Below are 55,515 nucleotides of genomic sequence, written 5' to 3' on the forward strand. Positions count from 1 at the left end.
CGGCGCTCGCCGACCACCCCGACACCGCACCGCTGCGGGCACTGCTGCCGCCGGCGACGCCACAGCCCGTGTGAGCGAGGGACACCGCGGCCGTCCGACGGAGCCGGTGCGAGAGACCCGGCACCGCGGCCCGTAGGAGAGACCCGCACCGCGGCCGTCCACCACAACCCGTACGAGCGAGCGGCACCCCGACCGCCCGCCGCACCCCGCACCCCGACCGTCCGGCGCACCCCGCGCGACCAACCCGCACCCCCAGCCTCCCGCCGCAGCCTCATTCGACGAACGGATCGCACCCGCCCATGACCGTCCTGCTCTGGATCCTGGCCGTCCTGGCCGTCCCCACGCTGATCTTCGTGGTGTGGATCGCCGGGGTGTTTCTGAAGGAGTTCCTCAACCCGAGCCCCGACGACGGCTCCGAGGCCGCGGCGGCAGCCGAGAAGCTCGGACTGCTGCCTGCCGAGCGGCAGAACACCGAGCTGGGCGCACCCCTGCCCGCGGGCTGGGCGGCGGCGCTCGACGCGGCGCGCGGCGGCGACTGGCAGCCCGCCGCGGAACTGCTGCGCACCGTCGGCCGGGACTGGGAGCGCCGTACGACGATCGTCGAACGGCTGGCCACGCTCGCGGCCAAGGACGACGAGTGGCTGCTGGCCTGGGAGGTTGCGCGCCCCGAGGACCCGGACGCGGCCGTGGTCAGGGCGCAGAGCACGGTGTACCTGGCCTGGGAGCTGCGGGGTGCGAAGAAGGCCAAGTACACGACGCAGGAGCAGTTCCAGGGCTTCCACCGGACACTGAAGGGCGCGCGTGAGGAGATCGCGCGGGCGGCCGCCCTCAATCCCGACGACCCGACGCCGTACGTCGCGGAGATCTGGGTGGCGCTCGGCCTCGGCTACCCGAACGCCGAGATGGACAAGCTGTGGTCGGAGGTCACCACGCGTGCCCCGCACCACTTCGGGGCCCACTACTCGGCCCTGCAGTACTGGTGCGCGAAGTGGCGGGGCTCGCAGCAGCTGGCGTTCGACTTCGCCGAGCGGGCGGCGGCCGAAGCGCCGCTGGGCAGCCTGCTGACGGTGCTGCCGCTCATCGCGCACTTCGAGCACGACGATTCGACCGACACCGTGGCCGACAACACGCCCGAGATGGTGGCCAGGGTCGACGCGGGCCTCGCGGACGCGGCGGCCGCGGACCCCGACCACCCCGGCCTCGCGGGCCTGCGCCACCTGCTGGCGTTCTACCTCCACCTGCAGGACCGGCACGAGGCGGCGCTGGAGCAGTTCAAGCTGGTCGACGGGTATGTGGACGCGCTGCCATGGAGCTACCGGGGGGACGGGGCGGCCGCGTACTACTGCCAGGTCCGCAACGACACGGTGCAGGCGGCGACGGCGGGAGCGGGTCAGGAGAGCCAGTCGCAGTAGCGGGTGGTGGCGAGCTGGGCGTTCTTGTCGGTGAGGACGTCACCCTTGACCGTCCGATACGACCTGCGACCCGATCAGCCCGGTACCACCGATGACTGCGACCTTCACGGCATACCTTTCGCTGCATTTTGTGCGCAATATGACATATGAACAGCCAGGTGGGCGCGGCAGGAGACGGCGCCCGGTATGCGGGCTGCGCCTGCCCGCTGCCGCCTGGGCGGGAAGGGGGCGTGCGCGTGCGGTGTCGACGGCTCCGTTGGACGATGTACTGACGAACGCCGCCGGGCAGCGGAACTCTCTCGACGAGGTACGGGATGCGCGACATCACCTTCCGCGGGGGCGGTGAGTTTCCCGAGCCAGGAGGCGAGGCGGACGCTCTGGTGGACGCCCGGGGCCGCGTGGCGGCCTGGGGACCGGGAGCCCGACGGATGCTCGGGTACGCGGCGGAGGAGGTGCTCGGGCTGCGTGCCGACGAGCTGCTCTACGACCCTGCTGACGCACGGGACCTCGTCCGGCGCTGGGACGCCGGCGCTCGGCGCGGGACCCTGGTGCTGCGGCGGCGCGGCGGAGAGCCGCTGGAGGCCGAGGTGTGGGCCCGTCCGCTCACCTCCGCGAGCGGTGACGGACCGTGGCTCGTGCAGGCGGCCGGACCGGAGGCGCTGCGGACGTACGAGTTCGGGCGTGCCCTGCTGAAGGGGCTGTTCACCGACTCACCGTTCCACATCGACGTCTTCGACCCGCAGCTGCGGTTCGTCACCCAGAACCTCACGGAACGACGCGCCGGAGTGTTCCGGCCGAGCGAGTACGCCGGGCACACCATGCGCGAGATGGCCCCGCCCGGCCTGCTGGACTTCGATGCCCTGGAGGCCCGGCAGCGGCGGGTGCTGGCGACGGGCGAGGCCCTCATGGACACCGAGGTGGTCGGCCACGCCGTACCCGGTTCACCGCGCGACTACGTCTGGTCGGAGTCCATCCTGCCCCTCAGAGACGCATCGGGGACGGTGATCGCGCTGGCCCATGTGGTCTCCGACGTGACCCAGCGGGTCCGCTCGCGCGAGCGGCTGAGGGTTTCGAACGAGGCGGCCAACCGGATCGGTACCACCATGGACCTGTGGGGCACCGCCCGGGAACTGGCCGATGTCGCAGTGCCGGGTCTCGCGGACCTCTGCTACGTCGACCTGCTGGACTCCCTCTTCCCCGGCGGGGAGCCGACCGGCGGCCGGGAGCCGGCCGACGGCCCGGAACCGACTCACGGACCGCAACCGAGCGACAGCCCGGAGCCGACCGATGTCCGGCGACCGCCTCCCCTGCTGCTCCGCCGCGCCGCACACGCCCAAGCGGCCGAGGACACGGGTCAAGGCGGTGCCGGCACGGTGAAGGTGGGCGAAGCCGACGTGCGGGCGACAGCGCCCGGCTCGCCGTTCGCCGACGCCCTCGCCAAGGGCGAGTCCGTCCTCCTGACGGACGAGGAACTGCTCGCCTGTCCCGCCGCCGTGGGCCCCGGCCCCTCGCCGGGCGGCGCACCGACGCCCCACTCCTGGCTGCTCGTGCCCCTGCTCGCCCGCGGCGTCGCCCTGGGCGCCGCGGTCTTCGTACGCTCCCGCAGTCCCCGCCGGTTCGAGCCGGACGACGTGCTGCTCGCCGAGGAGATCGTGACCCGCGCGGCGGTGTGCGTGGACAACGCCAGCCGGTACCACCGGGAACGTACGACGGCGCTGACCCTCCAGCGCAGCCTGCTCCCCCAGCGGCTGCCCTCGCCGTCGGCCGTGCGGACGGCGTCCCGCTATCTGCCGGCGAGCGGGCACACGGGGCTGGGCGGCGACTGGTTCGACGTGATCCCGCTGTCCGGCGCGCGAGTGGCCCTCGTGGTGGGGGACGTGGTCGGACACGATCTGCAGTCCGTCGTCACCATGGGCCGCCTGCGCACCGCCGTCCGCACGCTCGCGGATCTCGACCTGCCCCCCGACGAGCTGCTCACCCATCTGGACGACCAGATGAACCGCTTCCTCGACGAGCGCGGCGACGAAGGCTCCCAGGCACCGGGAGCGACCTGCCTGTACGCGGTGTACGACCCCGTGTCCCGCCGTTGCCTGCTGGCCCGGGCCGCGCATCCGCCACCGGCCCTGGTCTCGGCGGACGGCACCGTCGACTTCGTCGAACTGCCCGGCGGCCCTCCGCTGGGCCTGGGCGGTGTCGTGTTCGAACAGCGGGAGATCGAGCTGGGCGACGGGGACCTCCTGGTGCTCTACACCGACGGCCTGCTGGAGTCGCGGGACCAGGACTTCGACACCGGACTGCGCCGCATGCACCACGTGCTCTCCGGCACGTCCCCGGCGGCGCCACCCCAGGAGGTGTGCGACAGGCTGGTCCGTGCGTTGCTGCCGGAGCGGCAGCAGGACGACGTGGCCGTCCTGGCGGCCCGTGTCAGGGGTCTGGCTCCGGACCGTCATGTCACCTGGAAGATCGAGGCGCGGGACGAGATGGTCGGCCGGGCCAGAGAGCTGACGGCACGGCAGATGGCGCGGTGGGGGCTGGAAGAGGAGTCGTTCACGACCGAGCTGATCGTCAGTGAGCTGGTGACGAACGCGCTGCGCTACGGCGCGGGGCCGATCACTCTGCGGCTGATCCGCGACCGCCACCTGATCTGCGAGGTGTCGGACGGCAGCAGCACCTCCCCCCATGTGAGGCGGGCCGAGGAGACGGACGAGGGCGGCCGCGGCCTCTACCTCATCACCCAGCTGACGCAGGGCTGGGGGACCCGCTACCACGAACGGGGCAAGACCATCTGGGCCGAGCAGACGCTTTCCCGTTGACGGTCCGCGGGGCCCTCGACCCGGCCTGCCCCCGGCGCCACCCTCGACTCCTGACCCAACTAAGATAAGCCTTGCCTTAGTTATTGATCGCGCGTGCGAGTCGTGCGCGCGTTGAGGTTGAGGGCCGTGCCGGCCGTGTCCGCCGTGGGGCCCTGCCGGCCGGCTGCGCCTCGTCCACCGGGAAGGGGTCCGGCGAGGGGACCGACAGGGAGCGCAGCCGCGTCATCGGCGCCTCCGAGGGCCCCTCGGCCGCGTCGGCGTCGCCCTGTCCGCCGTCGTGCAGCTGTATCTCGCCGACAGCGAGCTGGACGCCGCCGAGCAGGTCGAGCTGTGGCTGACGGGGAGCCTGAACGGGCGGGGGTGGGAGCAGGCGGTGCCGTTGGCCGTGGTCATGGCCGTCAGCCTGCCCGGACTCTGGTGGGCGGCGCGGGCCGCGAAGCCGCTGGGGCTCGCCGACGAGACCGCGGCCGCGCTCGGGATACGGGTCGACCGTACGCGGCTCGAACTCACCGTGCTCGGTGTCGTCCTCGCCGCCACCGCGACCGGCGCGGCCGGCCCGATCGGGTTCGTGGGGCCGACCGCGCCCCAGCCGGCCCGCCGCCTCACCCGCACCCCGTACCTGCCCCGCTGCTGTGCTCGGCGCTGACGGGCGCGGTGATGGGGTCCGCCGACCTGGCGGCGCGCACGCTGCTGCCGCCGCTGGAGGTGCCGGTCGGCGCGGTCACCGCGCTGGTGGGAGGGCCCTGTCTGCTGTGGCTGCTGGGTCGCTCGGCGGCCGGGCGGCCCGCACAGGGGGCGGCTCAGATGGTGGCGGTGTCGATGACGAAGCGGTAGCGGACGTCGCTGGCCTGCACCCGCTCGTACGCCTCGTTGATCTGGTCGGCACGGATCAGCTCGATCTCCGCGCCCAGGCCGTGCTCGGCGCAGAAATCCAGCATCTCCTGGGTCTCGGCGATGCCGCCGATGCCGGAGCTGCTCATGCTGCGGCGGTTGCCGAACAGCGACTGGAGCACGATCTGCACCGGCTCCTCGGGGAGGCCGACGTTCACCATGGTGCCGTCGGTGCGCAGCAGGGACACGTACGCGGAGAAGTCGAGCGGCGCCGAGACCGTGTTCAGGATGATGTCGAACGTGCCCGCCAGCTCCTCGAAGGTGTCCGGGTCGCTGGTGGCGTGGTAGTGATCGGCGCCCAGCCGGAGCCCGTCGTCCTTCTTGCGCAGGGACTGCGACAGGACGGTGACCTCGGCGCCCAGCGCGTGCGCGATCTTGACGCCCATGTGGCCGAGACCGCCCAGGCCGACGACGGCGACCTTCTTGCCGGGGCCGGCGTTCCAGTGCTTCAGGGGCGAGTACGTGGTGATGCCCGCGCAGAGCAACGGCGCGGCCACGTCCAGCGACAGCCCCTCGGGGATACGGACGACGTAGTTCTCGTCGACGACGACCTTCTCCGAGTAGCCGCCGTAGGTGGGCTCGCCGTCCTTGCCGATGGCGTTGTACGTCCAGACGGTGCCGCCCGTGGAGCAGTACTGCTCCAGGCCGGCCTTGCAGTTGTCGCACTCACGGCAGGAGTCGACCATGCAGCCGACGCCCACCCGGTCACCGACGGCGAACTTCGTCACGCCCGAGCCGACCTCGGCGACGACGCCCGCGATCTCGTGGCCGGGGACCATCGGGAAGATGCCGGGGCGCCAGCCGTCCTGGGCCTGGTGGATGTCGGAGTGGCAGATACCGGCGAACTTGATGTCGATCAGGACGTCGAAGTCGCCGACCGCGCGCCGCTCGATGGTGGTCCGCTCCAGCGGGGCCTTCGGTGCGGGCGCGGCGTAAGCAGCAACAGTGGTCATGCCGGGGTTCTCCTCAGGGGGGTTCGTGCCCGGTTGCCTTCCGACCGGGTACGTCATCCAGCCTGCGTCGGATCCCCCGCACCACCCAGTCCACAGCTTTGCGTACGACCGCTGTGCCTACCACTGGCGGGGTCAGGCTCACGGGCGTACGACCAGGTGACAGGGCCGATACTGGCCGTATGGACGAACAGCCGGAAGCAGCCGTCCCCGGCCGGCCCCTGGACCGGCGGGCCGAGCTGAGCGAGTTCCTGCGCAGCCGGCGGGCCCGGCTGAAGCCGGAGGACGTGGGGCTGCCCGACTTCGGACGGCACCGCCGGGTGCCCGGGCTGCGCCGCGAGGAGCTGGCACAGCTGGCCGGGGTGTCGGCGGCGTACTACACCCGGCTGGAACAGGGCAACGGACGGAACGTCTCGGCCGAGGTCCTGGACTCGATCGCCCGCGCCCTGCGACTGACGGACGCCGAACACGCCCACCTCACCCACCTGGCCAAGCCGAAGGCCCACAAGAAGAAGCCCGCGGCACGGCAGCAGCAGGTGCGGGGGGCGCTGTGCCGGCTGCTGGACACCATGGACGGCGTGCCCGCGTACATCGCCGGGCGCCGGTCGGAGATCCTCGCCTGGAACCGGATGGCCGCGGCCGTCTTCGGCGACTGGTCGGAGCTACCGCCCGCCGAGCGGAACTGGGCCCGGCTGATCTTCCTGCGCCCCGAGTACCGCGACCTGTTCATCGACTGGGAGCAGAAGGCGATCGACATCGTCTGCGCCCTGCGCATGGATGCGGGCTGCTATCCCGACGACCCGCGGCTCTCCGCCCTGGTGGGCGAACTCTCGGTCAAGAGCGAGGAGTTCCGGCGCCTGTGGGCGACCCACGACGTCAAGGAGAAGAGCCACGGCGTCAAGCGTCTGCACCATCCGCTGGTCGGCGACCTGTCCCTGCACTTCGAGACGTTCCGGATCGCGGACGACGGCGACCAGGCGCTGATCACCTACCACGCGGAGCCGCACTCCCCGTCGGCAGAGGCCCTGCGTCTGCTGGCCAGCTGGGGCACGGACGCGACCCGCGCGGGGAAGGACAGTTCGGCGCCGTCGCACTGACCCGGGACACCCCCGACGATCACCCCTGATACGGCGGCATCGCCCCCCAGTTCCACTTCGGCACCGGCTGCTCGGCCGGCGGCTTCGCGTTCGGGGACGAGAAGTACACGGCCAGGCGCGTGCCCCATTCCACGTATGCCAGGAACGCCGAGCGGAACTCCGCGTCCTTCGGCAGGTCCGCGTCGTCCGCCGCGTCCTGGATGAGGTTGACCCAGCGGCGGCGCTGGGGCTCCGTGATGTGCTTGCCGAAGTGTTTGGCGACCATGTGGCCGTGCCCGCCCTGGGTTTCGGAGTACGCCGCCGGGCCGCCGAAGACCTCGGCGAGCCAGAGGGCGACGTGGGCGGCGTGCTCGGGGGCCAGGTCCGCGAAGAGGGGGGCCAGGAGGTCGTCCTTCAGGACCTTGTCGTAGAAGGCCTCGGTCAGGCGGGAGAAGGCCTCGGCACCGCCCGCCCAGTCGTACAGGGAGGGGATGGCGGCCCCGCTGCCGTGCACGCCGGTCGGCTGGTAGTGACGCATCTCCTCGATGCTCTCGACGTACGGGCGGATCTCCGCGAAGAACGGTGGAAACAGCTCCGACCTGCGGAAACCCTCAAGGTGGTGCTGTGTCGACGTCCAGGTGATCCGCAGGATCCAGGACGTGGGCTCCTCCTCGCAACGCGCCAGTTCGTAGTCGACGCACTGCGGGGCCGCGGCCAGCTGTGCTGCCGCGCGGGTGTAGGCGGACAGGAACTCCGCCGACTGCTGCTCGGAAATGCGGTAACGGATGTACTCGACCGTGTGAGCCGTCATGCGCCCACCCAAACACGAACACCCCACCGGAGGCAGCGGCTCCGGCGGGCTGCCCGCTCAGCGCTCAGCGAAACGGACGGCCCGCCGGAAGCACCTGCTTCCAGCGGGCCGTTTGTCACCGGTCATCGGTCCACTCGGCTACCGACGGCTCACTTGCCGTAGTACGCGTTGTAGATCGTGATCGTCGACGTGTTGCCCTTCTTGTCGGCGATGTTGGCGCGGAACGAGATGGCCTTGCCCTTCGCCGGGTTCTTCACGGTGATCTTGCCGCCACGGACGTCGGCCTTCTTGAAGGTCCTGCCGTCGTAGGAGACGTACACCGCGAGGGACTTCAGGTTGCGGCCCGCGGCCGAGCCCTCCACGGTGACCGGGAAGGTGACCGTCTTCCCGGCCTCGACGCGGCTGTCCAGGCCGGTGGAGGCGCCGAAGCGCAGGGCGGACACGGGGAGCTTGGCGAAGCCGCTCGACGGCTTCTTGGACCGGAAGGTCCAGGTCGCGTCGATCCGCGAGGAGGCCTGCGCGACCGCCGCCGCACGCTTGACCGAGGTGGTCAGCTTGTAGGCGGAGTCACCGGCCGGGACCTTGAAGGTCTTGCCGCCGAACATCGGGTCGTCGTTGGAGCCGACCTTGACACCGTTGCGGTACAGGGTCGTGGTCGCCGAGTCGAACGTCGAGTAGCCGACGTTCCTGGCGCCGTCGGCGAACAGCGGCAGCGAGCCGTAGATCTCGTTGCCGTCCCGGAAGACACCGAAGTCGGCGTTGACGAGCGGAGCGAAGACCGCGGTGTTGAAGGTCTTCGTGTACGTCTTGCCCGCCGTGAACGACTGCGCGCGCACGGAGTAGGCGGCGTCGTCGATCGGGAAGCCGTCCGGGTCGACCCCGGCGTACTGCTCGAACTCCAGCTGCCACTTCACGCCGTCCTTGGCGGACAGGTGCAGGGTGCGGGTGCCGGGCAGGGGCTGCTGGAGGCTGATGGAGGAGGCGCTGGAGCTGCCGGGCAGCCAGCCGACCGCGCCGACGGAGCCCTTCTTGCCGCTCGCGGAAGCGCCCATCCGGGCCTTCAGCGTGGCCAGGTCGCTCGCCTTGTAGTGCTTGGTGTAGCCGGTGGCGAGCTGCCTGACCGGGCCGCCGGCGGTGACGTCGTACTGCTCGGTGGCACCCTTGGACCAGTGGGCGTCCCACTGCTGGAACAGCGTGCCGGAGGGCAGCTGCCCACCCAGGTGGGCGGTATGGAAGTTGTCGTACGTGTCGAGGAGCCAGCCGTAGCCGTACTGGCCGTCGCCGACCGTGACGTCCCACTCCGGCGCGGCGAATTCGGACTTGAGGCCCGTGGCCGGGACGGTGATGTCCACCGGCTTGGCCTTGCGCGCGTCGACCGTGATCGACTGCTTCTTGCCGACGGTCAGCTTCGGCTGAGCGATCCAGTCGATGCCCTTGGTGGCGTCCTGCGGGTCCACGAAGAGGGCGGTGTTGAGGATGTACGTGCCCTTGGGCGCGCGCACCTTCACCGTGCCGGACTTGTCGTACGGCGTCAGGTCCTTGCCGCCTGCGAGGCCCGCCACACCGGTCAGGTCGGCGCTGTAGTACGGAGCCGGCTTGCCGTCACGGCCGATGAACTTCAGCGTGACGTCGTACGACTCCACCTCGCGCTGCACCGCGGCGGCCGTGCGGACGCTCTGCCCGCCGCCGGTCGCGATCACGTACGCGGAGTAGGCGCCGTCGAGGGTGCCGCCCAGCTTGGTGTCGACCGTCAGGCCGACGGAGGCCTTGCCGTGCGCCGGGACCGTCACCTTGGTCGCGCCGAGCTTGAAGAAGCCCGCCGGAGCCGCCTGCCCCTTGGGGTTGGTGGCGGTGCTGGTCAGGTTGAGGGTGACGTCCTTGTCGCCCAGGTTGCGGTACGACACCTGCTGGGTGACCGGCTTGTCGTCGGTGTGCGGCCACTGCTGCACCCCGAAGCTGACCGATACCGGGTCGGCGATCACGGACTGCTTGATCGCCTTGTCCACCGCGATCCGGCCCGAACCCTGCTGGAACGGCGTGTACTTGCCGCCCTTGGCGGAGCCGGTGAGCGCGCCCTTCAGGTCGGCGTAGCCCCAGTCGGGGTGCTCCTGCTTCAGGATCGCGGCGGCGCCCGCGACGTGCGGGGTGGCCATCGACGTACCGGAGATGGTCAGGTAGCCCTCGGGCTTCTCACCGACCTCCTGGTCGATGACGCTGCCCTTGGCCGCGGCGGCGGTGATGTCCACACCGGGCGCCGTGACGTCCGGCTTGACGGCGCCGTCGCCGGTGCGCGGACCGGTCGAGGAGAAGTCGGCCAGCTTGTCCTTGTCGTCGACGGCACCGACGGTGAGCGCGGCGTCCGCGCTGCCCGGCGAACCGATCGACTGGGGGCCCTCGTTGCCCGCGGCGATCGCGAACAGGACGCCCTTCTCGGCGGAGAGCTTGTTGACCTCGGCCTCGAGCGGGTCGATCTCGGGCGTGTCGTAGCCGCCGAGGCTCAGGTTGATGACCGAGGCGCCCTGCGAGGCCGCCCACTCCATGCCGGCGAGGATGCCGGAGTCGTCACCGGAGCCGGTGTCGTCCAGGACCTTGCCGTTGAGGATCTTGGCGTCCGGAGCGACGCCCTTGTACTTGCCGCCCGACTTGGCGCCGGTGCCCGCCACGATGGAGGCGACGTGCGTGCCGTGCCCGAAGTGGTCCTTGGCGTCGGCGGCGGGGGTGAAGTTCTTGGCGTCGATCACCTGGTCCTTGAGGTCCGGGTGGGTGGCGTCCACACCCGTGTCCAGGACGGCGACCTTCACGCCCTTGCCGGTGTAGCCGGCGGCCCAGGCGGTCGGGGCGCCGATCTGCGGCACGGACTTGTCGAGCGAGGCCTTGCGGACGCCGTCGAGCCAGACGTGCGCGATGCCCGAGGCGGCCCTGTCGCCGTTGGTGACGGCGCCCCACAGCTCGGCGGTGTCCTCGGCCGGGGTCTGCACGGCGTCCGCGTTCAGCGCCTTGAGGCTGCGGCGCAGGTGGCCCGCGTCCCGGACCTCCTCCTTCGCGGCCGTGGCGGCACCGTTGTAGCCGACGATGACCTTCAGGCCGTTCTTCTGGGACGTGCGGGTGGCGGCCTTGTTCAGCTCGGTGACGTCGAACAGCCGCTGGTCCAGCTTGCCGGAGGCGACCAGGCGGGCCGCGTCCGCGGGGACGACCAGCGTGTGCCCGTCGGCCTTGCGGACCTGGAAGGGTATGTGCTCCCGCCCCTTCGCCCGCTGCAGGCCGACGACACGGCCCTTGCCGTCGAGGGCGACGCGGTCGCCGGTGATCAGGGTGACGTGGTGCTTGGCGGTGAGCGAGGAGGCAGCGGCCGTGAGGCGCTGCCCGGGCTTCGCCGACGCGGGGCTGGTCATACCCGCTGCGAGGGCGACAGCTGCGGCGACGGCCACAGTGGCCGCCGCCGAGCTTTTCACTTGTCTGCGCAAGACTCCCCCTGGAGATGGAGTACCGGGGTGAATTCCCCATTCACCCGACCGGGGGCAGTCCCGTACATCTGCACGCCAACCCCCCGGATCACGCAGTATGCCGGGGGGCTGTCTGACGGCTCAATAGATGAGAGGACAGTAAGAAAACACGGCCCGGAACTGTTACGCACCGGGGGGTGCACCGTTACAGAACCGCGAACTCGCCCATGTGTAAACGGTGTTGGAGGACGTCAGGCGCCCGCGTTCTCCTTCACGGTGATCCTGCCCTTGCGGATGGTGGCCAGGCGCGGGGCCTTCTTCGCGATCGCGGAGTCGTGGGTGACCATGATGAAGGTCAGCCCGTGCTCCTTCCACAGGCGTTCGAGTACGTCCATGATCTCGTCGCGCATGCCCTCGTCGAGGTTGCCGGTCGGCTCGTCGGCGAGCAGGACCTTGGGCCGCTTGACGAAGGCGCGGGCGATGGCGACGCGCTGCTGCTGCCCTCCGGACATCTCGGAGGGCAGATGCCCCAGGCGTTCGCCGAGTCCGACCGAGTGCAGGGCCTCGGCGGCCCGTTCCCGGCGCTCCTTCACCTTGATGCCCAGCGGTACGAGGGCCGTCTCCACGTTCTCCTGGGCGGTGAGCGTCGGGATGAGGTTGAAGGACTGGAAGACGAAGCCGATGCTCTCGCTGCGCACCCTCGTCAGGCGGGCCTCGGGGAGCTTGGCCAGGTCCGTGCCGTCGAGGACGACCTCGCCGGAGCTGGGGCGGTCCAGGCCGCCGAGCATCTGGAGGAGCGTGGATTTCCCACCGCCGGTGGGACCTTGGATGACCAGGCGGTCACCGTCGCCGATGGTCAGGTCGATGCCGTCGAGGGCATGGACGGTGTCCTTGCCCCTTGTATAGCGCTTGGTGACGTTTCTTAGTTCGTACATGGTGGCTCCTGGGATCGTCTTCGACTGCGGTTCGGTGGGGGCTTGGTCGGAAGAGAACGCCGAGCTACTCCACCCGCCGCAACGCGTCCGCCGGGCGCAGGCGCGACGCTCGCCAGCCGCCGAACGCTCCCGCGATCAAGCCGCCTGCCACCGCCAGGCCCACCGCGAGGACGATCGTCGTCACGCTGACCGGGGCCGTGAGCGCGACCTCCAGGGTCTTGGCCGTCCGGCGGCCGGGACCGCCGGCGAAGCCGCCGCCACCACCGGTGCCGCCCCCGAAACCGCCGCCACCGGTGCCCCCGCCGAGCTGGGCCTGCAGGCTGGGGCTGATGGCGGTGACGGCGTAGGCGCCCGCCAGGCCGAGCGCGATGCCGAGGGCGCCGCCGACCAGCCCGTTGACCATGGCCTCGCCGATCACCTGCCGGGTCACCCGGCCGGACTTCCAGCCCAGCGCCTTCAGCGTGCCGAACTCGCGGACGCGCCGGGAGACGGCGGAGGAGGTGAGCAGGCCCGCGACCAGGAACGCGGCCACGAGCACCGCGATGGACAGCCACTTGCCGACGTTGGTGGCGAGGGAGGAGGCCGTGGACAGGGAGCCGGAGACGGTGTCCGCGAGGTCGGCGGACGTGGTGACCGTCGTACCGGAGACGTTCTTCTGGATCGCCGACTTGACGCTGTCGATCTTCTGCGAGTCGGTCGCCTTGACGTAGATCGTGGTGACCTTGTTCTTCGAGTCGCTGAGGGTCTGCGCCTGCTTGAGCGGGAGGTACAGGTCGGCTGCCGAGTCGCCGCTGTCGGCGGTGGCGATGCCGATCACCTTGAACTCGGCGCCCTTGATGGTGACGCTGGAGCCGACCTTGTACTTCTTCTCCTTGGCGTAGGAGGAGTCGGCGACGACGACCTCGGCGTTCGTCTCCGTCGTCCTGAACGTACGGCCACTGGTGATCTTCGAGGAGGTCAGCGGGCCGAGCGCCGGCCTGGTGACGTCGGTGCCGTAGACGGAGTAGTTGTTGACGTCGAAGTCGGCGCCGCCGCCCTGTACTTCACCCTGCGGCTGGCTGTTTCCGCCGGGGCCCCGCCCTCCGCCGCCGTTGCCGTTCTGCTGGAACTGGCCCCGTGTGAACTGGCCGCTGATCTTGACGACCTGCAGGCTCAGCCCGCCGACCGCGTCCGAGACGCCGGACTGCGAGCCGACCTCGGTCACCGTCGAGGTCGACAGCGTCTGGAAGCCCTGCACCATGACGCGGTCACTGCTCTGGGTGGAGTCGTCGCCGTTCTGGCGCGCGTCGAACTGGAAGCGAGGGCGCTGGGCGTCGCCGGTGGACGCCGACGCCGCCTTGGTGACGGTCATGTCCGTACCCAGTCCGTACAGCGACTGCAGGACCTTGTCCTGGGCCTTCCCCATGCCGTTGGACACGGAGTTGACCACGATGACCAGTGCGATGCCCAACGCGAGGCCGGAGGCGACGACGAGGGCCGCTTTTCTACGGCGGCGCAGTTCGCGCCTCAGGTAGGTGAAGAACATGCCCGCAAGCTAGGCACGGACCGTGATGGCTCGATAAGGCTGAAATAAAAGAAGCATGAGAAGGCTGTGGCCGGCCCCGGAACGGCCCCAGAAACACCGATGCCGCCCCTGGGGGCGGCATCGGAAAGACTGTGAACGGAATGTCAGACGGCCGAACCGGCCTTCCACTGCGCCCAGTCCATGTTCCAGCCGTTGAGGCCGTTGTCCGGGGCGACGGTCTTGTCGCCGGTGTGCTGGATGACCACGACGTCACCGACGAGGGAGTGGTCGTACATCCACGCGGCCGGCGTGTTCGCGTCGTTCGCGCCCTTGGTGTCGGACAGGCCCACGCAGCCGTGGCTGGTGTTCACGCTGCCGAAGATGGACTTCGCGCCCCAGTAGTTGCCGTGCAGGAAGGTGCCGGAGTTGGTGAGACGGATGGCGTGCGGCACGTCCTTGATGTCGTACTCGCCCTTGCCGTCGTCGTCGGTGAAGCCGACGGTCGCACCGTTCATGCGCGTCTGCTTGAACTTCTCGGACATCACCATGATGCCCTGGTACGTCTTGTTCTCCGGCGAACCGGCGGAGATCGGGATGGTCTTGACGACCTTGCCGTCCTCCGTGATCTTCATCTGCTTGGTCTGGGCGTCGACGTAGGAGACCTGGTTGCGGCCGATGTGGAAGGTGACCGTCTTCTGCTGCACGCCGTAGACGCCGCTCGCGCCCTGGACACCGTCGAGGTTGAGCTTCAGCGTGACGGTGGAGTTCTCCGTCCAGTACGTCTCCGGACGGAAGTCGATGCGGTTGGCGTTGAACCAGTGGCCCACGACCTCCTGACCGCTGCTGGAGGTGACCGTGATGCCCTTCTGGACGGCGGCCTTGTCGGTGATCGCCTTGTCGAAGTTGATCGACACGGGCATGCCGACGCCGACGGTGGAGCCGCCCTCCGGCGTGAAGTTGCCTATGAAGCTGTTGGACGGGGAGACCGTGGTGAAGGAGGCGTTCTCGTGGGCCACGAGGCCCGCGGAGTCCTTGGCCTCGGCGGCGACCTTGTAGGTGGTGGAGCGCTCCAGCTGGGCGGTGGGCTTCCAGCTGGTCTTGTCGGCGGACAGCGCACCCGCGACGGGCTTGCCGTCGGCCGTGGTCATCGTCACATCGTTGAGCGTGCCCTTGGCGACCCGGACCGCGGCCGAGTTGTTGATGGAGGCGTTGTTGGAGCCGTCCTTGGGTGTGATCGTGATCTGGGCCTCGGACGACTTCTTGGCGGCCGCCTCGTCGGCCTTGGCCTGGGAGGTGTCGCCGGCGTCGGCGGCCTTGGTGTCGCCACCGCCGGAACACCCGGTGAGTACCAGCACACCGCCGAGCAGTGCGGACGCGACCGTCAGGCCCTTGCGCCGCTTACTGTCCGTCATCACACGCTTCTCCATCGTTGCCGAATCCGCGAATACCCCGAGTCCCCGTGGGGAGCCATCAACGCTACGGACGATTCGCCCCTTTCCCGCAGTTCGCAGGTGTGGGTCACACCACGCCCGCCCGGAGCAGGGTGGTGCGGAAGTCGCCCGTGCGCCCCCTGAGACGACGAAACCCCGGACGGCGGTTGCCGTCCGGGGCCATGAGTCCCCCGGGACGCTCAGCCGATGCCGTCCTCGTCTTCGTCGTCGTCCGCCCCATCATCCTCGTCCAGGTCCCAGTCCGGCGAATCCGGGTCGTACTCGATCCGCTCGCTGGACCAGGAGGCCTGCTGGAGCTCCACTCCGGGCACCTCGCTGACCAGGTCGAACGGGTCCACGAGATAGGCGAGGGCCTCCGCGGTGTCTTCCGTCACAGCGCCCTCGGCCTGGGCCCGCTCCTCCTGAGGCAGCTCCGGATCCGCGGCGAGCCGGCGCAGCGCGGCCTTGGTCACCTCGCCCTCGTCGTGCACTTCGAGCACCAGCTCCACCCGAAGCCGTACAAAACGTGATGTCTCTTCATCGCTCATGCCCGGAGCGTACGGCGGAAACCTCCCGTGACTTTCCTGTGACCCGCGACTTTCACTAACATCGCCCCACACGGCCAATTCGCCAGCGTCACAAGGGGATCGATATACCGTGTCATCCGTTCGCCGCCCGTTGCTGACCGCCACCGCCGCGGGGACCCTGCTGTGCGCCCTGTGGTTCGTCCCGTCCGCAGGCGCGTCCCAGAGCAGCCCGGGGAGAACGACGACGCAGGCGGCTTCGGCGACGCAGGTCACCCAGCAGGCGAAGGCGCTCGGCGAGGCCACGGCCGCGGACTCCTCGGACGCCACCACGCTCGCCGACACCGGCAGCTTCGACACCACGCCGTACGTCGTCGGCGGCAGCCTCTTCCTCGCCGTGGGCGCCGGATTCGTGGTGTATTCGGTACGCCGGGAACGTCTCGGGTTTTAATCGAGCTTGACGATTCTTTGACAGAGAACGCATAGTCCGCCCATGAAGAGATCATCGGGCGTGCGGCTGTGCGCCACCGCTGCTGTGAGCGCGCTGTCCCTCGCCCTTGTCACGGGCTGTTCCGACGGAGGTTCCAAGGACTCCGGGAACGGCAAGGCCGGCTCGGCCGACAAGCCGGCCGCGAAGACGCTGAGCGCCGCCGAACTGAAGAAGCTGATCATCGCCAAGGGCGAGGTGCCCGGCTACAAGGTCGGACCCGTCGAGGGCGGCATCCCCGACAAGAGCAAGGTCAAGGCGGCCGACGCCAAGTGCGACCCGCTGCTCCGGGCCCTGACCGGCATCGCGCCCGGCGAACCGGCCGCGAACACCAGCCAGATGGCCACCGAGGACAAGAAGGCCCCCACGGACGACGCCACGTCCCTGGACGACGGCAAGTTCGAGGACGCGCTCAACGAGTCCATGGACCTGGACGTCACCGTGGTCACCCTGGCGTCGTACGACGGGGACGGCGCCGAGAAGGGCCTGCAGTCGGTCTCCGACGCGGTGAAGGCCTGCTCGGGCGGCTTCGCCGGCGAACAGGACGGCGAGAAGGGCAAGTTCACCAAGGTCGCCGAGGAGAAGTCCTCCGGCACGGGTGACAAGTCGGTGGCCTTCACCGCGACCAACGACTCGGGGAAGGACGGCGCCCTGCCGCTCCACGCCGAGGTCGTGCGGCACGGGAACACCCTCGCCACGTACACCACGATCAACATCGGCGCGATGATGACCAAGAAGGCCTACACGGTCTCGGCCCCGGTCATCAAGGCCCAGGCCGCCAAGCTGAAGTGACGTCCTGGACGTGAGAGGGGCCCTGTCCGACGACAGGGCCCCTTCGCTGTGCCGCAGGCTCCCGCCCTACTGCAGCGGTCCGGTGACCGTCTCCACGGCGGCGACGAGGTGGCCCCCGCGCACGAACGCGTCGGCGGCGGCCAGGTCGGGCGCCAGGAACCGGTCCGGGCCCGGGCCCTGCACACCGGCGGCGCGCACGGCCTCGATCACGGCCTGCGAGGCGGGGGCCGGGGTCAGGCCCTCGCGCAGTTCGATGCCGCGGGTGGCGGCGTACAGCTCGACGGCGATGATCCGGGTCAGGTTGTCGACCGCGGTGCGCAGCTTGCGCGCGGCCGACCAGCCCATGGACACGTGGTCCTCCTGCATCGCGGAGGACGGGATGGAGTCGGCGGAGGCCGGTACGGCGAGCCGCTTCATCTCGCTGACCAGGGCGGCCTGCGTGTACTGGGCGATCATCAGCCCGGAGTCGACACCCGCGTCGTCGGCGAGGAACGGCGGCAGCCCGTGGCTGCGGTTCTTGTCCAGCAGCCGGTCGGTGCGGCGCTCGGCGATGGAGCCGAGGTCGGCGGCCGCGATGGCGAGGAAGTCCAGGACGTAGGCCACGGGGGCGCCGTGGAAGTTGCCGTTGGACTCGACCCGGCCGTCGGGCAGCACGACGGGGTTGTCGACGGCGGAGGCGAGTTCCCGCTCGGCGACGAGGCGGGCGTGCGAGAGGGTGTCGCGTCCGGCGCCGGCGACCTGCGGGGCGCAGCGCACCGAGTAGGCGTCCTGGACGCGGGGCGCGTCGTCCTGGTGGTGCCCGGTGAGCCCGGAGCCCTTGAGCACGGCGAGCATGTTCGCTGCGGAGGCGCCCTGGCCCGGGTGCGGGCGGATGGCGTGCAGCTCCGGGGCCAGCACCCGGTCCGTGCCGAGCAGCGCCTCCATGCTGAGGGCGGCGGTGATGTCGGCGGACTTGTACAGGGCGTCCAGGTCGGCGAGGGCCATGACCAGCATGCCGAGCATGCCGTCGGTGCCGTTGAGGAGGGCCAGGCCCTCCTTCTCGCGCAGCTCCACGGGCTGGATCCCGTGCTCGGCGAGCAGCTCCCCGGCGGGCCGTACGACCCCGTCGGGCCCTTCCGCGTCACCCTCGCCCATGAGCGTGAGGGCGCAGTGGGACAGCGGGGCCAGGTCGCCGGAGCAGCCGAGGGAGCCGTACTCGTGCACGACCGGGGTGATCCCGGCGTTCAGCACGTCGGCCATGGTCTGGGCGACCTCGGGCCGCACACCGGTGTGCCCGGAGCAGACGGTCTTGAGCCGCAGGAACATCAGGGCGCGTACGACTTCGCGCTCGACCCGCGGGCCCATGCCGGCGGCGTGCGAGCGGACGATGTTGCGCTGCAGCTGGGCGCGCAGTTCCTGGCTGATGTGCCGGGTCGCCAGGGCTCCGAAGCCGGTGGAGACGCCGTAGACCGGCTCCGGCTTGGCCGCCAGGGCGTCCACGATCTCCCGGGCCGCGGCGAGGGCCGCCACCGCCTCCGCCGACAGCTCGATGCGGGCACCGCCGCGTGCCACGGCGAGAACGTCGGACGCGGTGACACCGGACGTCCCCACCACCACAGTGTGCATATCCATATTCAGGAGCGTACGCATTGAATGCGTTGATGTCACTAGTGGGGACCGGGAGCGCCCCTTACCCGTCCGTGTGCTTCACCTCACGCCCAGCCGCTCACGGCCGACGCCCCCGGAACCGGCGCCGCTCGCCGCGCTCGCCCTGTCCGGGCGGCGGCTCGTCGGCAAGGCGCACGACGGGATCGTCCGGCCCTTCCCGGCCCGCCACCACCGGCCGGTCCGCACGCATCGCCTTGGCCCGGTACTGCGCGGCGTCGGCCAGCCGGAACAGCCGCCGGGCGTCCCGCACCGGCCCGATCGGATCCTCGGTCGAGGCGACCCCGCACGCCACGCCCTCGCCCAGCTCCAACTCCGCGGCGCGGCAGCACAGTTCGTCCGCCGCCTTGACCACGTCATCGGCGGCCGGCCCCGCCGCCAGCAGACAGAACTCGTCCCCGCCGAGCCGCGCCACGAGCGCGCCCGGCACCATGGCCCCGCACAACGACAGCACGGAACCGAACCGCTCCAGCAACCGGTCACCCACGGCATGCCCGAGGGAGTCGTTGACCCGCTTGAGCCCGTTGAGATCGCAGACGACGAGGCTGACGACCACCCCGTCCGCGCGGTGCCGCTCGACGGCTTCCTCCAGGCGTACGTCCACGGCACGGCGGTTGGCGAGACCGGTGAGGGCGTCGGTGAACGCGAGCCGGCGGGCCTCCTCCAGCCGCTCGGTCTGCGCGATCCCGGCGGCGGCGACGGCGGCCAGCACGGTGGCGAAGTCGGCGTCCGCCCCGTCGAACACGGGCGCCCGGACCGCGCGGGCGACGTACAGCTCACCCCAGGCCCTGCCGTGCAGCACGACGGGGGCGACCACGCAGCAGCCGCGGCCCCTGCGGCGCAGGGCGGCGACACGCCGGTGGAAGTAGCCGGGGGTACCGGCCGCCGTTCCCTCGGCGGTCTCCACCCACGCGTTCGCCCCGCGGCCGCCCGCCCACCGCTCGTGCAGGAACTCGGTGATCTCCGGGAACTGGTGCACCGGATAGGCCTCGGCCTCCGGGAACTCCTCCTCGTCCGGGCGGCGCTCCCCCACGTTCACCAGGACCCGCAGCCGCCCCAGCTCCCGCTCCCACACCGACAGCGCGGCGAAGCTCCCGTCCAGCGCCCGGCACGCACCGAGCGCGGCGGCCCGCCACGTCTCCCGCGAGGTGTGCGCCGCCGCCATCCCCTGAGCCAGCGCCACCACAGCGGCGAGCCGCTTGTCGTCACCCATCACTCCAGGTTAGGGAGGAAATCCGACAAATGGTGAGATGGGTGAGGCGATCAGGTGGACCGTCCCCCCGTCGACCGCGGAGCCTCCCCGGCCGACCGGAAGCCGCGCCGCCTCACTCCCCCGGCCACTGCGGCTTCCGCTTCTCGTTGAACGCAGCAACCCCCTCCGCCCGGTCCCCCGAGAACGCCACCGAACGCCAGGCCGCGTCCTCGACCTCCAGCCCGGCCCGCAGATCCAGCCCGTGCCCCAACCGCAGCGCCCGCTTCGCGGCCCGCAACCCCACCGGCGAGTTCCCGGCGATCCGCGCCCCCAGCGCCAGCGCCTCCTCGCGGTCCCGCCCTTCCTCCACCAACTGGTCCACCAGCCCCAGCTCGGCAGCCTCCGCCGCCTCCAGCCGCCGCGCCGAGAAGATCAGCTCGGCCGCCCGGGCCGCCCCGACCCGCCGCGGCAGCAGCTGCGTACCGCCACCCCCGGGAATCACGCCGACGGACACCTCCGGCAGCCCCACCACCGCCGTACGGTCCGCCACGATCAGATCGCAGGACAGGGCCAGTTCGAAACCGCCGCCCAGCGCGAAGCCGTGCACCGCCGCGATCGTCGGCATCGGCAGCTCCAGCACCCCGGTGTACGCGCCCCGCGCCACCGGCCGCTGCCGCACCAGGTCCGCATCACTGAAGGAGTTCCGCTCCTTCAGATCGGCCCCCACACAGAACGCCCGCTCGTGGGACGAGGTCACCACGACCACCCGCGCCTCCCGGTCGGCGGCGAGCGCCGCGCACGCGGCCGCGACGGAACGGGCCATCTCCGTCGAGACGGCGTTCATGGCCTTGGGCCGGTCCAGCACCAGCTCCGCCACATGCCCGTGCCGCCGCACCAGCACGAACTCCCCGAACCGCTCCTCGCTCATGACACCCTCCGGTTAACGCGGGTTAACTCACTGCCGCCCCGATCATCGCAGCCGTACCCCGCCCCGGGAAAGAGCCGCCCCCCGCCGCTGTTCTACGCCCGTTCGAGTGACATCCCGGCCGTCTCATCCCACACCGCCCACAGGAGCGCATAGCGTGCGCACCGCCACGGCGCGCCCGGGGCGCGCGGCGGGGAGGAAACCTCATGACACCGATACCTGCACAGTCCGCTACGACCGCAACGGACCGTCAGCCCGGCCCACCGGAAGAACCGGCACCAGCCCTGCCCGCCCTCCGCCGCGGCCGCCACCGTAAGCCCCGCCCCCGCAAGGTGCTGCTGGCCGCCGGCGGCCTGGCCCTCGCCGCCGGAGTCCTCAGCCTCGTCCGTGTCGCCCCGGAGTCCGGGGTGGGCGCGCCGGGCACGGCGGAGGCCGAGCCCCGCCTGGATCCGGGCGGCACCACCGACGACCCGGCCGACGCGTCCGCCACCCACGCGGCCCGCGCCACGCCACTGCCCTCGGCCACCTCGGTCATGGGCGGAATGAGCCCCGCCCCGGCGACCACGGGTACGGCCACCCCGACACCGCCGGCCACACCGACCGCGCTCCCCGGCGGCACCGCCGTCCCGACCACCATCCCGACGGCCGCCCCACAGCCCACGACCACCGCGTCCACGACGGCACCGCGCCCGTCGCCCACGAGAACCACGCCCACCCGCACCCCGACGCCGACCCCGAGCAACAGCACGCCCGCACCCGAGCCCGGCGAGGTGTGCGTACCGGTGATAGGGCTGTGCGTGGACCTACCGGGCGCTGCGCGGAACTGACCCTCAGTCCTGACCGTCGCGGCGCGTGAGCAGCCACGGCTCGACCACGCCGAGCCCGCGGACCGGGCGCTGCCACATCGGCTGGAGCGCGAAGCGGTACGTCGGCGGCTCCTCGCCCTCCTTCTCCGCGGCGGCCGCGGCCTCGGCCGCCTCCGCCTCCGAGGCGGGCGCCTCACCGGAGCGGATCAGCTCCTCGGCGAAGTCGCTGTCCACCAGGACGGCGTCACGCGGCGCTATCGACGTCAGCCGCGAAGCCAGGTTGACCGTCGTACCGAAGACATCACCCATGCGGGTGGTCACCGTGCCGAAGGCCATACCCACCCGCAGTTCGGGCATCGTCTCGTCGTTCGCCATCGCCTCGACCAGGCGCAGGGCGATGTCCGCGGCCGTACCCGCATCGTCGGCGGCGTACAGCACCTCGTCGCCGAGGGTCTTGATCAGCCGCCCGCCACGTGCGGCAACCAGGTCGGCGGCGGTGGTCTCGAAGGCCTCGACCAGTTCCCCGAGCTCCTCCTCCTCCATCCGCCGGGTCAGCCGCGTGAACCCGACGAGGTCGGCGAAGCCGACGGCGAGCCGCCGGTCGACCATCTCCTCGTCGTCGGCGGCCTGCACGACACGGCCGGCCGAGGCGGCGAGCTGGCGGCGCCACACATAGACCAGGAACTCCTCCAGCTCGGGCAGGAGCAGCTCGACGATCGGGTACGTCACCTCGGTGCGGGTCATGCCCGGCTCGGGGGGCTCGGTCAACCCCTCCAGGAAGGAATCCATCTGCCATTCGGCCAGTCGGGCGGTGGTCTGTCCCGTGGACCGGGCCACCTGCACGGCCATGGCCTCGCTGAGCAGCCCCGCCTCGACGAGACCGGCCAGTCGCCGCAGGGCCAGGACGTCGGCCTCGGTGAGCGCCTTGGCCTGCCCGATGTCGGCGAACCCCATGGCCCGCCAGAACCGCGACGCCAGCTCCATGGAGACGCCGGCGCTGCGGGCCGCCTGGAAGGGGGTGTAGCGCCGCTCAGCGCCCAGGATGAGATGTTCCAGACGCAGCGCGAGCGGGTCCTCGCCGGACTCGGCGGCGTGGGGTTCCACCCGGCCGTCCGCGTCCGCGCCGGAGCCCGTGTCGTCGACGGTCACGCCTGTTGCCCTTCCGATCTGCCACGGTCAGATATCGACCGGCCTCAACTCTACGGCAGGTGTGCGCCAGCTCACTCCGTCGGGTTCTCCGCCCACGGCGGGAAGGGGACGTGCCCGGGAGGGTGTCCGCAGGCACCCACCCACCGACCGGGCACACCCACCCCACCCGCACAGGCACCACTGACACCCCGCACCCGCAAAGGCGCCGCAGGCACCGTCACGCAGGCCGCAGATGCACGATGTCGCCCGCCCCCACCGGCTCCTGCACACCCGACTCCGTCGCGATGACGAGCCGCCCGTCCTCGTCGACAGCAACCGCCTCCCCCACGAGAGCCCGATCTCCCGGCAACTCGGCCCGCACCACCCGCCCGAGCGTCGCGCACCCCGCCGCATACGTCTCCTGCAGCCCGCTGGCCCCGGGATCACCCCCCGCAGCCCGCCAGCGTCCGTACCACTCCTCCAGCGACCGCAGCACCGCCCGCAGCAGCGGATCCCGGTCCGTACTCACCGCCCCGGCCAGCGCCAGCGACCCCGCCCGGGGCACCGGCAGTTCCTCGGCCCGCAGGGAGACGTTGATGCCGACACCGACGACCACCCCGTCGTCCCCGGCCCGCTCGGCGAGGATGCCCCCGGCCTTGCGCTCCTGGCCGCCGACGGACACCAGCAGGTCGTTGGGCCACTTGAGTGCCGTGTCCACGCCCGCAGCCCGGGACAGCCCCGTCGCCACAGCCACCCCGGTGAGCAGCGGCAGCCAGCCCCACCGGGCCACCGGCACCTCGGTCGGCGTGAGCAGCACGGAGAAGAAGAGACCGGACCGAGGCGGCGCGCTCCACTGGCGGTCCAGGCGCCCGCGTCCGGCGGTCTGCTCCTCGGCTACCAGCACCGCGCCCTCCCCCGCCTTCCCGGCCGCGGCCCGGGCCACGAGGTCGGAGTTGGTGGAGCCGGTGCGCTGGACCACGTCCAGTTCCGACCACAGGCCCCCCTCCCGCACCAGGGCTCGCCGCAACCCCGCGGCGTTCAGGGGCGGGCGGTCCAGGTCGGACCAACGGCTGTCGTCTGATGCATTGTGCGGCGTCATGCAAGTCACCCTAGGTGTGGGAAACGCCGCACTGCCGACAGCGAGGCGCGCCACTACTCTACGGATGAGTAACCATCCCCCCTTTTGAGCAGGCAGGGAGCCGCGATCCCGATGTCCGAGCCGGAAGAGATCGACATTCACACGACCGCGGGCAAGCTCGCGGATCTGCAGCGCCGTATCCATGAGGCGACGCACGCCGGCTCGGAGCGCGCCGTCGAAAAGCAGCACGCCAAGGGCAAACTGACAGCCCGTGAGCGCATCGAGCTCCTTCTCGACGAGGACTCCTTCGTCGAGCTGGACGAGTTCGCCCGCCACCGCTCCACCAATTTCGGGCTGGAGAAGAACCGTCCGTACGGAGACGGCGTCGTCACCGGCTACGGCACGGTCGACGGACGCCCCGTGGCCGTCTTCTCCCAGGACTTCACCGTCTTCGGCGGCGCGCTCGGCGAGGTCTACGGCCAGAAGATCGTCAAGGTCATGGACTTCGCGCTGAAGACCGGCTGCCCGGTCATCGGCATCAACGACTCCGGCGGCGCCCGCATCCAGGAGGGCGTCATGGCCCTCGGCGCGTACGGCGAGATCTTCCGCCGCAACACCCACGCCTCCGGTGTGATCCCGCAGATCAGCCTGGTCGTCGGCCCGTGCGCGGGCGGCGCGGTGTACTCCCCCGCCATCACCGACTTCACGGTCATGGTCGACCAGACCTCGCACATGTTCATCACCGGACCGGACGTCATCAAGACCGTCACCGGCGAGGACGTCGGCTTCGAGGAGCTGGGCGGCGCCCGCACCCACAACGCCACCTCCGGCGTGGCGCACCACATGGCCGGGGACGAGAAGGACGCCATCGAGTACGTCAAGCAGCTGCTGTCGTACCTGCCGTCCAACAACCTCAGCGAAGCGCCGGCCTTCCCGGAGGAGGCGGACCTCGCCGTCAGCGCCGAGGACCTGGAGCTGGACACCCTGGTCCCGGACAGCGCGAACCAGCCGTACGACATCCGCACCGTGCTCGAACACGTCCTGGACGACGCCGAGTTCTTCGAGACGCAGGCGCTGTTCGCGCCGAACATCGTCACCGGCTTCGGCCGGGTCGAGGGCCACCCCGTCGGCATCGTCGCCAACCAGCCCATGCAGTTCGCCGGCTGCCTGGACATCGACGCCAGCGAGAAGGCCGCCCGCTTCGTGCGCACCTGCGACGCATTCAACGTCCCGGTGCTCACGTTCGTCGACGTGCCGGGCTTCCTGCCGGGCGTCGACCAGGAGCACACCGGCATCATCCGCCGCGGCGCCAAGCTGATCTACGCCTACGCGGAGGCGACCGTCCCGCTGATCACGGTCATCACCCGCAAAGCCTTCGGCGGCGCCTACGACGTCATGGGCTCCAAGCACCTGGGTGCCGACCTCAACCTCGCCTGGCCGACCGCCCAGATCGCCGTCATGGGCGCCCAGGGCGCCGTCAACATCCTGCACCGCCGCACGATCGCCGAGGCGGAGGATGTCGAGGCGACCCGCGCCCGGGTCATCCAGGAGTACGAGGACGCGCTCCTCAACCCGTACGTGGCGGCCGAGCGCGGATACGTCGACGCGGTGATCATGCCGTCGGACACCCGCGCCCACATCGTCCGCGGCCTGCGTCAACTGCGCACCAAGCGGGAATCCCTGCCTCCGAAGAAGCACGGCAACATCCCCCTCTAGGCCCCGCTGACCTTTGGAGCGGTCATGAACATCAAGGTCGTACGAGGCAACCCCACCCCGGAGGAGCTGGCCGCCGCCCTGGCGGTGGTCCGCGCCCGCGCCGCGGCGGCAGCAGCAACGCCGCCCGGCGCGCCCGGCCCGCGGGACTCCTGGTCAGACCCGGCCCGCCTCGCGGGCCGGCGCGTCCCGCCCCCGGGACCGGCATCCTGGACCCGCACCTACTGGCCCAGCTGAGGGCACACCACCGCACCGCCGGGTGCCTATTTGAGTACTCCTACTCAGGCACCCGGCACCGGACAGACCGCACGCTGGAAGCATGCTGTGGTCAGACCCCGAGAACGAGCCGCCCAAGGAAATGCGCGACATGCAGGAGATGCTGCGGCGGCTCGGCCTCCTCCTGGCCCTGGCCATGATTCTCGGGATGATCGTCCTCGGCCTGAGGTAGCGCAGTGACACGGCTAACCTGACCGCATGACTGCTAAGCCCCGCAGACGCCTCGTGCTCGCCTCCCAGTCCCCCGCCCGCCTGGGCCTCCTGCGCCAGGCCGGCCTCGCGCCCGAGGTGATCGTGAGCGGGGTCGACGAGGACGCCGTCACCGCGCCCACCCCGGCCGAGCTGGCGCTCGCCCTCGCCGAGGCCAAGGCCTCCGTGGTGGCGGCCAGGCCGGAGGTGCAGGGCGCCCTGGTGATCGGCTGCGACTCGGTGCTGGAGCTGGACGGGCAGGCGCTCGGCAAGCCCGCGGACGCCGAGGAGGCCACTGCCCGCTGGAAGTCGATGCGCGGCCGGGCCGGGACCCTCCAGACGGGGCACTGCATCTGGGACACGACGGCCAAGCGGTACGTCTCCGGGATCGCCTCCACCGTCGTGCGCTTCGGCGAGCCCTCGGACGAGGAGATCGCCGCGTACGTCGCCTCCGGCGAGCCCCTCTACGTCGCCGGAGCCTTCACCCTGGACGGCCGCTCGGCACCGTTCATCGAGGGCATCGACGGCGACCACGGCAACGTGATCGGCATCAGCCTGCCCCTGGTGCGGCGACTGCTGGCCGAACTGGGCGTCGGCATCACGGAGTTGTGGGCACCGGCTGAGTGAGCTGGGCGGGCACGGAGTCCTGCGGCTCCTCGTCCCCGTCCTGGGGCTCACCCGTCCGGCTCTGCGGCTCGCCCGCCACGCCCGCGGGAGCGGGCTCGCCCTCGGCCTTCGGGTCACCGCCCTCCTGCGGGGCACCGCCGCCGGGGGCCTGCTCCTGACCGCCCTCATGGTCGTACGTCATCAGGAGCAGCACGACGAGGGCGAGCACGACCACCATGAACAGGAACGCCGTCCAGCCCACCAGGCCCCACGTGAACGCGCCCAGCAGGCCGTGCACCACCGCGACGCTGATCAGCAGGACCCGGCCGAAGCCGGCGGGCGGCCGGTTGCGTATCGCCACGAGCAGCGCCACCAGGGCGCACAGGGCGAAGTAGAAGCCGAAGGCGACTCCGCCGATCTTCGAGGACGTCGACATCACGTCCGGGTCGAGGCCGGCCAGGGACATCTTCTGCCGGTCCACGACCACTCCGAGGAACCAGTTCAGTGCCCCGATCGCGAACGCCTCGACCAGGAGAACGACCGCCACGACCCACGCCACCGGTCTACGCACCACCGGCCCCCACCCACTTTCGACCTCAGCCCGAGCAGAGCTGCTGTTACCTGAAGTACGTTCGAGTCATCGCGAACGCTACTAACGGGTAAACCCGGGGACAAGGGTTCGGTCACCGGCAAAGAATCATTGGGCCATTCGTAGGGACTCGACAAAGAAACAGAGTGGGCCGCAGCACGCTCTCACAGAGACCTTGACCACATGACGGGGCTAGGGTTTTCCGGAGGAGTCCTGCGTACCGCGGTGCGACAAGGGCTTTCGCGGGTCGGGCGAGCCCCGCATCACGCTCCGTGTGGGCAAGCTCACCATTGGGGACGGGTCGATGTGTCGTGTCGGCAGTCCCTAAACTCGGCTTGTTTCAAGGAGGGAGCCTCAATCGTGCGCAAGGTGCTCATCGCCAACCGTGGCGAAATCGCTGTCCGCGTGGCCCGGGCCTGCCGGGACGCCGGCATCGCGAGCGTGGCCGTCTACGCCGACCCGGACCGGGACGCTCTGCATGTCCGCGCCGCGGATGAGGCGTTCGCCCTGGGTGGTGACACCCCGGCCACCAGTTATCTGGACATCGAGAAGGTGCTGAACGCCGCGCGCGAGTCCGGCGCGGACGCAGTCCACCCGGGCTACGGGTTCCTCTCGGAGAACGCCGAATTCGCGCAGGCGGTCCTGGACGCGGGTCTGATCTGGATCGGCCCGCCCCCGCAGGCGATCCGGGACCTGGGTGACAAGGTCGCCGCCCGGCACATCGCCCAGCGCGCCGGCGCCCCCCTGGTGGCCGGCACCCCGGACCCGGTCTCCGGCGCCGACGAGGTCGTCGCCTTCGCCGAGCAGCACGGCCTGCCGATCGCCATCAAGGCGGCCTTCGGTGGCGGCGGCCGCGGCCTGAAGGTCGCCCGCACCCTCGAAGAGGTCCCGGAGCTCTACGAGTCCGCGGTCCGCGAGGCGGTCGCCGCGTTCGGCCGTGGCGAGTGCTTCGTCGAGCGCTACCTGGACCGTCCGCGTCACGTGGAGACGCAGTGCCTGGCGGACAAGCACGGCAACGTGGTCGTGGTCTCCACCCGTGACTGCTCGCTCCAGCGCCGCCACCAGAAGCTGGTCGAGGAGGCCCCCGCGCCGTTCCTCTCCGAGGAGCAGGTCGCCGAGCTGTACCGCGCCTCCAAGGCCATCCTGAAGGAGGCCGCCTACGAGGGTGCGGGCACCTGTGAGTTCCTCGTCGGCCAGGACGGCACGATCTCCTTCCTGGAGGTCAACACCCGCCTCCAGGTGGAGCACCCGGTCACCGAGGAGGTCGCCGGGATCGACCTGGTCCGGGAGATGTTCCGCATCGCCGACGGCGAGGAACTCGGCTACGACGACCCCGCGCTGCGCGGACACTCGTTCGAGTTCCGCATCAACGGCGAGGACCCGGGTCGCAACTTCCTGCCCGCCCCCGGCACCGTCACCCGCTTCGACGCGCCGTCCGGCCCGGGTGTCCGCCTGGACGCGGGCGTGGAGTCCGGCTCGGTCATCGGCCCGGCCTGGGACTCGCTGCTGGCGAAGCTGATCGTCACCGGCCGCACCCGCGAGGAGGCCCTCCAGCGGGCCGCCCGCGCTCTGGAGGAGTTCCAGGTCGAGGGCATGGCCACCGCGATCCCCTTCCACCGGGCGGTCGTCAGGGACCCCGCCTTCGCCCCCGAGCTGACCGGCTCCGACGAGGCGTTCACGGTCCACACCCGCTGGATCGAGACCGAGTTCGTCAACGAGATCAAGCCGTTCGCCACCCCCGCCGACACCGAGGGGGAGGAGGACACGAGCCGAGAGACGGTCGTCGTCGAGGTCGGCGGCAAGCGCCTGGAGGTCTCTCTGCCGGCCTCCCTCGGCATGTCCCTGGCCCGCACCGGCCTGGCCGCCGGCGCCAAGCCCAAGCGCCGGGCAGCCAAGAAGTCCGGCCCCGTCGCCTCCGGCGACACCCTGGCCTCCCCGATGCAGGGCACGATCGTCAAGGTCGCCGTCGAGGAAGGCCAGGAGGTCAAGGAAGGCGACCTCGTCGTGGTCCTGGAGGCCATGAAGATGGAACAGCCCCTCAACGCCCACAAGGCGGGCACCATCAAGGGCCTGAACTTCGAGGTCGGCGCATCGGTCACGTCCGGCGCGGCGATCTGCGAGATCAAGGACTGACAGCAGCAGTCCGAGTGACGCCCGGTGGACGACATGTCTGCCGGGCGTTCCCTTTCGCGTCCCTGCGGGCAGCGGACCTCAGGGGCGCGGGGCTGTGTTTGATATGCAGCCTCCGCCGCGGGAGCGCGACCAGCCACAACGAAGCGGATCCCGCCCGCCCGTCGTGAGCCCTGCGGCGGACAGGCCCTCAGCGCCTGCGAAGGTCAGCCACCCGACCCCGTTCAGCCGCGGCCGACTGCTCTCCCAGCATCCCCCGCAGTCCCCCGCCGGGAACCCCGCGCCGAGGCCCGGGAAGGGCCCGCTGGCGCGCCGCAGGCCCCTGCTCACCCCCCGGGCCCCCACTCGCCCCGGCCACACCGATCTGGACACCCTGATCGGCGAGGGCCTGCAGCTCCGTGGCGGCACGGTCGTCGTGCGGGGGCGGCTCGTCGGTGACCAGCCGGGTGATGACGTCGGTCGGCACGGTCTGGAACATGGTGTCCGTGCCCAGCTTGGTGTGGTCGGCGAGGACCACGACCTCCGCGGCGGCCTGCACGAGCGCGCGGTCGACGGACGCCGAGAGCATGTTGGACGTGGACAGCCCGCGCTCCGCGGTCAGGCCGCTCCCCGAGAGGAACGCCTTCGACACCCGCAGCCCCTGGAGGGACTGCTCAGCGCCGGAGCCGACGAGGGCGTAGTTGGACCCGCGCAGGGTGCCGCCGGTCATCACGACCTCCACCCGGTTGGCATGGGCCAGCGCCTGGGCGACGAGGAGGGAGTTGGTGACGACGGTCAGCCCGGGCACGCGGGCGAGCCGGCGGGCCAGCTCCTGCGTGGTCGTACCGGCGCCGACCACGATGGCCTCGCCCTCTTCGACGAGTCCCGCGGCGAGGTCGGCGATGGCCGTCTTCTCCGCGGTCGCGAGATGGGACTTCTGCGGAAAGCCGGACTCCCGCGTGAACCCGCCCGGCAGTACCGCACCGCCGTGCCGGCGGTCGAGGAGTCCTTCTGCCTCCAGTGCGCGCACGTCCCGCCGTACGGTCACTTCGGAGGTCTGGACGACGCGGGCGAGTTCACGGAGCGACACGGCCCCATTCGCTCGCACCATTTCGAGGATCAATTGGCGACGTTCTGCAGCGAACACGAAACTGACAGTAACCCCAACGACCGTCTGCTTTCAGCAGTTTGCGCCGAATAACAGAAGTTGTTCGCACGGCAGGGCGGGAAGTGGTATAGGACCTACCCTTCCCGCCTATGCCGCACGCATGCTCGACAACTCCCCGTGACCAGGGGGAAGTCGGGCCCGCCCGTCAGGCCTCGCCGCTCGCCTTGCGCGTGTGCAGCTGCCGTGCCACCTCCGCGATCGACCCCGAAAGGGACGGGTACACGGTGAAGGCGTTCGCGATCTGTTCGACCGTCAGATTGTTGTCGACGGCGATCGAGATGGGGTGGATCAGTTCCGAGGCGCGGGGCGCGACGACGACACCGCCGACGACGATCCCGGTGCCCGGCCGGCAGAAGATCTTCACGAAGCCGTCCCGGATGCCCTGCATCTTGGCGCGCGGGTTGCGCAGGAGGGGGAGCTTGACGGCCCGGGCCTCGATCTTGCCGGAGTCGATGTCGGCCTGGGTGTAGCCGACGGTGGCGATCTCGGGGTCGGTGAAGACGTTCGAGGAGACCGTCTTGAGGTTCAGCGGGGCCACCGCGTCGCCGAGGAAGTGGTACATGGCGATACGTCCCTGCATGGCGGCGACGGACGCGAGGGCGAAGACACCGGTCACGTCACCGGCGGCGTAGACGCCCGGAGCGGTCGTCCGCGAGACCTTGTCGGTCCAGATGTGGCCGGAGTCGCGCAGCTTCACACCCGCCTCCTCCAGACCCAGCCCCGCGCTGTTGGGGATCGCGCCGACGGCCATGAGGCAGTGGGTCCCGGTGATCACCCGGCCGTCGGCGAGGGTGACCTCGACCCGGTCGCCGACGCGCTTGGCGGACTGCGCGCGGGAGCGGGCCATGACGTTCATGCCGCGGCGGCGGAAGACGTCCTCCAGGACGGCGGCGGCGTCCGGGTCCTCCCCGGGCAGCACGCGATCGCGCGAGGACACCAGGGTCACCTTGGACCCGAGCGCCTGGTAGGCACCGGCGAACTCGGCACCGGTCACACCCGAACCGACCACGATCAGCTCGTCGGGCAGCTCGGTGAGGTCGTAGACCTGGGTCCAGTTGAGGATGCGCTCACCGTCGGGCTGGGCGTCGGACAGCTCGCGCGGGTGACCGCCGGTGGCGATGAGGACGGCGTCGGCTTCGAGGGTCTCCTCGGTGCCGTCGGCGGCGGTGACGACGACCTTGCGGGAACCGTCGAGGGCCTGCATGCCGTCCAGCCGCCCGCGGCCGCGCAGGACGCGGGCGCCGGCCCGCGTCACGGACGCGGTGATGTCGTGGGACTGGGCGAGCGCGAGGCGCTTCACACGCCGGTTGACCTTGCCGAGGTCCACGCCGACCACCCGGGCAGCCTGCTCCAGGGGCGGGGTGTCGTCGGCGACGATGATGCCCAGCTCCTCGTAGGAGGAGTCGAAGGTGGTCATCACCTCGGCCGTCGCGATAAGGGTCTTCGACGGCACGCAGTCGGTCAGCACCGACGCTCCGCCCAGACCGTCGCAGTCGACGACGGTCACCTCCGCACCGAGCTGGGCGGCCGTCAGCGCCGCCTCGTATCCGCCGGGTCCGCCACCGATGATCACGATCCGAGTCACGTACCCCATTGTCCCGCACGCTTCAAGGTGCCACTGCCCGGGGGCCGCCGAGCCGCGGCCTCCGGGACGCGAGGGGCGGGAGTTTTCCCTGCCGTACCCTCTCCTCATGTCGCTCTATGCCGCGTACGCAAGCAACCTCGAAGCGCGGCTGATGTCCCGCCGCGCCCCGCACTCCCCGCTGCGCGCCATCGGCTGGCTGAACGGCTGGCGGCTGACCTTCGGCGGCGAGCAGCTGGGCTGGGAGGGCGCGCTGGCGACGATCGTCGAGGAGCCCGGCGCCCAGGTCTTCGTGGGCCTGTACGACATCGCACCCATGGACGAGGAGTCGCTCGACCGCTGGGAGGGCGTGGGCCTCGGCATCTACCGGCGCGTCCGGGTCCGCGTGCACACCCTGGACGGCGAGGAGCCGGCGTGGGCCTACGTCCTCAACGCCTACGAGGGCGGCCTGCCCTCGGCCCGCTACCTGGGCGAGGTCGCCGACGCCGCGGAGTCGGCGGGAGCACCGCACGACTATGTGATGGAGCTGCGCAAGCGCCCCTGCTGAGGCGCGACGGAGGGCTCTTCCTGCGGGTTTGCCCCTCCTTCGTGGAAAACGACAAGACAACGATCGCATTCCCGTGGGCTCTGTCATCTACGCGCGTAGGCGAAGACCGGCTACCCTCGTCGGCGTGAACGCATCTCTTCTTCCGGACGACATCCAGGGCGACCCCTACGCCGCCGCCGGCGCGGCCGCCGCGCGCCTGCGCGAACTCACGGGCGCCGAGACCCACGACGTCGCCCTCGTGATGGGCTCCGGCTGGGCTCCGGCCGTCGACGCCCTGGGGGCTCCCGACGCCGAGTTCCAGGTCACCGAGCTGCCCGGCTTCCCGCCGCCGGCCGTCGAGGGGCACGGCGGCAAGATCCGCTCGTACACCTTCGGTGACAAGCGTGCGCTGGTCTTCCTCGGCCGTACGCACTACTACGAGGGCCGCGGTGTCGCCGCCGTCGCGCACGGCGTCCGCACCGCCGTCGCCGCCGGCTGCAAGACCATCGTGCTGACCAACGGCTGCGGTGGCCTGCGCGAGGGCATGCGCCCCGGCCAGCCCGTGCTGATCAGCGACCACATCAACCTGACGGCCACCTCCCCGATCGTCGGCGCCAACTTCGTCGACCTGACGGACCTCTACTCCCCGCGCCTGCGCGCCCTGTGCAAGGAGATCGACCCCTCCCTGGAGGAGGGCGTCTACGCGCAGTTCCCCGGCCCGCACTACGAGACCCCGGCCGAGATCCGCATGGCCCGTGTCATCGGCGCGGACCTGGTCGGCATGTCCACGGTCCTCGAGGCGATCGCCGCGCGTGAGGCGGGCGCCGAGGTGCTGGGCATCTCCCTGGTCACCAACCTCGCAGCGGGCATGACCGGCGAGCCCCTGAACCACGAGGAGGTCCTCCAGGCGGGCCGCGACTCGGCGGCACGGATGGGCGAGCTGCTCGGCCAGGTTCTGGGCAAGCTGTAGACGCCGGAGCCCATCCGTCTGCTTTCCAGCCGAGTGAGACGGGTGGACGGGTGGGCAAACGGGGGTCTGGGGGTGGAGCCCCCAGGGGACCAGGTAAACACAGGAGAGGTTGATCCCAAGGTGCACGACGATCTCATCGCCAGGGCCAACGCATGGCTCGCCGAGGACCCGGACCCGGAGACCCGCGACGAACTGGCCAAGCTGATCGAGGCCGGGGACGTCGCTGAACTCTCCGCCCGCTTCAGTGGCACCCTCCAGTTCGGCACCGCCGGCCTGCGGGGCGAACTCGGCGCAGGACCGATGCGCATGAACCGCAGCGTCGTGATCCGCGCCGCCGCGGGCCTCGCCGCGTACCTGAAGAAGAACGGGACCCCGCACGGGGACGACACCGCCGGGCTCGTCGTCATCGGCTACGACGCCCGCCACAAGTCCGCCGACTTCGCCCGGGACACCGCCGCCGTCATGACCGGCGCCGGCCTGCGCGCGGCCGTCCTCCCCCGCCCCCTGCCCACCCCCGTCCTGGCCTTCGCGATAAGGCACCTGGGCGCGGTCGCGGGCGTGGAGGTCACCGCCAGCCACAACCCGCCGCGGGACAACGGCTACAAGGTCTACCTCGGCGACGGCTCCCAGATCGTCCCGCCCGCGGACGCGGAGATCGCCGCCGAGATCGACGCGATCGTCTCGCTGAACGACGTACCCCGTCCGGACACCGGCTGGGAGACCCTGGACGACGCGGTCCTGGACGCCTATCTGGCCCGTACCGACGAGGTCCTGGCCGCGGGCTCCCCGCGCACCGCCCGTACGGTCTACACGGCGATGCACGGAGTGGGCCGCGACGTCCTGCTGGCCGCGTTCGCCCGCGCCGGCTTCCCGGAGCCGGTGCTGGTCGCCGAGCAGGCCGACCCGGACCCGGACTTCCCGACGGTCGCCTTCCCGAACCCGGAGGAGCCGGGCGCCATGGACCTGGCGTTCGCGCAGGCCCGCGTGAGCGACCCGGACCTCGTCATCGCCAACGACCCGGACGCCGACCGCTGCGCGGTGGCCGTCAGGGCCGGGGCCGACTGGCGCATGCTGCGCGGCGACGAGGTGGGCGCGCTGCTCGCCGCCCACCTGGTCCGGCGCGGCGCGCAGGGCACCTTCGCCGAGTCCATCGTCTCCTCCTCCCTCCTCGGCCGTATCGCCGAAAAGGCGGGTCTGCCGTACGAGGAGACCCTCACAGGCTTCAAGTGGATCGCCCGTGTGGACGGCCTGCGCTACGGCTACGAGGAGGCCCTCGGCTACTGCGTGGACCCGGAGGGCGTGCGGGACAAGGACGGCATCACCGCCGCGCTCCTGATCACCGAGCTGGCGTCCGTGCTCAAGGCTGAGTCCAGGAGCGACTCCGCCGTGGGGGGCCGCACGCTCCTCGACCTCCTCGACGACCTGGCCGTGGAGCACGGCCTGCACGCCACCGACCAGCTGTCGGTCCGCGTCCAGGACCTCTCCGTGATCTCGGACGCGATGCGCCGCCTGCGCGAACAGCCCCCGACGGAGCTGGCGGGCCTGTCGGTGGTCCGCGCCGAGGACCTGACGCAGGGCACGGACACGCTCCCGCCGACCGACGGCCTGCGCTACACGCTCGACGGTGCCCGCGTCATCGTCCGCCCCAGCGGCACCGAGCCCAAGCTGAAGTGCTACCTGGAGGTCGTCGTCCCGGTCGCCGCGCACGCCGAGCTGCCCGCGGCCCGCGCGCGGGCCACCGAGCTGCTCGAGGCGATCAAGCGGGACCTGTCGGCGGCGGCCGGCATCTGAGCCGTACACGCACCACAGGGGTGCCCCCGCCCGGGGGCACCCCTTTTCGTTCGCGGAGGCCGTGGGGTGCCACCCGAACCCGGCCTCACCGGCGCCGCGGTCCGGACTCTCAGCCGGTGGCCAGCAGAACCACGAACAGGACCGCACCGGCGACCGCGGGTGCGATCACCTCGTAGGACCAGCGCACGGCGACCTCCCCCTGAGCCGACTTGGCCTTCCCCCGTCGGTCCTGCATCTGCCGCAGGTCGTCCATGATCCGGTCGGTCTCCGCGCGGGTCGGGCCGTCGCCGCCGCCCAGGGAGCCGAGGCCGCCGAACCCGCCGAGCCCGAAGCCCCCGGACCGGCCGCCGCCCTGGGCCCCCTTCTCCGCCCGGGTCTGCCGTCGGGCGGCCTTCTTGCGGTCGCGCAGCGAGACGGGGATGGCCCACAGCTGGAACTTGGCGCCGGAATTGGCGACGACCTCGTTGGTGTAGCCGGAGCGCAGCGAGGCGACCTCGCCCCAGGGCAGGGTGATCACCCGGAACGGGTTGCGCACCCGCAGCCGGTCCTCGCCCGCGAAGACCGCGGGCCGCAGGGTGAAGGCGATCACCAGCGGGACGATCAGGATCAGCGAGGCGAGCGCGAGCCAGGGGGTCCGCCCGTGGCCCTTGGCCAGCGCGTCGAAGCCCAGCCAGCCGGCCAGCACGAGCAGGAGCACACCGGCCACCAGTGCCAGGGGTGAGCGGTAGATCAGGTCCTTGGCGGTGGCAACAGGAGGCTGCGGCGCGGAAGGCTGGCGGTCCGGGGTCGTCATGGTCCCGATTCTGCCCGACGCGGCCGAAACCGCCCCATGGGCCCCGACACCTGCGCTCATCCGTGATCAACAGCGAGGTGATGAGCACCCGGGGCTATACATCCGCTACGCGCGTAGATATGCTCGTCTGGTGACCATGCCCACTGCACCCACAGCACACGCTCTCGCTGACGTCGCCGCGTCCGACAGCACGCTGCGCAGCTTCCTCCACGGGCTGCCCGGCGTCGATACGGTCGGCCTGGAGGCGCGCGCCGCGTCTCTCGGCACCCGTTCCATCAAGACCACCGCGAAGGCGTACGCCATCGACCTCGCCATCTCGATGGTCGACCTGACGACGCTGGAAGGCGCGGACACCCCGGGCAAGGTCCGGGCGCTCGGCGCCAAGGCGGTCCACCCCGACCCGACGGACCGTACGACCCCCGCCACGGCCGCGGTCTGCGTCTATCCCGACATGGTGGCCGTCGCCAAGGAGGCCGTCGCCGGCTCCGGCGTCAAGGTCGCCTCGGTCGCCACCGCCTTCCCGGCCGGGCGTGCCGCCCTCGACGTGAAGCTGGCCGACGTGCGCGACGCCGTCGCCGCGGGCGCGGACGAGATCGACATGGTCATCGACCGGGGCGCGTTCCTCGCGGGCAAGTACCTGAAGGTGTACGACGAGATCGTCGCCGTGAAGGAGACCTGCGGGACCAGCGCCCGCCTGAAGGTCATCTTCGAGACCGGCGAGCTGTCGACGTACGACAACATCCGCCGGGCGAGCTGGCTGGGCATGCTGGCGGGCGCGGACTTCATCAAGACGTCCACCGGCAAGGTCGCCGTCAACGCGACGCCCGCCAACACCCTGCTGATGCTGGAGGCGGTGCGCGACTTCCGTGCCCAGACCGGCGCCCAGGTCGGCGTGAAGCCCGCCGGCGGCATCCGCACCACCAAGGACGCGATCAAGTTCCTGGTCCTGGTCAACGAGACCGCGGGCGAGGACTGGCTGGACAACCACTGGTTCCGCTTCGGCGCCTCCTCGCTCCTGAACGACCTGCTGATGCAGCGTCAGAAGCTGGCCACCGGCCGCTACTCCGGCCCCGACTACGTGACGGTGGACTGATCACCATGGCATCCGCATTCGAGTACGCACCGGCGCCGGAGTCCCGCGCGGTCGTCGACATCGCCCCCTCCTACGGCCTGTTCATCGACGGCGAGTTCGTGGAGGCGGCCGACGGCAAGGTCTTCAAGACGGTCTCCCCGAGCACCGAGGAAGTGCTGTCCGAGGTCGCCCAGGCGGGCGCCGAGGACGTCGAGCGCGCCGTGAAGGCCGCCCGCAAGGCCTTCGAGAAGTGGTCGGCGCTGCCCGGCTCCGAGCGCGCCAAGTACCTGTTCCGCATCGCCCGCATCATCCAGGAGCGCAGCCGCGAGCTGGCCGTCCTGGAGACGCTGGACAACGGCAAGCCGATCAAGGAGACCCGCGACGCGGACCTCCCGCTGGTCGCGGCGCACTTCTTCTACTACGCGGGCTGGGCCGACAAGCTCGACCACGCGGGCTACGGCGCCGATCCGCGCCCGCTGGGCGTGGCCGGCCAGGTCATCCCGTGGAACTTCCCGCTGCTGATGCTGGCGTGGAAGATCGCCCCGGCCCTGGCGACCGGCAACACGGTCGTCCTGAAGCCCGCCGAGACGACCCCGCTCTCCGCCCTGTTCTTCGCGGACATCTGCCGCCAGGCGGGCCTGCCCAAGGGTGTCGTCAACATCCTTCCGGGCTACGGCGACACGGGCGCCGCGCTCGTCGCGCACCCGGACGTCAACAAGGTCGCCTTCACGGGGTCGACGGCGGTCGGCAAGGAGATCGCCCGCACGGTCGCCGGCACCCGCAAGAAGCTCACCCTCGAACTGGGCGGCAAGGGCGCCAACATCGTCTTCGACGACGCCCCGATCGACCAGGCCGTCGAGGGCATCGTCAGCGGCATCTTCTTCAACCAGGGCCAGGTCTGCTGCGCGGGCAGCCGCCTCCTGGTCCAGGAGTCGATCCAGGACGAGCTGCTGGACTCCCTCAAGCGCCGCCTGTCCACCCTGCGCCTCGGCGACCCGCTGGACAAGAACACCGACATCGGCGCGATCAACTCGGCCGAGCAGCTGGCCCGGATCACCGCGCTCGCCGAGCAGGGCGAGGCGGAGGGCGCCGAGCGCTGGTCCCCGGCCTGCGAACTGCCCTCCTCCGGCTACTGGTTCGCCCCGACGCTCTTCACGAACGTCACCCAGGCGCACACCATCGCCCGCGACGAGATCTTCGGCCCGGTGCTGTCGGTCCTCACCTTCCGTACGCCGGACGAGGCCGTCGCCAAGGCCAACAACACGCAGTACGGCCTCTCGGCGGGCATCTGGACCGAGAAGGGCTCCCGGATCCTGGCCGTCGCGAACAAGCTGCGCGCCGGCGTCGTCTGGTCCAACACGTTCAACAAGTTCGATCCGACCTCGCCGTTCGGCGGCTACAAGGAGTCGGGCTTCGGCCGCGAGGGCGGCCGCCACGGCCTGGAGGCGTACCTCGATGTCTGAGAAGACCGAAAAGACCGAACCGCGACTGTCGGTCTTCAAGACCTACAAGCTGTACGTCGGCGGGAAGTTCCCGCGTTCCGAGAGCGGCCGGGTGTACGAGGTGACCGACTCGAAGGGCAAGTGGCTGGCCAACGCTCCCCAGTCCTCCCGCAAGGACGCCCGTGACGCGGTCGTGGCCGCGCGCAAGGCGTTCGGCGGCTGGGCCGGCGCGACGGCGTACAACCGGGGCCAGATCCTCTACCGCGTCGCCGAGATGCTGGAGGGCCGCAGGGAGCAGTTCGTCCGGGAGGTCGCGGACGCGGAGGGCCTGGCCAGGTCGAAGGCGGCCGCGGTCGTGGACGCCACGATCGACCGCTGGGTCTGGTACGCGGGCTGGACCGACAAGATCGCCCAGGTGACCGGCGGTGCGAACCCGGTCGCGGGCCCGTACTTCAACCTCTCCTCCCCGGAGCCGACCGGCGTGGTCGCCGTCCTGGCGCCGCAGGAGTCGTCCTTCCTCGGCCTGGTCTCGGTGCTCGCCCCGGTCATCGCGACCGGCAACACGGCCGTCGTGGTCGCGAGCGAGAAGTCCCCGCTCCCTGCGCTGTCCCTGGGCGAGGTCCTGGCCACGTCCGACGTCCCCGGCGGTGTCGTCAACGTCCTCTCCGGCCGTACGGCGGAGATCGCGACGCCGCTCGCCGCACACCAGGACGTCAACGCGATCGACCTCGCCGGCGCCGACGACGTACTGGCGAAGGAGCTGGAGATCGCGGCGGCGGACAACCTGAAGCGGGTTCTTCGTCCACAGGCTGTGGATTACGCGCGGACGCCCGGCATCGACCGTCTGACCGCCTTCCTGGAGACGAAGACGGTCTGGCACCCGACGGGTTCGCTGGGCGCGTCCGGCTCGTCGTACTGAGCGGGACACCCACCGCAGCGAGCCCGCCCCCAAAGCCGAGAGCCGCGTCCTCCCTCCGTCCGGGGAAGACGCGGCTCTCTCGTGCGCCGTCAGCCCGCGCCGCCGCCCAGCACCCCTCCGACCCCCTCCAGTGCCGGGATGGCTCCGAGCCAACTGGCCTGGGCGATCGGGCCGGTCAGGCCGGAGAGCGGGGCGTCGCCGTCCGCGGGACGGACAGCAGGACGGGCAGCGGGACGAGCGAGGGCGTGGGACCCGAGGCCCGCGACCGGGTCGGCGGCCCGGTGGACCTCGCCGGAGAGGGCCTGCCCGCCCTCCGGGGCGATGTGGCCGAGCGAGCCGGAGGACACCCCGACCAGCGCGTTGTCGGCGGATGCGGTCGTCGCGCCCGCACCCAGGGCCACTCCGGCGGTCGCCAGGGCCACCAGGGCGCGTCGGGTGGTGTGGGGGGAGGTGTGTCGGGCCATCTCTGGTGCCACCTTCTGATGCGCAGAGTAATGATGTCGACACGAAGGGTAGTTGAGGTGTGAGTCACGCTCAAAAGCCGACCCGCGGGGTCGGCAGGCGGGCCCTCATGCGTCAAACTGGTGTTCCGTGAGCATTCATCCCCCGTCCCCCGCCCGTGTTGTGCTGCTGTGCGGCCCCTCTGGCTCGGGCAAGTCACTCGTCGCCGCCCGTTCCGGGCTCCCTGTGCTGCGCCTCGACGACTTCTACAAAGAGGGCGCCGACCCGACACTGCCCCTGGTGGACGGGAGTTCGGACATCGACTGGGACCACCCGGAGTCGTGGGACGCGGACGTCGCGGTCGAGGCCATCGTGCGGCTGTGCGCCTCGGGTTCGGCGCCGGTGCCGGTGTACGACATCGCGCTGAGCGCCCGTACCGGCGAGGAGGCGCTGCACATCGGCCGTACCCCGCTGTTCATCGCGGAGGGCATCTTCGCCGCGGAGATCGTCGAGCGCTGCCGTGAACTGGGCGTCCTCGCGGACGCGCTGTGCCTGACCCGCGGCCCGGTCACCACCTTCCGGCGGCGCTTCCTGCGGGACCTGAAGGAGGGCCGCAAGTCGGTGCCGTTCCTGCTGCGCCGCGGCTGGCGGCTGATGCGCGCCGAGCGCTCGATCGTGTCCCGCCAGGTCTCCCTGGGCGCTCACCCCTGCGACCGGGACGAGGCGCTGGGCCGGCTGGCGTCGGCCGCGGCAGGGCGGCAGACACGCCAGCAGACGCCGGCGTAACCGCTCACGGGGCCGCCCGGACACACGGAACACGCAGAGCGGGACTGGACGGACCCCCCGGCCCTCCAGTCCCGCTCCTTGGTGCTCCCCCGTGTTTCCCCCGTGGGCCCACCCCCCAGTGGTCCCCCGTTATCCCCCGTTGCTCCCCCCGAACCTTCAGGCGACCAGCTCGCCGAAGGCGTTCTCCTCGTCACGGCCGAAGCTGAGGACCTCGTCCTCGCGCAGCCGGCGCAGCGAGCGCCAGATGCTGGACTTCACCGTGCCGACACTGATGTCGAGGATCTCCGCGATCTCCGGGTCCGTGCGGCCCTCGTAGTAGCGCAGGACCAGCATGGTGCGCTGGAGTTCGGGCAGCCGGGCCAGCGCCTGCCACAGGACCGCGCGCAGCTCGGTGCCGCGCATCGCGTCCGTCTCGCCGGGCGTCTCCGGCAGTTCCTCGGTCGGGTACTCGTTGAGCTTGCGGCGCCGCCAGGCGCTGATGTGCAGGTTGGTCATGGTGCGGCGCAGGTAGCCGCCGACCGCCGCCTTGTCGCTGATCCGGTCCCACGCCCGGTACGTCGAGAACAGCGCGCTCTGCAGCAGGTCCTCGGCCTCGAAGCGGTCGCCGGTCAGGTGGTAGGCGGTGGCGTACAGGGAGGCGCGGCGCTCCTGGACGTAGGCGGTGAACTCCGCCTCGGTCAGCGAACGACGCTCCCCCGAGTCCTCCCTGTACGTGGATCCCCCGACCCCGTCCGTAGCGGCTGCCGCCGCGGACTCCCCCGTGTACGCGTCAACCACCGTCATGAAACCGGTGTGCTGACGCCCGGCGCCGCGAGCGCACCCCCGCCCGCTCACGGCGCCGGACTTCTCGGAACCCCGGTGCACGTCGTGCAGACGCGTGACCACTGCGCTGGTGCTGATGCTGTGCAGCGTGTTCATCTCGCGCTCCCCGTCGTGGATTTCCGGTGTCCGGCTTGCCAGGCAGATGTTCCTTGCCTGTGCCGAAAAGCTTGCCGAGCGACCTTCATCGCCGTGTCCGCCGACTGTCACAGACCTGTCACAGGGGTCCGGCCCAGGAACGTCACAGAGCGCGCACAGGAGGTGTCGGTAAAGAGGACCTGTGTCGGCAGGTCGTACGAGAGCCCGTCCATGGGCCAGAATGTGCCCGTGCCTTCCCTGTTGCTGATCGAGGACGACGACGCCATCCGCACGGCCCTGGAGCTGTCCCTGACGCGCCAGGGACACCGGGTGGCCACCGCTGCCAGCGGTGAAGACGGTCTGAAGCTGCTGCGCGAGCAGCGACCGGATCTGATCGTGCTGGACGTGATGCTGCCCGGCATCGACGGGTTCGAGGTGTGCCGGCGCATCCGGCGCACCGACCAGCTGCCGATCATCCTGCTGACCGCCCGCAGTGATGACATCGACGTGGTCGTGGGCCTGGAGTCCGGGGCCGACGACTACGTCCTGAAGCCGGTCCAGGGGCGGGTGCTGGACGCCCGGATCCGGGCCGTGCTGCGGCGCGGGGAGCGCGAGTCCACCGACTCGGCGACTTTCGGCAGCGTGGTCATCGACCGCTCCGCGATGACGGTGACCAAGAACGGCGAGGACCTGCAGCTGACGCCGACCGAGCTGAGGCTGCTGCTGGAGCTGAGCCGGCGGCCCGGCCAGGCGCTGTCCCGGCAGCAGTTGCTGCGGCTCGTGTGGGAGCACGACTACCTCGGCGACTCGCGCCTGGTGGACGCCTGTGTGCAGCGGCTGCGCGCCAAGGTCGAGGACGTGCCCTCGTCCCCGACCCTGATCCGTACCGTCCGTGGTGTCGGCTACCGCCTGGACGTTCCTCAGTGACCGACACGCAAGGGGGGCTGCGCGGCTGGGCCGCGGGGCGCAAGGGAAGTCTGTCGCGGCTGCGGTTCACCAGCCTCAGGCTGCGGCTGGTCGTCGTCTTCGGTCTGGTCGCGCTGACCGCCGCGGTGTCGGTGTCGGGCATCGCGTACTGGCTGAACCGCGAGGCCGTGCTCACCCGCGCCCAGGACGCGGTGCTGCGCGACTTCCAGCAGGAGATGCAGAACCGGGCGGGTGCGCTGCACGTGCACCCCTCGCAGGACGAACTGCAGCGTTCGGCGGGCCAGATGGCCGGCAGCAGCCAGCGGTTCAGCGTGCTGCTGGTCGGCGAGGACCCGAACGGCAAGACGGTGTACGGCACCTCGGGCGGCATCAACGGCTTCTCGCTGGAGGACGTGCCCGAGTCGCTGCGCGCCGCGGTGAACAAGCGGCAGAAGGTGACCGACGACAACAAGTCGCCGTACCACCTTTACTGGCAGCGGGTCGACGACCACGGAACGCCGTATCTGGTGGCCGGTACGCGGCTGATCGGCGGCGGTCCGACGGGCTACATGGCCAAGTCGCTGGAGCCGGAGGCCAAGGACCTCAACTCGCTGGCCTGGTCGCTGGGGATCGCCACGGGCCTCGCGCTGATCGGCTCGGCGCTGCTCGCGCAGGCCGCCGCCACGACCGTACTGAAGCCGGTGCACCGGCTCGGGGTGGCCGCCCGGCGGCTCGGCGAGGGCCGACTGGACACCCGGCTCCAGGTGTCCGGCACGGATGAACTCGCCGATCTGTCACGGACGTTCAACAACGCGGCCGAGGCGCTGGAGAAACGGGTCGAGGACATGGCCGCGCGGGACGACGCCTCGCGCCGCTTCGTCGCCGACATGTCGCACGAGCTGCGCACGCCCCTCACCGCCATCACCGCCGTCACGGACGTGCTGGAGGAGGAGCTGGAGTCCGAGGCCGGGGGCATCGACCCGATGATCGAACCGGCCGTACGGCTGGTGGTCAGCGAGACACGGCGGCTGAACGACCTGGTCGAGAACCTGATGGAGGTCACCCGCTTCGACGCGGGCACCGCCCGGCTGGTCCTGGACGACGTCGACCTCGCCGACCAGATCACCGCCTGCATCGACGCCCGGGCCTGGCTGGACGCCGTCGAGCTGGACGCCGAGCGCGGTATCCACGCCCGCCTCGACCCGCGCCGCCTCGACGTCATACTGGCCAACCTGGTCGGCAACGCGCTCAAGCACGGCGGGTCCCCGGTGCGGGTATCGGTGCGTATCGACGGAGACGATCTGGTCATCGCGGTGCGTGACCACGGGCCCGGCATCCCCGAGGACGTCCTGCCGCACGTCTTCGACCGCTTCTACAAGGCCAGCGCCTCCCGGCCGCGCTCGGAGGGCAGCGGCCTCGGCCTGTCCATCGCCATGGAGAACGCCCACATCCACGGCGGTGAGATCACCGCCGCCAACTCCCCGGAGGGCGGCGCGGTGTTCACACTGCGGCTGCCGCGGGACGCCTCACGTCTGACGGAGGAGAGCGGCGAGGGCGACAAGGACAACGAGACCAGAGACTGCGGGAAGGAGGGGTCATGACGGTACGGACACGGACCGTGAGCGGCCTGCTGGCGGCGCCCCTCCTCGCCGCGCTGGTCGCCGGGTGCGGGATCCGGCCCACCGAGGTGCCGACGGACTTCGGCGGGGCGCCCTCCCGGGTGCCGTGCTCGCTGTCCGGCCCCGACGCGTCGACGCAGTCCTCGCAAGGGGTGCCCGTGCAGGTCTTCCTGCTGTGCGGCTCGTCCCTCGTGGCCGTCGACCGGAGCGTGCGCGTCCCGGCCGGCACACCCGACGCCAAGCGCCGGGTCATCGTGGCGCAGGGCCTGCTGGACCAGCTCGCCGCGTCCCCGTCGGCCTCGGAGAAGGCCGCCCGCTACACGACGTACGTGCGGGGCGGCATGAGCGTGACCGGGCCGGGCCCGAAGGACCCGGAGGACGCGCTGCGGCTGAGCACCGCCCCGGAGCGGCTCACCTCCTACGCCCTCGCCCAGCTCGTGTGCACGCTGTCCGACTCGGCGGCGGCCGAGGGCGACGGCTCGGTGATCCTGGGCGGCCCGGGCACCGGCCCGCTGCTCCGCTACGAGTGCACCGACGACGTCCGCAGTCGGCCGGGCAGCACCGCGCCGCCGTCCAGCGAGGTCGCGGCGGGCTGAGAAGCCGGCTTCGGCCGGTGTGGCGGACGCCTCATGTGCATCCGCGTGACGAATGCGGAACCGATCGTGCACACCGGCGCGTCTACGGGGGCGTGCAGCGTCAAGGCTCCATCGGCGGCAGCGCCGCGATCCGCATCCGTGTGACCGGAGGTGTCCTCCTGGTCGCACACCTCGGCCTCGTCGCCTGGCTGATGCTGCGGCCCCTGGACGTCCCCTGGGTGATGCCCGCCAACATGCGCCCGCTGGCCGGCATCCGAGCCGACCTGGCGCTGGGCTGGCCCGAGGCCGCGAGACCCCTCGGCGAGGGGCTGGCCATGCTGGCGCCGCTGGGCGTGCTGCTGCCGATGGTGCACGGCAGGCTCACCGTCTCCCCGTTCGCCTCCCTGTCCCGTACGGCGGCCACGGGCGCCCTGATCTCGACGGGCATCGCCCTGCTGCAGACGGGTGTGCCCGGCAGGGTCGTGGACGTCGACTCGCTGCTGCTCAACACCGTGGGCGTGATCCTGGCCCACCTGGCCGTGGTGCCCGCGGGCCGGGCCTGGCTGCGGCGACGGGGCGAACGCGACCAGCGGGAGACCGCGCCGGTCACTGTCCACGAGGACTTCTCTCAGGGTCGCACCCCGACGATTCCCAGGGTCGGTATAGCTCCGTAGAGTGACGCTTCGTCCGGTTCGTCTCCGTACCGTGGAACACAGTCGGGGCGGCCGTACGGGCGGCCCCAACCCAAGGCTCGTCAGCGAGCCGACGACCACGGAGGAGCCGACATGACCGCCCTTGCCCGCCCGACCCACGGCCGCATGCTCGGCGGAGTGTGCGCAGCGCTGGCACGGCGCTTCGGCACCTCGGCCACGACGATGCGGGTCATCTTCCTGGTGTCCTGCCTGCTGCCCGGCCCGCAGTTCCTGCTGTACATAGCCCTGTGGATCCTGCTGCCGTCCGAGGACAAGGCGCGCACCGCCTGGTGAGTCCGTGCACCGGAACGCCGCTGGGGCGCTCCCGGACAGCTCCGGGGCGCCCCAGCGGCGTAGCGCGGCAGTCGGCGTCAGCCCAGCGAGACCCCGCTCACCGGCAGGCCGTGCGTGGGCAGGTCCTGCGTGGGCAGGCTGCGCGTGGGGAGGTCGTGCGTGGGCAGGCCCTGCGTCGGCAGTCCACCGAGGCGGCTGTGGACCGGCGCGGTCGACCCCCCGGCCAGCGCGTTCTGGACGGCCGGCTGCGCGGCGGCCATGCCCGTACCGAGGGCGTCCTGTCCGCGGGTGAGGGCGTCCTGCCCCCGGGTGAGGACGGCGGCGGCACCCGGCTGCGCCATGCCGGTGTTCTCGGCCGGCAGCGTCCTGGTGACGGTGTCCAGCGTCTGGGTGGCGTCCGGGGCGGCCGGGGCCGCGTGGGCGGCGCCCGCGCCCACGGCGGCGAAGACTGCACCGAGGGCGGCGACACCGAGGGTCTTGGCGGCAGACTGCTTCATGGTGAATGCGTCCTTGAATACGGAGACGGGAAATTAAAAAGGGTCTGAGCGGTTTCACGACCGTAAACAGGCTCGACCACCCGCCGCAAACACCGAAATGCGGACGACTTGTGAAAGCCCGTCCGCATTCCGTACCCACGATCGAGCCGACGCTACTCCCCCGAACCGCCAGAACCGCTGGTGGAGGCGGTCTGACGGAACAGCCATTCGGATTTCAGCTCTGCATATCCGGGCTTGATCACGTCATTGATCATGGCCAGTCGTTCATCGAAAGGAATGAACGCTGATTTCATCGCATTGACGGAGAACCACTGGAGGTCGTCGAGTGTGTAACCGAACGCGTCGACGAGATGCTCGCATTCGCGGCTCATGCTGGTGTGCGACATCAGCCTGTTGTCCGTGTTGATCGTCGCCCTGAAGTGCAGGCGTCGCAGCAGCCCGATCGGATGCTCGGCGTACGAGGACGCGGCTCCGGTCTGGAGGTTGGAACTGGGGCACAGTTCCAACGGGATGCGCTTGTCCCGGACGTAGGACGCCAACCGTCCGAGCCGCACCGAGCCGTCCTCGCCGACCTCGATGTCGTCGATGATCCGCACCCCGTGCCCGAGCCGGTCGGCGCCGCACCACTGGAGCGCCTGCCAGATGGACGGCAGCCCGAAGGCCTCGCCGGCGTGGATGGTGAAGTGGTTGTTCTCGCGCTTGAGGTACTCGAACGCGTCCAGGTGCCGGGTGGGCGGGTAGCCCGCCTCGGCGCCGGCGATGTCGAAGCCGACCACGCCCAGGTCCCGGTAGCGGTTGGCGAGTTCGGCGATCTCCAGGGCTCGGGCCGCATGCCGCATGGCGGTCAGCAGGGCGCCGACCCGGATGCGGTGGCCGTTCTCCCGGGCGATCCGCTCCCCCTGCCGGAAGCCCTCGTTGACCGCCTCGACGACCTCCTCGAGGCGCAGCCCGCCCTCCAGGTGCTGCTCGGGCGCGTACCGCACCTCGGCATAGACGACGCCGTCCTCGGCGAGGTCCTCGGCGCACTCCCGGGCGACCCGGACGAGGGCCTCCCGGGCCTGCATCACGCCGACGGTGTGCGAGAAGGTCTCCAGATAGCGTTCCAGCGAGCCGGAGTCGGCCGCTTCGCGGAACCAGATGCCCAGCTTGTCGGGATCGGTGTCGGGGAGTTGGGAGTAGCCGGCCTCTTGGGCGAGTTCGACGACGGTTCCGGGGCGGAGCCCGCCGTCGAGATGATCGTGCAGCAGAACCTTGGGTGCCCGCCGGATCTGGTCAGGCGTCGGGACGGTCCCAGTCGGTGCAGTCTGGCTCGTCATTGCCGCACTCTAGCGCCTACGCGCGTAGAGCGCTCGTAGGTCGGCATTTACTTTTCCGTCGATATGTAACGGTGACCGCACGGACGGGTTTCGTACACCGTGGCTTCTGACACTGTTCTGTCATGGGACAGCAAGCGACTCCGGTGCGAACGGCCGGGCTGGGCAAGGCAGTCGGCCCGGAGCCGACGGCGGTGAGCGGAGCGGTGCTGCTGCTCCCCGGCGGCGAGGAGGTCTCCGCCCGCAGGCCGTCCCTCGTCCGGGCGACCCCCTTCGTCCGCTCCCTCGGCCGCCGCTTCGCCCGCGCGGGCCGCGAGGAGGGACTGGCCGTCCACACCGTGCACTACCGCTACCGGGGCTGGAACGGCGGCGAGGCGCATCTGGCGGCGGATGCCCGGTGGGGCGCCGACGAGATCGTACGACGCTACGGGGACGTTCCGGTGTGCCTGGTCGGCCTTGACATGGGCGGCCGGGCCGCGCTCCGCTCCGGAGGCCACGAGGCCGTCAACTCCGTTGTCGCGCTGGCCCCGTGGCTGCCGGAGGAGGATGTCGCCGCGCCCGAGGAGCCGGTCAGGCAACTGGTGGGGCGCCGGGTGCTGATCGTGCACGGCACGAACGACGAACGCACCGATCCGGAGCTGTCGTTCCGGCTGGCGGCGCGGGCGAAGAAGGCGAACCGGGACGTGTGCCGGTTCGAGGTGCACTCCGACGGTCATGGCCTGCACCAGCACCGGGACGAAGTGCTGGCCCTCACCATGGACTTCGTGATGGGGGCGCTGTTCGGGTGCGCGGTGTCCCGGCCCGTGGAGGACGCGCTGGCCGCTCCGCCGCCGATCGGGCTGCGGATGCCGCTGGCCGCCGGGTTCGGCCGGTCGCTGCGGCGGTAGGGACTGGGTCCCGGGGCTGGTCCGGAGGCTGGTCCGGAGGGCGATCGCACCGTGCCCCGCGTTTTCCCTGCTCGGTCTTGTGCGTCTTCCTGCTTGGTCTTCCACGTCTCCCCCGCCCGGGGGAGACGATCCCCCCGGGCGCGGGATCTTTCTGCGGCGCCCGGCGGCTGTACTGATGCCGTCAGTCAGTCGAGGAGGAGACCGCTGCGCGGGGCCGGGGTCCGGTGTCGTCGCAGCGGCCGTGGCCCAGGAGGAATCACGATGCGCAGCTGGACGAGACGGCGTCTTCTGAGCTCGGCGGCGATGACGGCGGGCCTCGCCTTCACGGCGGCCGCACCCGCGACCGCCGCGGCCACGCCCCGGACCCGCCTCGGCGAGGACGACATCCTGGCGGCCCTGCGGGCCCTGCCGGGGCTGCGGGTGATCGAGGAACGACCGGGAGCCGAGCCCGGGTACCGCTTCTTCGTCCTCGGCCTGCGCCAGCCGGCCGACCACACGAACCCCGCGGCCGGGACCTTCGAGCAGCGCCTCACCCTGCTCCACACCTCCGTCGACCGCCCCACCGTCCTGTTCACCACGGGCTACGAGGCGGTACTCACGCCCCGGCGGGCCGAGCCGACCGTGCTGCTGGGCGGCAACCAGCTCCAGGTCGAGCACCGCTTCTTCGGCACCTCGCGGCCGGCGACAGACGACTACTCCCTGCTGACCATCCGCCAGGCCGCCGACGACCACCACCGCGTCGTCCGCCTCTTCCGCGGGCTGTACCGCGGGGCGTGGATCTCCACCGGCGGCAGCAAGGGCGGCATGACCAGCGTCTACCACCGCCGTTTCCACCCCCACGACGTGGACGGCACCGTGGCCTACTCCGCCCCGAACAACGTCGACGACCGTGACAACACCGCGTATGTGCGGTTCCTGGAGAGCGTGGGCAGCGCCGAGTGCCGCGACGCCCTGCGGACCGCGCAGCGGCAGGCCCTGCTGCGCCGCACCGAGATGGTCGCCCGCTACGAGGCCTGGGCCGCCGCCGAGAACACCGCCTTCCGCCTGGTCGGCAGCGCCGACAAGGCTCTCGAAATCGCCGTCCTGCGCGCCTCGTTCATGTTCTGGCAGCGCCACACCGCCGCAGACGCCGCCTCCATACCCGGCCCGGACGCCGGCACCGACGAGCTGTACGCGTGGCTGGACGACATCGCGGGCCTGTCCGTCTACGCCGACGCGGTCGCGCAGCGCTTCGGCCCGTACTTCTACCAACTCGGCACGCAGCTGGGGTACCTCGACGTCCCCACCAGCCACCTGTCCGACCTCCTGCGGTACCCGGACGCCATCAAGCCCCGCACGTTCGTCCCCCGCGACGTCCCGATGCGCTTCGATCACGAGGCCATGCCGGACATCGACCGCTGGGTCAGCCGGCACGGCAGCCGTCTGCTCTTCGTCAACGGCGCCCAGGACCCCTCCGTCGCCGAACCCTTCCGGCCCGGCACGCACGACTCCCGCATCCTGTGGGCTCCCGACGCCAACCACAGCACCGCGATCGCCGAACTGTCCCCCGCCGACCGTGCCGAGGCCGTCGGCATGCTCACCCGCTGGGCCGGCCTCCCGTCAGGCGGGCAGGAGGTTCCCCCGGCGTGACAGGAGGAACTTCTTGAAGGCTGCCACCGGCGGAGTGTCCGGGCGGTCCGCCAGCCAGGCGACGCCGATCTCTCTGGCCGCCCTGGGGGCCGTGACCGTCAGTTCCACCACGCCCGGGCGCGGGACCGTCGGAGGGGGAAGGAGGGCGACCCCCAGCCCGGCCGCGACCAGCCCCCTCAGGGTTTCGGCCTCCTCGCCCTCGAAGGCGATACGGGGTTTGAAGCCGGCTTCGCGGCAGAGGTCGTCGGTGATGCGGCGCAGGCCGTAGCCGGGCTCCAGGGTCACGAAGGTCTCGTCGGACGCCTCGGCCAGACGGATGCGTCTGCGGGCGGCCAGGCGGTGGTCGGCAGGGACGACCAGGCGGAGCTTCTGTTCGTCCAGGCGGCGGGCGACGAGGTCGGGGGCGTCGGGCACCGGAGAGGTCAGACACAGGTCCAGCTCGCCGGCCCGCAGCCGCTCCAGCATCGCCTCGCCGTAGTTCTGGACGAGGCTGAAGCGGACGCGCGGATGGTCGGCGCGGAAGGCGTGCAGCAGGCCGGGCACGGTCTCGGCGCCCATGGTGTGCAGGAAGCCGAAGGCGACCTTGCCGGTGGCCGGGTCGGCGTCGGCACGGACCTCCTCGGCGGCGCGCTCGACCTCGCCGAGGGCACGCTCGACCGAGGCGAGGAAGGTGCGGCCGGCGGTGGTGAGGGAGACCGTACGGCCGTGGCGGGCGAACAGGTCGACGCCCAGATCCTGTTCCAGGCGGGCCATCGCGCGCGAGAGGGTGGACTGCGGGACGTTCATCTCCTGTGCGGCCCGGGTGACGTGCTCGTTCCTGGCGACGCCGGCGAAGTACGCGAGGCGGGGCGCCAGCAACAGCGCCATGTCTTCTGTGTCACTGGATGGTGACAGTCGAGGCTGTGAGCTTTGCTGATGCACCATGGGAACGATTATGGCGATTCCATGCATTGGACGGATGAGCGGGGCCGTACGTAGCTTCGAAGCATGTCTCCCGCCAGTACCGGGGCGCCCACCGCCGTGGGCGCCGTATCGTCCGTCCTTTCCTCCGACTCCGCGTCCGACTCCCGTCTGACGCCCGGCGGCCCCGGCTACCGCCGGATGAGCTTCGCTCTCTTCCTCGCCGGAGTCGCGACCTTCGCTCTCCTCTACTCCACGCAGGCCCTGCTGCCGCTGATCTCCGGGGAGTTCGGGGTCGCGGCGAGCGAGGCGAGCTGGACGGTGGCGGCCGCGACCGGCGGTCTGGCGCTGTTCGTGCTGCCGATGAGCGCCCTGTCGGAGCGCTTCGGTCGCCGTTCGGTGATGACGGCCTCGCTGGCGGTCGCGGTGGGCGTCGGCCTGCTGGTGCCCTTCGCGCCCTCCCTCGGCACGCTGGTGGTGCTGCGGGCGGTGCAGGGCGCGGCGCTGGCCGGACTGCCCGCCTCGGCGACGGCGTACCTGGCCGAGGAGGTCCGGCCGAAGGCGCTGGTCACGGCGATCGGGCTGTTCGTGGCGGGCAACAGCGTCGGCGGGATGAGCGGCCGGGTGATCACCGGCTGGGTCGCACAGGAGTGGGGCTGGCGGGTGGCCGTCGGCGTGATCGGCGCGATCGCGGTGGCCTGCGCCGTGGCGTTCCGCCTGCTGCTGCCGGCCCCCAAGCACTTCAGGCCCGGCTCCCTGCGCCCCCATGTCCTGCTCGGCACGGTCCGCGACCATCTCTCCGACCCGCTGCTGCGCCGCCTGTACGCGATCGGCGCGCTGTTCATGACGGTGTTCGGCGGCGTGTACACGGTGATCGGCTACCGCCTGACGGAGGCCCCCTTCTCCCTCCCGCAGGGCATCGTCGGCTCGATCTTCCTGGTGTACCTGGTGGGGACGGTGTCGGCGTCGACGGCGGGCCGCCTGGTGGGCCGTCTCGGCCGCCGGGGCGCGCTGTACCTGGCGGGCGGTACGACGGCGGCGGGCCTGCTGCTCTCCCTGGCCGGCTCCCTCCCGCTGGTCCTGCTGGGCCTGGTCCTCATCACCGCCGGCTTCTTCGCGGGCCACGCGGTCGCCTCCTCGGCGGTCAGCAAGACGGCCACCCACGGCCGCGCCCAGGCCTCGGCCCTCTACCAGTCCGCGTACTACATCGGCTCCAGCGCCGGCAGTACGGTCGGCGCGATGGCCTTCCACGCGGGCGGCTGGGGCGGCACGGTCTCCGTCGGCATCCTCGCCGTCCTCGGCGTCGTGACGATCACGGTCCTCGGCTCGCGGGCGGCGCGGGTGGCGGCCCGGCGGGAGCCGGTGGCCGCGCACTGAGCCGGCGCCACGTCCGCTCATGTCCGTGAAGCAACCGGTCTGAACTGCGCTTTTTCGCGCTCCAGGAGCCATTGTCAGTGGGCTGCGGTAGCTTCCGAAGTACTGGGGCGCGAAGGCGCGCGTACGGGACGGCCACAGGGGTGGGTGGACGATGGGCAACAGCACGGCGACAGCGGATCTCGATGTCGCACTGGAGAAGCACCGGACCGAACTGACCGGGTACTGCTACCGCATGCTCGGTTCGTCCTTCGAGGCCGAGGACGCGGTGCAGGACACCCTGGTGCGGGCCTGGCGGAGCTACGAAAAGTTCGAGGGCCGCTCCAGCCTGCGCTCGTGGCTGTACCGGATCGCGACGAACGTGTGCCTGGACATGCTGACGGCGGGCAACAAGCGGGCCCGGCCCATGGACCTCTCCGAGTCGACGCCCCTCGCGCAGGCGGCGCTGTCCCCCCGCCCGGACAACACCTGGCTGGAGCCGATGCCGGACGCGCGCGTGCTGCCGACGGTCGAGGACCCGGCGGAGGCGGCCGTCGCCAAGGAGTCGGTCCGGCTCGCGTTCATGGCGGCCCTCCAGCAGCTGCCGCCCAAGCAGCGGGCGGTGCTGATCCTGCGCGAGGTGCTGGCCTGGAAGGCGAGCGAGGTCGCCGAGCTGCTGGACACCACGGTCGCCTCGGTCAACAGCGCGCTCCAGCGGGCCCGGGCGACGCTGGCCGAGCGGGAACACGCCGGCGCCGACGCGGCGGTCTCCGACCCGCTCGACGAGGAGCAGCAGAAGCTCCTGGAGCGCTATGTGAAGGCCTTCGAGGGCTACGACATGACGGCCCTCACGGCGTTGCTGCACGAGGACGCCGTCATGACGATGCCGCCGTTCGACCTGTGGCTGACCGGCCACGACGACATCACCGGCTTCATGACCACCCTGGGCGCCGCCTGCGCCGGCTCCCGCCTGCTGCCCGTGCAGGTCAACGGCCTGCCGGGCTTCGCCCAGTACAAGCCGGACCCGGAGACGGGCGGCTTCACACCGTGGTCGGTCCAGGTCCTGGAGATCTCAGACGGCCGGCTGACCGGGTTCCACTTCTTCCTCGACACCCAGCGCTGGTTCCCGCTCTTCGACCTGCCCCTCCATCTGGAGGCGGAGCCCGACCAGATCGAGAAGGACGGGTAGCGCGGGGTCGGGGTCGCGCAGCCGTATCCGCCCGCCGGCCCGGCGGGCGGCAAGCTCCAGCCGGGCCAGCAGATCGACGGTCCCGAGCCCCGGAGGCCCGAGCCCACCCACGTCACACACGACGACTCCGGCCCCGGTGACCTCCAGCAGCGCCCGTACGTCGTCACACAGCCCCTGCACCTCGTCCCGGGTGACGGGGCCGGCCAGCATGAGCACAGCGGGTGTCTCAGCGTCCACGTGCGGTAGACCGGCGAGGCAGGCGTAACTCATCGCGGCAGCCCGCGCCCGGGCAGAGATCACATTGACCCGCTCCCCCGCTGGGCCGGAGGGTTGGCCCTGTGCAGGGGGTGCTGAGCGGGTTCGCCGTGATCGCGGTCGTCATCGGGGTGGGCTATGTGCTCGGGCGGCGCGGCTCGCTCGGCGAGCGGGGCGGGGAGGTGCTGACGCGGCTGGCGTTCAGCGTCGCCGGTCCGGCGCTCCTCTTCACGACCCTCGCCAGGGCCGACCTCGCGGTGCTGTTCTCCAGCCGCCTGCTGGTGACCGCCCTGAGCACGGCGGCGGTCTCCGGGATCTTCGTCGCGGTCGGTGCGCTGCGCCGCTGGGGCGTGGGCCGCACCACGATCGGCGCCCTGTGCTCGGGCTACGTCAACTCGGGCAACCTCGGCATCCCGATCGCCGCGTACGTCCTGGGCGACGCGTCCCTGGTGGCGCCCGTGCTGCTCTTCCAGGTCGTCCTGGTCACCCCCGTCGCCCTCACGGTCCTGGACCTGTCCGGCATGGGCGAGAAGGGCACGGTGGGGCAGCGCCTGCTGACCCCGCTGCGCAACCCGATAGCCGTCGGCTCGCTGTCGGGTGTCGTGGTGTCGGCGGCGGGCTGGACGGTCCCCGGCCCGGTCATGGACCCGCTCACCCTGATCGGCAACATGTCGGTCCCGGCGGCCCTGCTGGCCTTCGGCATGTCCCTGCACGGCAGCGCGCTTCCCGGCCGGGGGCGGGACCGTCAACCGGTCCTGCTGTCGGTGGCGCTGAAGTCGGTGGGGCAGCCGCTGGTGGCGTGGGTGCTGGCGAGGGGCGTCTTCGGGCTGCACGGTGCGCCGCTGCTGGACGTGGTGGTGACGTCGGCGCTGCCCGCCGCCCAGAACCTCTTCACCTATGCCAGCCGCTACCGGGTGGCCGAGTCCCTGGCCCGGGAGTCGGTCCTGTTGTCGACGGTGGTGTCGGTGCCGGTGCTGGTGGGGGTGGCGGCGGTGTTGGGGTGAAGAGGTCAGACGACGGGGAAGTCGCTGGTGTCCAGGTCTAGTTCGAAGGGCTTCGGCAAGGAGATGGTGACGCCGAACTTGCCTGCACGCAGGACCCGGTACACATCACCTTGGGGTTCGCCGTACAGCGTGATCGTAGGTCCACCAGGAGCCCAGTTGTCGATGAGGAGATAGAGCGGAACTCCGGCCTGCGCATAACCTGCGGCCTTCTTGATCCGGTCGTTGCTCGCGTTTGACTTGGAAGTAATCTCCACAACGAGTTCGGCTGCAGATGCGGAGATGTAGTTACTCTTCTGGGCGCGGAGCACCTCCCTCGGCGCTACGGCGAGGTCCGGGATGTAGAGCCCGTCACGGGACGGCACGGCTGTGCCCAGCGTCTGATAGATGCCCCAGTCCTTGGGGATCACCTCGTACAGGCTGCGCTGCACGAGGTCGGCAATGTCGTTGTGGTCGTTGGACGGCGGTGGTGCCACGGTGACGATCCCCTCGATGATCTCCACCTTGCAGCCCTCAGGGGCGTCCGTCTCCTCCCAGATCCGGACGAGGCCGTCCCACTCGTGGCCGCTGGCCGTCGAGTGGTCGACGGTGAGTGCGCTCATGGCGGTCTCCAATCGGTACGTCACCGATCCCAGCATGCCGAACGGGACCAGCGCCGGTCCACTGGTCCCGTTCACCCGAACGATAAATCCCCT

54 protein-coding genes (1 of these 54 only partly in view) are annotated in these 55,515 nt (G+C 71.2%); 31 read left to right on the forward strand and 23 right to left on the reverse strand.

All coding sequences use genetic code 11. From position 1 onward, the window contains the following. The 5 genes from ABZ471_RS13285 to ABZ471_RS13305 form a co-directional block, all read left to right on the forward strand. Positions 1-74: the 3' end of a M48 family metallopeptidase gene (locus ABZ471_RS13285; protein ID WP_359065681.1), read on the forward strand. Its footprint begins 1,567 nt before the window's first position; the window shows 74 of its 1,641 coding nt (coding positions 1,568-1,641); its start codon lies off the left edge, out of view; the stop codon is at positions 72-74. A 225-nt stretch (positions 75-299) separates the two neighbouring features. Further along, positions 300-1,412 carry a hypothetical protein gene (locus tag ABZ471_RS13290; RefSeq protein ID WP_359065683.1) on the forward strand — a complete coding sequence of 371 codons (1,113 nt, stop codon included), beginning with the start codon at positions 300-302 and terminating at the stop codon, positions 1,410-1,412. 314 nt (positions 1,413-1,726) lie between these two features. After that, positions 1,727-4,225 (forward strand): SpoIIE family protein phosphatase, encoded by a 2,499-nt coding sequence (locus tag ABZ471_RS13295; protein ID WP_359065685.1) that lies wholly within the window; start codon positions 1,727-1,729, stop codon positions 4,223-4,225. Positions 4,226-4,502: 277 nt separating this feature from the next. Continuing rightward, positions 4,503-4,871 (forward strand): iron chelate uptake ABC transporter family permease subunit, encoded by a 369-nt coding sequence (locus ABZ471_RS13300; protein WP_359065688.1) that lies wholly within the window; start codon positions 4,503-4,505, stop codon positions 4,869-4,871. An 11-nt stretch (positions 4,872-4,882) separates the two neighbouring features. Then, on the forward strand, positions 4,883-5,059 hold the full coding sequence (locus ABZ471_RS13305; protein WP_359065690.1) for an iron chelate uptake ABC transporter family permease subunit: 177 nt from the start codon (positions 4,883-4,885) through the stop codon (positions 5,057-5,059). Here ABZ471_RS13305 and ABZ471_RS13310 read toward each other — a convergent pair. Then, a complete protein-coding gene (locus ABZ471_RS13310; RefSeq protein ID WP_359065692.1) occupies positions 5,026-6,069 on the reverse strand; it encodes an NAD(P)-dependent alcohol dehydrogenase in 1,044 nt (347 codons plus the stop codon). The two genes, ABZ471_RS13305 and ABZ471_RS13310, sit on opposite strands and share 34 nt — an antisense overlap. 179 nt (positions 6,070-6,248) lie before the next feature. Here ABZ471_RS13310 and ABZ471_RS13315 point away from each other — a divergent pair, with 179 nt between their 5' ends. Then, positions 6,249-7,163 (forward strand): helix-turn-helix transcriptional regulator, encoded by a 915-nt coding sequence (locus tag ABZ471_RS13315; RefSeq protein WP_359065694.1) that lies wholly within the window; start codon positions 6,249-6,251, stop codon positions 7,161-7,163. A gap of 19 nt (positions 7,164-7,182) precedes the next feature. Here the strand turns inward: ABZ471_RS13315 and ABZ471_RS13320 are convergent, their stop codons facing one another. From ABZ471_RS13320 to ABZ471_RS13345, 6 genes are all read right to left on the reverse strand, one after another. Next, positions 7,183-7,953, reverse strand: a complete 771-nt coding sequence (locus tag ABZ471_RS13320; RefSeq protein ID WP_359065696.1) for an antibiotic biosynthesis monooxygenase — start codon at positions 7,951-7,953, stop codon at positions 7,183-7,185. A 149-nt stretch (positions 7,954-8,102) separates the two neighbouring features. Next, positions 8,103-11,405 carry a S8 family serine peptidase gene (locus ABZ471_RS13325; protein WP_359065698.1) on the reverse strand — a complete coding sequence of 1,101 codons (3,303 nt, stop codon included), beginning with the start codon at positions 11,403-11,405 and terminating at the stop codon, positions 8,103-8,105. Positions 11,406-11,647: 242 nt separating this feature from the next. Then, positions 11,648-12,331, reverse strand: a complete 684-nt coding sequence (locus ABZ471_RS13330) for an ABC transporter ATP-binding protein (protein ID WP_359065700.1) — start codon at positions 12,329-12,331, stop codon at positions 11,648-11,650. 64 nt (positions 12,332-12,395) lie between these two features. Continuing rightward, positions 12,396-13,856: an ABC transporter permease gene (locus ABZ471_RS13335; RefSeq protein ID WP_359065702.1), complete on the reverse strand. Its 1,461-nt coding sequence runs from the start codon at positions 13,854-13,856 to the stop codon at positions 12,396-12,398. A gap of 143 nt (positions 13,857-13,999) precedes the next feature. After that, positions 14,000-15,247, reverse strand: coding sequence for an Ig-like domain-containing protein (locus ABZ471_RS13340; protein ID WP_359065704.1), 1,248 nt, complete (start codon positions 15,245-15,247; stop codon positions 14,000-14,002). 218 nt (positions 15,248-15,465) lie between these two features. Then, complete coding sequence (locus ABZ471_RS13345; RefSeq protein ID WP_359065706.1) at positions 15,466-15,813, reverse strand: hypothetical protein; 348 nt, start codon at positions 15,811-15,813, stop codon at positions 15,466-15,468. Between the two features lie 109 nt (positions 15,814-15,922). Here ABZ471_RS13345 and ABZ471_RS13350 point away from each other — a divergent pair, with 109 nt between their 5' ends. Together ABZ471_RS13350 and ABZ471_RS13355 are read left to right on the forward strand one after the other, a co-directional pair. Continuing rightward, positions 15,923-16,240: an LAETG motif-containing sortase-dependent surface protein gene (locus ABZ471_RS13350; protein WP_359065708.1), complete on the forward strand. Its 318-nt coding sequence runs from the start codon at positions 15,923-15,925 to the stop codon at positions 16,238-16,240. A gap of 42 nt (positions 16,241-16,282) precedes the next feature. Next, positions 16,283-17,068, forward strand: coding sequence for a hypothetical protein (locus tag ABZ471_RS13355; RefSeq protein WP_359065710.1), 786 nt, complete (start codon positions 16,283-16,285; stop codon positions 17,066-17,068). Positions 17,069-17,134: 66 nt separating this feature from the next. Here ABZ471_RS13355 and hutH read toward each other — a convergent pair whose 3' ends face one another. The 3 genes from hutH to ABZ471_RS13370 form a co-directional block, all read right to left on the reverse strand. Continuing rightward, on the reverse strand, positions 17,135-18,673 hold the full coding sequence (gene hutH, locus ABZ471_RS13360; RefSeq protein ID WP_359065820.1) for a histidine ammonia-lyase: 1,539 nt from the start codon (positions 18,671-18,673) through the stop codon (positions 17,135-17,137). Positions 18,674-18,773: 100 nt separating this feature from the next. Further along, the gene (locus ABZ471_RS13365) at positions 18,774-19,925 is read right to left on the reverse strand and encodes a GGDEF domain-containing protein (protein WP_359065712.1); all 1,152 of its coding nucleotides are present in this window, start codon (positions 19,923-19,925) and stop codon (positions 18,774-18,776) included. Positions 19,926-20,037: 112 nt separating this feature from the next. Beyond that, the gene (locus ABZ471_RS13370) at positions 20,038-20,832 is read right to left on the reverse strand and encodes an enoyl-CoA hydratase-related protein (RefSeq protein WP_359065714.1); all 795 of its coding nucleotides are present in this window, start codon (positions 20,830-20,832) and stop codon (positions 20,038-20,040) included. Positions 20,833-21,035: 203 nt separating this feature from the next. Here ABZ471_RS13370 and ABZ471_RS13375 point away from each other — a divergent pair, with 203 nt between their 5' ends. Further along, positions 21,036-21,656: a hypothetical protein gene (locus tag ABZ471_RS13375; RefSeq protein WP_359065716.1), complete on the forward strand. Its 621-nt coding sequence runs from the start codon at positions 21,036-21,038 to the stop codon at positions 21,654-21,656. A gap of 3 nt (positions 21,657-21,659) precedes the next feature. Here ABZ471_RS13375 and ABZ471_RS13380 read toward each other — a convergent pair whose 3' ends face one another. Further along, positions 21,660-22,784 (reverse strand): adenylate/guanylate cyclase domain-containing protein, encoded by a 1,125-nt coding sequence (locus tag ABZ471_RS13380; protein ID WP_359065718.1) that lies wholly within the window; start codon positions 22,782-22,784, stop codon positions 21,660-21,662. Between the two features lie 217 nt (positions 22,785-23,001). After that, entirely contained in the window at positions 23,002-23,862 is an 861-nt protein-coding gene (locus tag ABZ471_RS13385; RefSeq protein ID WP_359065720.1) for a biotin--[acetyl-CoA-carboxylase] ligase, read from the reverse strand. Between the two features lie 111 nt (positions 23,863-23,973). Between ABZ471_RS13385 and ABZ471_RS13390 the strand changes: the two genes are divergently transcribed. The 4 genes from ABZ471_RS13390 to ABZ471_RS13405 all read left to right on the forward strand — a co-directional run bounded on the left by ABZ471_RS13390 (position 23,974) and on the right by ABZ471_RS13405 (position 26,646). Further along, complete coding sequence (locus ABZ471_RS13390) at positions 23,974-25,557, forward strand: acyl-CoA carboxylase subunit beta (RefSeq protein ID WP_359065722.1); 1,584 nt, start codon at positions 23,974-23,976, stop codon at positions 25,555-25,557. Between the two features lie 24 nt (positions 25,558-25,581). Continuing rightward, positions 25,582-25,791, forward strand: coding sequence for an acyl-CoA carboxylase epsilon subunit (locus ABZ471_RS13395; protein ID WP_359065724.1), 210 nt, complete (start codon positions 25,582-25,584; stop codon positions 25,789-25,791). Positions 25,792-25,873: 82 nt separating this feature from the next. Beyond that, a complete protein-coding gene (locus ABZ471_RS13400) occupies positions 25,874-26,002 on the forward strand; it encodes a hypothetical protein (protein ID WP_359065726.1) in 129 nt (42 codons plus the stop codon). 26 nt (positions 26,003-26,028) lie between these two features. Beyond that, the gene (locus ABZ471_RS13405) at positions 26,029-26,646 is read left to right on the forward strand and encodes a nucleoside triphosphate pyrophosphatase (protein WP_359065728.1); all 618 of its coding nucleotides are present in this window, start codon (positions 26,029-26,031) and stop codon (positions 26,644-26,646) included. On the opposite strand, the gene ABZ471_RS13410 is transcribed toward ABZ471_RS13405, so the two are convergent. Then, positions 26,618-27,199 (reverse strand): hypothetical protein, encoded by a 582-nt coding sequence (locus tag ABZ471_RS13410; protein ID WP_359065730.1) that lies wholly within the window; start codon positions 27,197-27,199, stop codon positions 26,618-26,620. The genes ABZ471_RS13405 and ABZ471_RS13410 overlap by 29 nt on opposite strands. A 375-nt stretch (positions 27,200-27,574) precedes the next feature. Here ABZ471_RS13410 and ABZ471_RS13415 point away from each other — a divergent pair, with 375 nt between their 5' ends. Further along, a complete protein-coding gene (locus ABZ471_RS13415) occupies positions 27,575-29,347 on the forward strand; it encodes a biotin carboxylase N-terminal domain-containing protein (RefSeq protein ID WP_359065732.1) in 1,773 nt (590 codons plus the stop codon). Positions 29,348-29,534: 187 nt separating this feature from the next. Here ABZ471_RS13415 and ABZ471_RS13420 read toward each other — a convergent pair whose 3' ends face one another. Beyond that, positions 29,535-30,446: a DeoR/GlpR family DNA-binding transcription regulator gene (locus tag ABZ471_RS13420; RefSeq protein ID WP_359065822.1), complete on the reverse strand. Its 912-nt coding sequence runs from the start codon at positions 30,444-30,446 to the stop codon at positions 29,535-29,537. 190 nt (positions 30,447-30,636) lie between these two features. After that, the gene (locus tag ABZ471_RS13425; RefSeq protein ID WP_359065734.1) at positions 30,637-32,085 is read right to left on the reverse strand and encodes an NAD(P)H-quinone dehydrogenase; all 1,449 of its coding nucleotides are present in this window, start codon (positions 32,083-32,085) and stop codon (positions 30,637-30,639) included. 97 nt (positions 32,086-32,182) lie between these two features. Between ABZ471_RS13425 and ABZ471_RS13430 the strand changes: the two genes are divergently transcribed. The 3 genes from ABZ471_RS13430 to ABZ471_RS13440 all read left to right on the forward strand — a co-directional run bounded on the left by ABZ471_RS13430 (position 32,183) and on the right by ABZ471_RS13440 (position 35,360). After that, positions 32,183-32,620 carry a gamma-glutamylcyclotransferase gene (locus tag ABZ471_RS13430; protein WP_359065736.1) on the forward strand — a complete coding sequence of 146 codons (438 nt, stop codon included), beginning with the start codon at positions 32,183-32,185 and terminating at the stop codon, positions 32,618-32,620. Positions 32,621-32,744: 124 nt separating this feature from the next. Continuing rightward, positions 32,745-33,569: a purine-nucleoside phosphorylase gene (locus ABZ471_RS13435; protein ID WP_359065738.1), complete on the forward strand. Its 825-nt coding sequence runs from the start codon at positions 32,745-32,747 to the stop codon at positions 33,567-33,569. Between the two features lie 120 nt (positions 33,570-33,689). Beyond that, entirely contained in the window at positions 33,690-35,360 is a 1,671-nt protein-coding gene (locus ABZ471_RS13440) for a phospho-sugar mutase (protein ID WP_359065740.1), read from the forward strand. A 109-nt stretch (positions 35,361-35,469) separates the two neighbouring features. Here ABZ471_RS13440 and ABZ471_RS13445 read toward each other — a convergent pair whose 3' ends face one another. Next, complete coding sequence (locus ABZ471_RS13445; RefSeq protein WP_359065742.1) at positions 35,470-36,153, reverse strand: PH domain-containing protein; 684 nt, start codon at positions 36,151-36,153, stop codon at positions 35,470-35,472. A 136-nt stretch (positions 36,154-36,289) separates the two neighbouring features. On the opposite strand from ABZ471_RS13445, the gene deoC reads away from it, so the two are divergent. Genes deoC through ABZ471_RS13460 form a run of 3 tightly spaced genes read left to right on the forward strand, consistent with a single transcriptional unit; the run spans position 36,290 to position 39,586 of the window. Next, positions 36,290-37,246: a deoxyribose-phosphate aldolase gene (gene deoC / locus ABZ471_RS13450; RefSeq protein WP_359065824.1), complete on the forward strand. Its 957-nt coding sequence runs from the start codon at positions 36,290-36,292 to the stop codon at positions 37,244-37,246. 5 nt (positions 37,247-37,251) lie between these two features. Then, complete coding sequence (locus ABZ471_RS13455) at positions 37,252-38,688, forward strand: aldehyde dehydrogenase family protein (RefSeq protein WP_359065744.1); 1,437 nt, start codon at positions 37,252-37,254, stop codon at positions 38,686-38,688. Beyond that, entirely contained in the window at positions 38,681-39,586 is a 906-nt protein-coding gene (locus ABZ471_RS13460) for an aldehyde dehydrogenase family protein (RefSeq protein ID WP_359065746.1), read from the forward strand. The genes ABZ471_RS13455 and ABZ471_RS13460 overlap by 8 nt, the downstream gene beginning before the upstream one ends. Positions 39,587-39,675: 89 nt before the next feature. Here ABZ471_RS13460 and ABZ471_RS13465 read toward each other — a convergent pair whose 3' ends face one another. Next, positions 39,676-40,050: a hypothetical protein gene (locus ABZ471_RS13465; RefSeq protein WP_359065748.1), complete on the reverse strand. Its 375-nt coding sequence runs from the start codon at positions 40,048-40,050 to the stop codon at positions 39,676-39,678. A gap of 127 nt (positions 40,051-40,177) precedes the next feature. Here ABZ471_RS13465 and ABZ471_RS13470 point away from each other — a divergent pair, with 127 nt between their 5' ends. Next, a complete protein-coding gene (locus tag ABZ471_RS13470) occupies positions 40,178-40,813 on the forward strand; it encodes a uridine kinase (RefSeq protein ID WP_359065750.1) in 636 nt (211 codons plus the stop codon). A gap of 156 nt (positions 40,814-40,969) precedes the next feature. Here the strand turns inward: ABZ471_RS13470 and ABZ471_RS13475 are convergent, their stop codons facing one another. Beyond that, a complete protein-coding gene (locus ABZ471_RS13475) occupies positions 40,970-41,731 on the reverse strand; it encodes a SigE family RNA polymerase sigma factor (RefSeq protein WP_359065752.1) in 762 nt (253 codons plus the stop codon). Between the two features lie 228 nt (positions 41,732-41,959). Between ABZ471_RS13475 and afsQ1 the strand changes: the two genes are divergently transcribed. The 5 genes from afsQ1 to ABZ471_RS13500 all read left to right on the forward strand — a co-directional run bounded on the left by afsQ1 (position 41,960) and on the right by ABZ471_RS13500 (position 45,796). Continuing rightward, positions 41,960-42,637: a two-component system response regulator AfsQ1 gene (gene afsQ1, locus ABZ471_RS13480; protein WP_359065754.1), complete on the forward strand. Its 678-nt coding sequence runs from the start codon at positions 41,960-41,962 to the stop codon at positions 42,635-42,637. Then, on the forward strand, positions 42,634-44,217 hold the full coding sequence (locus tag ABZ471_RS13485; RefSeq protein ID WP_359065756.1) for an ATP-binding protein: 1,584 nt from the start codon (positions 42,634-42,636) through the stop codon (positions 44,215-44,217). Before afsQ1 ends, ABZ471_RS13485 begins: the two co-directional genes overlap by 4 nt. After that, complete coding sequence (locus tag ABZ471_RS13490) at positions 44,214-44,831, forward strand: hypothetical protein (protein ID WP_359065758.1); 618 nt, start codon at positions 44,214-44,216, stop codon at positions 44,829-44,831. The genes ABZ471_RS13485 and ABZ471_RS13490 overlap by 4 nt, the downstream gene beginning before the upstream one ends. Before the next feature lie 92 nt (positions 44,832-44,923). Then, a complete protein-coding gene (locus ABZ471_RS13495; protein ID WP_359065760.1) occupies positions 44,924-45,484 on the forward strand; it encodes a VanZ family protein in 561 nt (186 codons plus the stop codon). A gap of 111 nt (positions 45,485-45,595) precedes the next feature. Further along, a complete protein-coding gene (locus ABZ471_RS13500) occupies positions 45,596-45,796 on the forward strand; it encodes a PspC domain-containing protein (protein ID WP_359065762.1) in 201 nt (66 codons plus the stop codon). 77 nt (positions 45,797-45,873) lie between these two features. On the opposite strand, the gene ABZ471_RS13505 is transcribed toward ABZ471_RS13500, so the two are convergent. Both ABZ471_RS13505 and ABZ471_RS13510 read right to left on the reverse strand, forming a co-directional pair. Continuing rightward, positions 45,874-46,293 carry an ATP-binding protein gene (locus tag ABZ471_RS13505; RefSeq protein WP_359065764.1) on the reverse strand — a complete coding sequence of 140 codons (420 nt, stop codon included), beginning with the start codon at positions 46,291-46,293 and terminating at the stop codon, positions 45,874-45,876. Between the two features lie 152 nt (positions 46,294-46,445). Further along, positions 46,446-47,609, reverse strand: a complete 1,164-nt coding sequence (locus ABZ471_RS13510; RefSeq protein WP_359065766.1) for an adenosine deaminase — start codon at positions 47,607-47,609, stop codon at positions 46,446-46,448. Positions 47,610-47,731: 122 nt separating this feature from the next. Between ABZ471_RS13510 and ABZ471_RS13515 the strand changes: the two genes are divergently transcribed. Then, positions 47,732-48,493 (forward strand): prolyl oligopeptidase family serine peptidase, encoded by a 762-nt coding sequence (locus tag ABZ471_RS13515; protein ID WP_359065768.1) that lies wholly within the window; start codon positions 47,732-47,734, stop codon positions 48,491-48,493. A 261-nt stretch (positions 48,494-48,754) separates the two neighbouring features. Beyond that, complete coding sequence (locus ABZ471_RS13520) at positions 48,755-50,122, forward strand: S28 family serine protease (protein WP_359065771.1); 1,368 nt, start codon at positions 48,755-48,757, stop codon at positions 50,120-50,122. On the opposite strand, the gene ABZ471_RS13525 is transcribed toward ABZ471_RS13520, so the two are convergent. After that, positions 50,093-51,046, reverse strand: a complete 954-nt coding sequence (locus ABZ471_RS13525; protein ID WP_359065773.1) for a LysR family transcriptional regulator — start codon at positions 51,044-51,046, stop codon at positions 50,093-50,095. The two genes, ABZ471_RS13520 and ABZ471_RS13525, sit on opposite strands and share 30 nt — an antisense overlap. A gap of 63 nt (positions 51,047-51,109) precedes the next feature. Between ABZ471_RS13525 and ABZ471_RS13530 the strand changes: the two genes are divergently transcribed. Both ABZ471_RS13530 and ABZ471_RS13535 read left to right on the forward strand, forming a co-directional pair. Beyond that, the gene (locus tag ABZ471_RS13530; RefSeq protein ID WP_359065775.1) at positions 51,110-52,399 is read left to right on the forward strand and encodes an MFS transporter; all 1,290 of its coding nucleotides are present in this window, start codon (positions 51,110-51,112) and stop codon (positions 52,397-52,399) included. Positions 52,400-52,550: 151 nt separating this feature from the next. Continuing rightward, a complete protein-coding gene (locus ABZ471_RS13535) occupies positions 52,551-53,564 on the forward strand; it encodes a sigma-70 family RNA polymerase sigma factor (RefSeq protein WP_359065777.1) in 1,014 nt (337 codons plus the stop codon). Here ABZ471_RS13535 and ABZ471_RS13540 read toward each other — a convergent pair. After that, entirely contained in the window at positions 53,448-53,834 is a 387-nt protein-coding gene (locus ABZ471_RS13540; protein ID WP_359065826.1) for an STAS domain-containing protein, read from the reverse strand. The two genes, ABZ471_RS13535 and ABZ471_RS13540, sit on opposite strands and share 117 nt — an antisense overlap. 68 nt (positions 53,835-53,902) lie before the next feature. Between ABZ471_RS13540 and ABZ471_RS13545 the strand changes: the two genes are divergently transcribed. Beyond that, a complete protein-coding gene (locus ABZ471_RS13545; RefSeq protein ID WP_359065780.1) occupies positions 53,903-54,823 on the forward strand; it encodes an AEC family transporter in 921 nt (306 codons plus the stop codon). Between the two features lie 5 nt (positions 54,824-54,828). Here ABZ471_RS13545 and ABZ471_RS13550 read toward each other — a convergent pair whose 3' ends face one another. Further along, positions 54,829-55,422: a Uma2 family endonuclease gene (locus ABZ471_RS13550; protein ID WP_359065782.1), complete on the reverse strand. Its 594-nt coding sequence runs from the start codon at positions 55,420-55,422 to the stop codon at positions 54,829-54,831. Positions 55,423-55,515 lie beyond the last annotated feature (93 nt).

The organism is Streptomyces sp. NPDC005728 (assembly GCF_040630895.1).
In the GTDB taxonomy this organism is placed as follows: Bacteria; Actinomycetota; Actinomycetes; order Streptomycetales; family Streptomycetaceae; genus Streptomyces.

Bases quoted from the DNA above. Each gene is read 5' to 3' on its own strand.
- ABZ471_RS13290 (WP_359065683.1), top strand. From the start codon at position 300: ATGACCGTCCTGCTCTGGATCCTGGCCGTCCTGGCCGTCCCCACGCTG.
- ABZ471_RS13295 (WP_359065685.1), top strand. From the start codon at position 1,727: ATGCGCGACATCACCTTCCGCGGGGGCGGTGAGTTTCCCGAGCCAGGA.
- ABZ471_RS13305 (WP_359065690.1), top strand. From the start codon at position 4,883: ATGGGGTCCGCCGACCTGGCGGCGCGCACGCTGCTGCCGCCGCTGGAG.
- ABZ471_RS13310 (WP_359065692.1), bottom strand. From the start codon at position 6,069: ATGACCACTGTTGCTGCTTACGCCGCGCCCGCACCGAAGGCCCCGCTG.
- ABZ471_RS13315 (WP_359065694.1), top strand. From the start codon at position 6,249: ATGGACGAACAGCCGGAAGCAGCCGTCCCCGGCCGGCCCCTGGACCGG.
- ABZ471_RS13320 (WP_359065696.1), bottom strand. From the start codon at position 7,953: ATGACGGCTCACACGGTCGAGTACATCCGTTACCGCATTTCCGAGCAG.
- ABZ471_RS13330 (WP_359065700.1), bottom strand. From the start codon at position 12,331: ATGTACGAACTAAGAAACGTCACCAAGCGCTATACAAGGGGCAAGGAC.
- ABZ471_RS13335 (WP_359065702.1), bottom strand. From the start codon at position 13,856: ATGTTCTTCACCTACCTGAGGCGCGAACTGCGCCGCCGTAGAAAAGCG.
- ABZ471_RS13340 (WP_359065704.1), bottom strand. From the start codon at position 15,247: ATGACGGACAGTAAGCGGCGCAAGGGCCTGACGGTCGCGTCCGCACTG.
- ABZ471_RS13345 (WP_359065706.1), bottom strand. From the start codon at position 15,813: ATGAGCGATGAAGAGACATCACGTTTTGTACGGCTTCGGGTGGAGCTG.
- ABZ471_RS13355 (WP_359065710.1), top strand. From the start codon at position 16,283: ATGAAGAGATCATCGGGCGTGCGGCTGTGCGCCACCGCTGCTGTGAGC.
- hutH (WP_359065820.1), bottom strand. From the start codon at position 18,673: ATGCACACTGTGGTGGTGGGGACGTCCGGTGTCACCGCGTCCGACGTT.
- ABZ471_RS13365 (WP_359065712.1), bottom strand. From the start codon at position 19,925: ATGGGTGACGACAAGCGGCTCGCCGCTGTGGTGGCGCTGGCTCAGGGG.
- ABZ471_RS13370 (WP_359065714.1), bottom strand. From the start codon at position 20,832: ATGAGCGAGGAGCGGTTCGGGGAGTTCGTGCTGGTGCGGCGGCACGGG.
- ABZ471_RS13375 (WP_359065716.1), top strand. From the start codon at position 21,036: ATGACACCGATACCTGCACAGTCCGCTACGACCGCAACGGACCGTCAG.
- ABZ471_RS13385 (WP_359065720.1), bottom strand. From the start codon at position 23,862: ATGACGCCGCACAATGCATCAGACGACAGCCGTTGGTCCGACCTGGAC.
- ABZ471_RS13390 (WP_359065722.1), top strand. From the start codon at position 23,974: ATGTCCGAGCCGGAAGAGATCGACATTCACACGACCGCGGGCAAGCTC.
- ABZ471_RS13395 (WP_359065724.1), top strand. From the start codon at position 25,582: ATGAACATCAAGGTCGTACGAGGCAACCCCACCCCGGAGGAGCTGGCC.
- ABZ471_RS13400 (WP_359065726.1), top strand. From the start codon at position 25,874: ATGCTGTGGTCAGACCCCGAGAACGAGCCGCCCAAGGAAATGCGCGAC.
- ABZ471_RS13405 (WP_359065728.1), top strand. From the start codon at position 26,029: ATGACTGCTAAGCCCCGCAGACGCCTCGTGCTCGCCTCCCAGTCCCCC.
- ABZ471_RS13425 (WP_359065734.1), bottom strand. From the start codon at position 32,085: ATGGGGTACGTGACTCGGATCGTGATCATCGGTGGCGGACCCGGCGGA.
- ABZ471_RS13430 (WP_359065736.1), top strand. From the start codon at position 32,183: ATGTCGCTCTATGCCGCGTACGCAAGCAACCTCGAAGCGCGGCTGATG.
- ABZ471_RS13445 (WP_359065742.1), bottom strand. From the start codon at position 36,153: ATGACGACCCCGGACCGCCAGCCTTCCGCGCCGCAGCCTCCTGTTGCC.
- deoC (WP_359065824.1), top strand. From the start codon at position 36,290: ATGCCCACTGCACCCACAGCACACGCTCTCGCTGACGTCGCCGCGTCC.
- ABZ471_RS13455 (WP_359065744.1), top strand. From the start codon at position 37,252: ATGGCATCCGCATTCGAGTACGCACCGGCGCCGGAGTCCCGCGCGGTC.
- ABZ471_RS13460 (WP_359065746.1), top strand. From the start codon at position 38,681: ATGTCTGAGAAGACCGAAAAGACCGAACCGCGACTGTCGGTCTTCAAG.
- ABZ471_RS13465 (WP_359065748.1), bottom strand. From the start codon at position 40,050: ATGGCCCGACACACCTCCCCCCACACCACCCGACGCGCCCTGGTGGCC.
- ABZ471_RS13475 (WP_359065752.1), bottom strand. From the start codon at position 41,731: ATGAACACGCTGCACAGCATCAGCACCAGCGCAGTGGTCACGCGTCTG.
- ABZ471_RS13490 (WP_359065758.1), top strand. From the start codon at position 44,214: ATGACGGTACGGACACGGACCGTGAGCGGCCTGCTGGCGGCGCCCCTC.
- ABZ471_RS13500 (WP_359065762.1), top strand. From the start codon at position 45,596: ATGACCGCCCTTGCCCGCCCGACCCACGGCCGCATGCTCGGCGGAGTG.
- ABZ471_RS13505 (WP_359065764.1), bottom strand. From the start codon at position 46,293: ATGAAGCAGTCTGCCGCCAAGACCCTCGGTGTCGCCGCCCTCGGTGCA.
- ABZ471_RS13510 (WP_359065766.1), bottom strand. From the start codon at position 47,609: ATGACGAGCCAGACTGCACCGACTGGGACCGTCCCGACGCCTGACCAG.
- ABZ471_RS13515 (WP_359065768.1), top strand. From the start codon at position 47,732: ATGGGACAGCAAGCGACTCCGGTGCGAACGGCCGGGCTGGGCAAGGCA.
- ABZ471_RS13520 (WP_359065771.1), top strand. From the start codon at position 48,755: ATGCGCAGCTGGACGAGACGGCGTCTTCTGAGCTCGGCGGCGATGACG.
- ABZ471_RS13525 (WP_359065773.1), bottom strand. From the start codon at position 51,046: ATGGTGCATCAGCAAAGCTCACAGCCTCGACTGTCACCATCCAGTGAC.
- ABZ471_RS13530 (WP_359065775.1), top strand. From the start codon at position 51,110: ATGTCTCCCGCCAGTACCGGGGCGCCCACCGCCGTGGGCGCCGTATCG.
- ABZ471_RS13535 (WP_359065777.1), top strand. From the start codon at position 52,551: ATGGGCAACAGCACGGCGACAGCGGATCTCGATGTCGCACTGGAGAAG.
- ABZ471_RS13540 (WP_359065826.1), bottom strand. From the start codon at position 53,834: ATGAGTTACGCCTGCCTCGCCGGTCTACCGCACGTGGACGCTGAGACA.
- ABZ471_RS13550 (WP_359065782.1), bottom strand. From the start codon at position 55,422: ATGAGCGCACTCACCGTCGACCACTCGACGGCCAGCGGCCACGAGTGG.